We start from the raw sequence: 57,671 nt of genomic DNA, 5'->3' as shown, positions 1-57,671 counted from the left end.
TCCTGGGCTACCCAGGCTCTACAACCCGCTACACCCCTTCCTGGGGAATCAAAGAAAAAATGGAACTGAAAAATCCCGCCGTAATACAGGCACGGCAGGCCAAACTGGACATACTGCGCAAAGCTATGGATGCCGACTCCCGGATGCAATTAGGCTATGCTTCCGAATATTTCTCCTGTAGCAATTACTGGAAATATGCCATCGGAGAAAATGAATACCTTCAGCGCTACCGGGTGATCGACCGCCAACGCCAGGAAGAAGCCAAACTTTTAACCTGGATCAATAGCAGGCCTGAACTTCGTGAAAAATACGGAAATATACTCGACGAGTTAGCAAAAATCTACACAGAAAGAATTCCGGAGGTCGCACCGACAGCTTATTATACCGAAACCCTACTGAATGGCCCGTATGTACGCAACCTCTTTTTCCGTTTCTACGGAACGGCTAAAGGCATGGAAATTGCAAAAAAACAACAACTACCTGCTGACGATCCGGAAATCATCGGATTGAAAAAAGACGGAAAAGAATTTTTCCGAACATTCGACAGCAAAACGGACCGGCAGGTTTTTGCTTCCATGCTCCGCCTCTATGCAGAAAATGTTTCTCCGGAAAAAATACCGGCCGAAGTATCCGGTCTTATCAGCAAATTCAAAAAAGACTACTCGAAACTGACCGATTACATATACGCCCGTTCAGTTCTGACCGATCCGCATCGGCTCGAAGCATTCTTATCCCGCCGGGTAACCAAGAAGGCGATCTTCAAGGACCCGATCTACCAAATTCTGAATACGACTTTGGAGAGAGATTTCGAATGGAGAAAATCCCTTGAGAAAAACGCACAGGAACTGTCGACTTACCGCACCCTTTACACCAAGGCTTTTATCGAAATGCGAACGGAACAGGGTATTCCATACTATCCGGACGCCAATTCGACCATGCGGATCACTTACGGTCAAATCGGAGGTTTCTCCCCCCGGGACGGGATTTACGACGACTATTGCTCCACCATCGTCGGATATACGGAAAAATACAAAAAAGGAGATTCCGAATTCGACCTGCTCCCGAGTTGTCTGAGCGCTATCCAACAAGGAGACTGGGGAAATTATGCCGATAAAGACGGACGTTTACACACAGGATTTCTCTGTAATCTGGACATCACCGGAGGTAATTCCGGCAGTCCGGTAATGAACGCCCGGGGAGAACTTATCGGTCTGGCATACGACGGAAACTGGGAATCCATGGCAGGAGCCTTTTATTTCCATCCGAATTACAACAAATGTGTATGTGTAGATATCCGGTTTATACTCTGGATCATCGACAAATATGCCGGGGCTTCCCATCTGCTGGAAGAACTGAGCATTCATTCCTAAACTAACCCTTTCTATAATGAGGAAGAAGAACCCTTTTTACCGGGAACTTCTTCCTCTCTTCATATCTATCACCTTTTCAAAAGCCGAAATCATCCAGTTCGACCTCTTTCTGCTCGGACTCTTTAAATGGCTTCGCTTCCAGATGTACCGGGTTTCCTTCGACATGAATCGCCCGGAACGGCCGTACCGGACAGACGTATTCACACCCTCCGCATCCGACACAAATATCCGGATTTACATGCGGAATGGTCAAACCGTCTTCGAAAGGTACCATTGTTACGGCCTGAGTCGGACAATGCTCCGAACAAGCTCCGCAGCTCGTTTTATCCGTATTGACAATACAATTCTGTATCAGAAAAATAACTCTTCCTACCTGGGTCGCATGTTTTTGTTCGACAGTTAAAGGTAAAATCGCTCCGTTAGGACAAACCTCCGAACAAACGGTACAATCAAAATTACAAAAACCGTCTTCAAAATACATCATAGGTTGCATCATCCCTCCCCAGCCATACTCTTTAAAAGCCGGCTTCAACACGTGTGAAGGGCATTTGGTAACACATAAATGACAAGCCGTACAATGCTTCAACAGATGTTCCGCACTGACAGCCCCCGGAGGTGAGAGGGGATATTCACGCTTATAGGCTTGGGCAGGCTGTAAATTTTCCAAATGCTCCCGGGCCTTTACCTGCGGTATGACCAAGGCTGTCGCGACCGTCGTTGCCAGAAAACGTCGTTTCGATTCGTCTGTTACAGATTGCGGCCGGCCGGCTTTCTTTTTCCCTACAGTAAAGGAAACCGCCTGTTGTCTGCAATTCTCCAGACAATCGAAACAAGCCACACAACGACTGTAATCTACCGAATGTTCCTTGCTATCGATACATGAACCTTTACATTTTAAAGCACACAAACCGCAACCGTTACATTTCGACGTATCTATATGCACTTTAAATAAAGAATACCTCGATAAAAAGCCGAGCAATGTGCCCACCGGACAAAAGGTATTGCAGTACATACGGCCATACCGCCAGGACAAAATACCCACAACGCCGAAAGTTACCAATCCTACGATAAAAGCAAACAAGCTTAAGATCGTTACGTTGATATAATAGAAGGTATAATTACCGAATTTTGTAAATACCCAGGCCAATCCGTTATTTCCAGCTACATATAAAGGTTTGAATACATTTGTAATCATCCTCCCGTAAGCACTGTACGGATCTGTCAGACTCAATAAGAACGTGAAACCGACTAAAAAAGCAAGAATAACGATCCCTACAACCGACCAACGCAAAATTGTTCTTGCCGGGCGATAGCCGTACTTTCTTCTTTTGTTCTGCCGCCTGGATAACCAGGCGATAACATCCTGAAATACCCCCATCGGACATACCGAAGAACAATAAACCCGTCCCAATAACAAAGTCAATATGATCCAAACAATCAGGATACCGGCACTCAAAGAAAGAACGGCCGGTACGATCTGAATCCGGGGTAGAAATGATTCTGTCCCGCTAATGCCTGCAAAATCTAAAAAACAGAACGTAAGCAGAACAAAAAATACCAACGATACAACAATTCGTAATTTTCGCAACATACCTCAAACAATCAAATGCTTACAAAATCCGAAAAAGTGATTTTAAATTATAAATTCCGGATTCCATACTGAAATAACCGGTAACGAACAATCCCGAATTCCGATCGTATATCCATCCGGGATCAGCCTCACACAATCAATCTAAAATCGTAAATCTACAATTTCAATCCTACATTTTTATTCTCTTCACTTTCAGCTTATCGATGGCCATTGTCCCGACCTCTAATTCTTCACCTTTCGACAAATGCCCCACAACATCCAGCGGCATGGATTCGATCTGATTGAAAAATTTGGTCGCAGCCGTATCTACCGCTACAATATCGGTAGAAAGGAACAACCCCTTGGGTGTCACCACATCGGCAGCCGACTTACCACGGGGACCGTTGGTCTTCATCACCCGGTAAGCATCTACGACATTCAAAACCGCCGGTTTATCCATCGTACAGATATCTGCAATACATTGTTGCAAGTCATTTTTGTGGAAATATCCCCGATCCCATACGATACCCATGTGGTTTTTCATGGCTATTGTCATTTTGGCCCCACCGTGATTCTTCAAAATAGGTACATTAATCCACACATCACTATCCAAAAGGGCTTTGTGAACCATCGCTTTTTTCAGGCTTTTAGCCCTGGGTAAATCGATTTCCCGGTAATAGCTTTCCTCGTGCGCCGGAACCACCTTGGCACCGGCAGCCGTAGCCGCATCTTCTATACCGCTATTCTTATAACATTTACGCCAATCGTCACAGGTATGATCGAATACAACCACTTCTTTGGCTCCCGCAGTAAAGCATTGCCGGATAATCTCGGCAACCAGATCCGGATTGGTATTCCCGGCTAACTCGGGAGTCTTATCCCAACCGATGTTCGGTTTTACGACAACTTTCTGCCCCGCCTTCACAAACCGTCCCATTCCACCTATTTCGGAAATGGCTTTCCGGAACATATCCACCGGTTCTCCCCCCATTACCGCCACTAAATCATAATTACTACCGGTCATACTGTTTTGAACCGTTTGAGCCAATACTTCCATAGGCCCGCTCATCTTTATCGTCGCAGCAGCTCCGGCAACAGCCAAAGCCTTCAAAAATTCTCGCCTATCCATATTATAATACTATTAAGAATCAAAAATTAATTTTTTATAAACCCCGTGATCCTGATTTGAAACTGTAAATTCCAGACTGCAAATTGTACACAAAGCCGACCCCGCCTAAAACTGCAAATCAAAAATCACACAATGAGTCCGGCCCCGCATATAATTTTTATCCCAACTTATCCTATCAACATCGTAAGTCTAAAAATGCATTCTACAGTATCCAGGGGAAACGAAAACACGCTTCATCGTACAGACAGTAATCCGCTTTTCCGTTTACCGCAAAAGTTTTCACCAAAGCCGCCCCTGCCAGCAATTGCCTGGCATAGTTCAACGTCATTCCCGTCTTTACCCGGTCTTCTACCAGCAATATTTTTTTCCCCCTTACGTCAAACTTTATTTCTTCCAGTAAACGGGGGCTATCGTACAACGGCCTTTGACTGGCATCCCGTAAATTCAGCTTCAGCAACTGTATATCGATATTCAAGCGCTGATTCAACAAAGCCGCCGGAATAATACCGCCATTGGCAATGGCCACAATCATGTCAAACTCTTCTTTAAACTCCAGGGTACGGATCTTCTCCAATACTTCTGCAAAACTTTTAGAACTCATATTTTGCTAAAAGTTTAAGGACCAACCAACCTCCGGCTATCTGCACCAAAATACCCGGCAAACCTAATGTAAAATCCTGAATAGCAGCTTGTACATTCCCAGCCAAGCCCCATTCTGCAACTCCCCCCGCTAACTGATAAGCCAATACCACAAACGCAACGTGTAAAAGGGATAATTTATGGGTATAACCGGCAACAGCCGCCGCTGCAATCGCCAATAAAGAGGATTTAATCAACAAGACGGGCAAGACGGCAACAGGAGGCATTCCGAATAACAGACAATTTAACAGAGGTGAACAGATAGCCGTCAATAATCCGACCCGGATACCGAACTTATAAGCTCCGATCAATGTAAAAAAATAAATCGGCAACAACATTTTTCCGCCCTCCGGAATAAAATGACACAACTGAGGTAAAAGTAAATTACCGAGAATAAAAGCAGCACCGAACAAATAGGTACGTACATTGGATAAGCCCAGGCTTACCGGTCTGAATAAAATCGCTGAAACCATAATACACAAATTAAATTCCGCTATAAAATTTTAAGATAGTCAAAGATATTTTTTTTTAATATATATACAAAGCCGAAAAACGGAAAAATAGATGGGATTCCGAAGTATTTTCAGTATATTTCAGGACTAAAAAATAATAACGTTTGTAAGTTTCAATTTTTAAACAAAGGATGACATTTTGATTAAAAATTATTTAATTTTGTGTCTCAATAAAACATAAATTTTACTGATATGTACGGAAAATTTCAAGATTTCCTGAAGGCTGAAATCCAGTCCATCAAGGATGCAGGTTTGTATAAAACCGAAAGACTGATCGCAACACCACAAGGGGCTGAGATCAAATTAACCACAGGTGAAACTGTATTGAACTTTTGTGCAAACAATTACCTGGGCCTCTCTTCCGATCCACGGGTAATCGAAGGTGCCAAAAAGGGCTTAGACAGCCGTGGTTATGGAATGTCATCAGTACGTTTCATTTGCGGTACGCAGGACATCCACAAAGAACTTGAAGCCAAAATATCTAAATTCTTCCACACAGAAGATACGATCTTGTACGCAGCCTGTTTCGATGCAAACGGCGGTGTATTCGAACCATTGTTCGGCCAGGAAGATGCAATTATTTCCGATGAACTGAATCACGCTTCCATCATCGACGGCGTACGTTTGTGTAAAGCGGTTCGCTACCGTTACAAACATGCCAATATGGAAGATTTGGAAGAACAATTGAAATTAGCCCAGGCACAACGTTTCCGGATCATTGTTACTGACGGTGTATTTTCTATGGACGGAGATATTGCCAAACTAAATGAAATCTGTGACCTGGCAGAAAAATACGATGCTCTGGTTATGGTTGACGACAGCCATGCTTCCGGATTTATCGGCAAAACCGGACGGGGAACCGGAGAATATCACAATGTAATGGACCGTATAGACATCCTGACCGGAACACTCGGTAAAGCATTAGGCGGCGCTATGGGTGGCTATACGACAGGTAAAAAAGAAGTCATTGAAATGTTACGTCAACGTTCCAGACCTTATCTGTTCTCCAACTCATTGTCTCCGGCTATCTGCGGAGCTTCTATCGCTGTTTTCGATATGTTAAGTGCCAGCACGGAATTGAGAGACCGTGTGATGTCAAATGCAGAATACTTCCGTGCCAAATTAACGGAAGCCGGCTTCGACCTGAAACCGTCAGAATCAGCCATCTGTGCCCTGATGTTATACGACGCCGTATTGTCTCAGGAATTTGCTGCCGAATTACAAAAGGAACACATCTACGTAACCGGTTTCTATTATCCGGTAGTACCGAAAGGCCAGGCTCGTATCCGTATCCAACTATCTGCTGCTCATACCCGCGAACAATTGGATCGTGCTATCGCAGCTTTCATTAAAATCGGTAAAAAACTGAATGTAATCAAATAAAAGTTTCAGTAAACAAACCCTAAAAGCTGTCTTCAAACGAAGGCAGCTTTTTTATTTAAATCTCAAGATATATCCGGATATTGAACAGACAACAGTAAATCACAAGTCCATCCTATTCTTTCAACAAATCATTTACAAGCTTCTCAAAAAAACCTTTATAGGAAGAAATTCTGATTTTGCCTTCCCGTTTTTCTTTTTCTTCGATCTGGTAAGCGGCAATGGCAAACCAACGGGCTGCTTTATACCGAATGGATTTATCCTGACAATGCTCATTGATCTTTACCCCCCAGGCATATAACTCGGTCTCCGGTACCCGTTCTTCATTCCATCTTTCTTCCGCCAGTTCGGAAAATACCCGCCAATCTCCCACTTTTTCCGCCGCATTCATCCGGGCTTTGCGCAAAATATAATTCCGGTTCTCCACTTTTTCCTTTTTCAATCGCTTTCCGTATTCTTTAAAACCCTTTTCATCGAATACAAATTTTCCCTCTTGCTCCCGGATATAGCTCTCCGCCCCGGCTTCCCAGACTTCACGAACTTTATCATCAACCTCTTTTTCACCGAATAACGGATAAAACTCCGTCCGGTGGATATAAAAATCAGCAAACAAACCGGAGTCGGCAGCTTTAAAATGAGCCCGGAACAGTTTCCAATACTTCATTTCCTTTAATTTCTCCCACGAAAATTCTTCCAGATAATCTTTTGTGATACGTGCAGCCTCATCCGGTTTCCCGGCCCGTGCCAATAACTGAATATATGTTTCTATAAACTCCTTATCACGATATCCATCCCGGTATTTGGCAGCTACAGCCGTTAATCCCCTGCCTTCCATAGCTCGCCGGGCTTCCTCTACCAAGCCTGTCGTATCCGGCAATTCCACCACCTGATGAAGCATATTTCCGGCATTATCCAAAAAATACATTGCAAAAGAAAAATCGGAGGAGAAAGATTTTTCATCTGTTTTAGTCAGATCATAATCCACATTTACAAAATGGCGGTTAAAAAAGTCAGCAACTCCGGGGTCCCGGTACACGGTATTTCCCAATGCACGCCTTTCTTTCCCCAACTGACCGTATACGTCGACAAAAATCAACTTCCCTTCCAAACGGGCTTTTTCCAATACTTCCGGCCAGGGAATACTTATAAAAGTAATCCCTTTTGCTTTTTCCAACGCTTTTTCTCCTTCCTCAAGAAAACGGTCGGCAGACCACTCCCCTTCTGTCTTATAAATCACTTTTTTTTCCGGATTGACAAACAGATAAGCCGGAAAATTCTTTATCCCATACTGTTCTGCCCAGCCCCCCGTTGTATCATCGATCTCACAGGGAATAAAATACCGGTTATAGAAATCGGCAACCTTATCCAGATTAAATACGTTTTTCTCCATCCACAGGCATTTCCGGCAATCGGAACGGCGGAAATACATAAAAATCGTCTTACTCTCTTCCTGAGCAGCCCGGAATTGTTCATCTGAAAGAGATTTCACAAATTGTATGGAACGACTGTTATTTTGTTTGATCCGGGCTATTTCCTGGGCCTGTTTAGCGGCATCGGCCAATACTTGCGGATTACGCGCAACTTCCCGGGCATCGGCTGTTATCAGCAAATCCCCGAACGGCATAAAAAAAGCATAGACAGGAAAAGGGGTCAGTAATAATTTCGGTTCAAAACGTTTACCGGCTTCACTCTGCATATCCATATATATAGCAACCGAAGTCCGTCCCAGAAAATGCTTTATGTCCGGATTGGAAAATAATTTTTTGTCGGGCTGTACTCCGGCCGCAACCAACACCAATTTATTCTCTCTGACAGCCAACATATTTGCATCTTCCCAATTCATAACGGGCGACATTTGTTGAGCCGCACTTTTTTGTCCGCTATTTATAATAAGTAATAGAATACAGGCTATTCCTCCGATAATCCGATATGTAAGCTTCATTGTCATCGATTCAAATTCGTTCCGTTAATTCCGCTGCTGTTTCTACGATAAAAGTAGCCCCTGCTGTTTCAAATTCCTCCCGGCAACCGTAACCGTATAAAACTCCTACCGAATCTATACCCATTTCCCCGGCCGCTAAAATATCAAACTTCCGGTCACCGATCATAACACAACTCCTCCGGTCTGTTATGCCGGCCCGATTCAAAACATAAGTCATAACCTCTTCCTTCCGGTTACGCACCCCATCCAAACTGGCCCCGCCTATAAAATCAAAATAACGAGTCAAACCGAGATCTTCTAAAATTTTTTCAGCAAAAATTTCGGGCTTAGAAGTACAAAGATATAATTTCTTTCCAGCCTCATGCCATGCTTTCAGAGCTTCAGGAATCCCGTTATAAACCCGATTTTCATTGATTCCTTTTGCGACATATCTCTCCCTGTATTTTTCAATGGCCACCTCTGCCTGCTCTTCGGTAAGCCCATAAAAATCCATAAAAGAATCTTTTAACGGCGGACCTACAAACCGATTCAAACGGGCCCGGTCCGTCTCTTTAATGCCGCAACAGGCCAATGCATATTGTACGGATTTTGTCACTCCGACCCCCGAATCAATAATCGTACCGTCTAAATCCAATAAAATATGAGCGTATTCTTTGTTTACCATAAATCTTTAACTTTCAATATATTATATGAAATATCATAATCATACACATCGGTTTTTTCTACCTTTTTGATATAACGGACCACCCGTATCGTTATCGGTAATACCAAAACCTCATAAAGCGATTTAAGAACCGCCTGAGTCACAATCATAATCATCAATTCCCGGAATGGAATGAGTCCTCCGAAAGCTATGGGGAAAAAAATCAACGAGTCCGCACTCTCCCCGAATAAAGTAGAGACAACAGCCCGGAGAGAAAAATGGCGTCCCCCTGAAGCAATCTTCATCCGGCTCATCACATAAGCATTCAAAAACGAACCGGCTAAAAAAGCGCAAAGGCTGGCCACCACAATACGAGGTGTCATCCCAAAGACAAAATTGAATCCGGATTCACCCTCCCAGAATGGTGCAGCCGGTAAAGCCACTGCCAGCTGAGCAAACCCGACGACCATAAAATTCATCGCAAACCCGCACCAAATAATCAAACGGGCTTTTTTAAAGCCCCATACTTCAGCAATACAATCATTAATAATATAAGATATGGGAAAAACGATGAGACCTGCTGTAGCTGTAATACCGCCAATCTGCACTACTTTAGTCTCCAACAAATTAGAGGCAATCAAACAAACGTTGAAAAGTACCCCCAAAAACATAAAAGGAACCGTTACTGTCTTTTGCATTTTCTTGTTTTTTACGTGGTTTATCAAGCACACGGGAAAAACAGGACTTTCCGTTTTTCCGAATGAGGTCACAAAAATAAAGTTTTTTATCCAATACTCAAAAACAGGACATTTACCTGTTGCAGATTCCACTAAACTTAGATTATAAATTGTAGATTGTAGATTGATGGTATACAAATTCGTTATCAGATTTTTGTAATCCCAAATCTACAATTTAAAATCACTTCATATTAGTTCGTTTTTTCCTTTTCAGGTAAACGGAAAGAAATCGTAACGTAGGTCAATTCCTCAGAGCCCGTATACGTCCATACGGGACCTTCGTCCAATAAACGAATCGCTTCTCTGTTGCAGGAATGGGTAATCCATTCTATTACCCGGATCCGGGAAGGCCGGCCGTTCTGATTAACAATAAACGAAAGACGGATATCACCTTGCAAACCAGCCTTCAGTGCATCCTCCGGATAGACCAAAGAGTTCCGCACAAAACGGTTAAGAACTTCGATCCCTCCCACCGGCATCGGTCCGCCCTCAACACTATTCTCTATCTTTACAAGCATATCACTGTCTTCAGAAGTATCGGCAAGGACCTTTGCTTTTTTCAGAGCCGGCACTAAAGTCATCGTCTCTTTCTCCGCTTCCGTTTCGGAAGAATCTGTTAATGCTTCGGCACGATCTGCCACGCTTCTGCTTTCCAGTGCGTTATAACTTACTACTGCCGCATGGGTACTGTCCCGGCTCTCCTCTTCATGCATGAAAGCTACAGAACGGGCCAATTGAGGTTGTATCTCCTGATGCGGTATAACCCACCAAATCATGCCTCCTATTACACATACAGCAGCGGCAATAGCCCATGCTTTCCAAGCCATATGCCAACCTCCGTTCACACGTTTATGCAAACGTACAGTCAAATTATCCAACCCCTTTGCCGAATCGTCGACGGCGGTCAATCCTTCCAAGGCTTCAAACATAAACGGATCAGACAAAGCCTCCCGTTCCAGGCGGTTGGCTTTTTTCCCCCTCCGGTCCCCCCGAAGATATTCCATCAATCTATCCGTAAACTCCATTGATTAACAATTATACTATTTTTGCCTCAGATTTTATTAACATGAACGCCTGTAAACGAAAGAATTATACGATACCTTTCTTTTCCAGGCACAATTTCAGGTTACGTTTCCCATTCTGAATCAAACTCTTCACCAACTTCAACGAAAAACCGGTCGCCTCTTCTATTTCTTTGTAAGAACGATCCTCCATAAAAAAGCGATAAATACTGATCCGCTGTTTTTCAGGCAGGACTTCTATACATTTTCGTAAAACTTTTTCATTATGATCCTGTGCCTTTATATCATCCAGATTAAATTCATCGCAGAATTCCATAAAATTTTCATCTAAATTCACAGACAAATCCCGCGCACGCCGACGAAGTTCCTGTAAGCAACAATTCCGGACACAAGTGTATAGCCAGGCTTTAAAAAAACGGATCTCACTGTGTAAAACCTTTTCCAACAGCTCTTCAAAAATCTGCATGACAACATCCTGTGCATCCGCACTATTTTTAAGATATTTCAAGGCTACACCGTACACCAAGGGCATATACCGCTCATAAAGTATGGCAAATTGCTCCGGCTTACCGCTCTCCCGGTAAGCTGCCAGCAATTCTTCATCATTTATATTTCGGACAATCTTCCTCAACTGTACACCTATTGATTAAATACAAAGATGATTTTTTTTTCCGAAAATGCAAAAGATCAAATACAGAATATGAGTAAACTAAAGAAATAACATCAAAATCAATTGAGCTATAATGACACGGATAAACATAATTAAAGGATATACCGTTGCATAAGCCACAGATGGATTATCTCCGGGAGTTACAGCATTCGCATAATTCAAAGCCATCGGATTAGACATGCTGCCACATAACATTCCGGCAACAGAACCGAAATCAATTTTCATAAATTTTAAAGCCAGAGCCGCCACGACCACAACAGGCACAAAAGTAATAGCAAACCCGAGACCCAGCCACAGAAGCCCCTCTGCCCGGAAAACCGTTTCAAAGAAATGAGTACCGGCATCCAAACCCAGACAAGCCAGATACATCGACAAGCCCAATCCCCGCAACATTAAATTTGCACTTCTGGTAGTATAAGTAATCATGTGCAAACGGGGACCGAACGCACCCATCAGTATCCCGACAATAATAGGACCGCCGGCTATTCCCAATTTTACAGGGTAACTGATTCCCGGTATGATAAAAGGTACGGTACCCAAAAACAATCCTAAAACAATACCGATAAACACGGCAACCAAATTCGGCTCTTTCAGGCTAAGCACCTTATTGCCAAGCACCTTCTCTACATTTAAAATAGCATTCGCTTCTCCGACAACCGTCAATTTATCCCCCAATTGCAACACCAGTTCCGGAGTCGCCAGCAATTCGACTCCTGCCCGGTATATACGGGTAATATTTATTCCGAAATGATTCCGTAACCGAAGCGATCCCAATCTTTTTCCGTTGATTTCAGAGCGGGTGACCAAAATACGTTGAGATATCAGTTGGCTATCAATTGCATTCCAGTCGATATCGTCCTTATTCCAATCGGCATGTTCCTGCTCGCCGAACAACATGGTCAGCTTATTGACATCTGCCTCCGAAGTAATAACCAGCAAACGGTCTCCTTCCCGCAATACGGTATCGGAGGTCGGTATCGTTACCTTCCCATCACGCCACAACCTGGAAATAACAAATTTATGATAAGCCAAAAGTGCAGTCTCTTTAACTGTTTTTCCGAAAATACCCGGATTACATACCTGAAAACCGACAATAAAAGGCGCATGCGCCTTGTTCTCATTTTCACCTGCATTCATACTCCGGCAAGGAAACAATTTCCGGACCACCACGATAGCCAAAATGACTCCGATAACCCCCAAAGGATAAGCGACAGCACAACCTAAAGCCGGATCCGTATCCTCCATATGCAATTGCTTCAAAGTTTGCTGCGCAGCACCCAATGCCGGCGTATTTGTAACTGCTCCACTCAATATACCGGTCATATCCGCCAAAGATACCCCGCACACAAAATGAAAAACAATCGTCATCAATGTACCCAGAAAAACAACAGCCAATGCCAGCATATTCAATGTCATGCCTCCCTTACGAAAAGAACCGAAAAAACCGGGCCCCACCTGTAAACCTAAAGCATAGACAAAAATAATCAAACCGAAACTTTCCGCATAATTCAACATTTGCGGGTCTATAGCAAGCCCGAAATGTCCGCCCAATATTCCGACGAAAAAAACGAAAGTAACTCCCAATGAAATTCCCAGAATCTTCACTTTCCCCAAAACCAAGCCCACAGCCGTTATCAAAGAAAGCACGACAACTGCCTGAATAACCGAATGCTCAACAAAAAGTCCTCTTAACCATTCCATTGTCTATCTCAAATAAAACGCAACAAAGGTAGCACATTTTAAACAGAATTCAAGTTCGGTCGTTTCGGAATCATCTATCATAAAAGGACAAAACAAAACCGCCTGAAAAAACAGGCGGTTTCTCCATACTTGCTATATTTATACCTGATCGATCCGGATTTTTCCCTTGTTATCGGGAGTAAATACCAAACTTTTATTATATAGTTTTTGAGTGGTAAAATCAATAATTAGGCTCGGATCAAAAGGTTGACCGTTTATCCGCGTTTCGAAATGCAGATGCTCTGTCGTTGCACGACCGGTCCGCCCTTCTAAAGAAATAGGAGTACCGGCGGTTACTCTATCCCCTGCCTTTACCAAAAATCTGGAATTATGACCGTATACGGTCTCAAGCCCATTGTAATGCCGGATGACCACCACATTTCCATAACCACGGCTCTTACCCGCTATACGGACTATCCCATCAAAAGCCGCCCGTATCGTATCGTTGGCAAAAGTCTTCAAATCATAGCCCGTATGATTTCTGCCGTGCCGCTTTCCATAAGGAGACAAAACCCGCGCATCAGGCAAAGGAAAGACAAAAGAGTTCTCGGCAATTTGTCCAAAATCGATAAATAATTCATCGCGTTTATAAAACAACTTATCCGTCTTAGCCCGTACCAGATATTTCTCTTCCAAAGTAAAATCCGCCGAAATATTTACCGCCATCGAAATAAACTCTACCGGTTGAGATATGTAATCAGCCATCACAACTTGAGGTACAACGACCAATTCTTCTGTAGAAAAAGGCTTGATTTCAGGATTAACCGGAGAAGGTTGCCAAGCAGTTATTCGCTGAGATGAACAAGAAGCGGATACGAAAGCTACAGCGAAAAGTACAAATATGAATAGACTGCTAAACTTCATTTTTTAAAATCACGTTCAATTGCTTTAATTGAAATAAGAACAAAGGACAAAGATAAAGAAAATACGCCTAACACACATAAAACCAGCGGCCAGGTCAACACTCTTTAACTTTTTATAAGCTAGATTAATTCTACAAATCCAACGACGAAAGTATAGCAAACTGTATATTCCAATCGTATATCTGCGATTTTAGATAAAATAAATCTGCCATCAAATCATTACACTATCTTTTTTGCGATATAAAATACATAACCGTAGAATTCTTTATATCTGCGGTATAATTCCTCTTCATGATCCGAAGACGCAACAAACTCTTCGGCATTTTTATTTCCTGCATATTCAGCCAGAAACTTTTCCCGGACCGTAGCCAGCGGAGCATAATAATGTTCAGTCCAGCAAATTTCAGGCAGAATGAAGGTAGCAACGGGAATATACCCCGCTTTCTGTATCCGGGCCACTTTATTGGGAATCGTATCTACCTCCGGATAAAGTTCCATCCAGAAATTATGAATTTCTGCCGGACGTTGTTCGGTAAACCACGAGATCTCGGAAACAGCAATATATCCTCCTGTTTTCAGATATTTACGCCACTCGTTCAGGCCCCTTTCAAAACCGATATTATAAATAGCGCCTTCCGACCAGATCAAGTCTAATTCTTCCTCCCGGAAAGGCAGATTGTCCATCGAACCAACAACACCTTTCACTCTGTCCTGAAGATTCAGTTTCCCGGCGTTACGGTTGAACCGGTCAATGAATCCCGGAAAAAAATCGATACCTGTAATATGTCCCGGTGCATGCTGTGCCAATACCATCGTCTGACCGCCCGTTCCACAACCGATGTCAGCGATATGGGAGTTATCGGTAAGGTTATCTATAAAACTCAACGCTTTAAGGGTTACTTCGGGGCTACCCGGTCCCTGCCGCTCCGTATTTAAAAAAAAGTCACAAATAAAATTAAAATCAAATTCGTGAATGTTTGTGATATTCTCATTATCCATTGTCTTCGTATATTTTACATACACGGAAAGCATAACGATGCTTTCATCATTGTACGCGGATTAAAAACCTAATTTATAATAAACAGAAACTATCCTCGGGTAGAATTACCCGAAAATAAACCGAAAGACAATCTGTACAGGAAATACAGATTGTTTAACTCACCAAATCCGATTGAAATAGATTGTTTAACATGCGGCAAAGATAGGTAATATTTCGTCTGACAACAAATTTATTGCTAATAACAAACGAGTTAAAACAAACGAAAGCGACGCGCCTGCTTTTGTGTCACTCCCCCATTATCCTTCTTATTAGCTGCAATTTAAATTATATGCGGAACCCTATATAAAGAATTAACGTATTATTCCACATAAAAACAAAATATGAAATCAGGAGCATTGACCGGAAACTTAATGGTGTTGACCACAATTTTAATTTATAGCTTCAATACCAACTTTATGAAAGTCCTCATGCCGGAGTGGATAGAAGCACAAGGATTAGTTTTAGCCCGTTGCACAGTCAGTTTGATCGGTTTCTGGATCATCGGTTTTTTTATAAAAGAAAAATCCGGCAACAAACCCAAACGAAAAGATATCGGTATGATGCTGCTGGGAGGTATTTTAGGCTTGGGAGGATACTTATTGCTATACATCACAGGTCTGGCACTGACAGGCCCTGTAGATGCTTTCGTCATCCGGACTTCTCAACCGATTATCGTACTGGCTTTAGCCGTTGTTTTTCTGGGTGCCCATTTTACCCGTTACAAGGCAATCGGTATACTGCTGGGGATTGCAGGCACCCTGTACGTCTCCCTTATGCCTCACAGCGGAAACGTAAAAGACTCTTTCACAGGCGACGCCCTGGTATTGGCTGCAACTATCTGCAACTCTTTCTTTTTAATACTTATAAAACCTTACACCCAAAAATTCAATGCCTTCACCGTCATGAAATGGATGAGCCTGTCTGCTTTTATCGTTGCTCTTCCATTCGGCTATCGTCAGTTGGCCCATGCCCATATATTCTCCGGGGAAGCTTCCGGGCTAATCTGGTTTGAACTCTGTTTCGTCCTTGTTATAACCACAATGGTAGCTTATTTTTTATCGGTAAAAGCCTTAAACTATATTACTCCGTTTGTAGAAAGCGCTTACATCTATCTACTACCGGTCACGGGAGCTATCGTTACCATTTTAATGGGACTGCAAAAATTCTCATGGCACGATCCGATTGCACTCGCATTGATCATCAGTGGTTTTATCCTGATCAACCAAAAACGTTCACACTCAACTACCCGCATTAAATAGCGGTGAAATACAAAAATAAGCCGTACCGGAAATCAAATCGTTTATTTCCGATACGGCTTTATTATTCCCGGAATACGAAAAATCAGATATTTACACCTATGATTCCTTTCCCGGAATGCTCTATAAAAGAAAGCATATACTCCAATTCCGAAGTAATAGGTATCAATTCCCGTATTCTCCTTATGGCATTCTCCAGACTGGTTCCACATTGGTATATCTGCCGGTAAGCCTTTGCTATATTATCGATAAGCTCTTCCGGAAAGTGCCCTTCCTTGGCCAAAATCACAGCATTGATACCATAATACGTTATCGGATTATGATCGGCCACAATATAAGGAGGAATATCTTTACTGGAACGGCATCCGTCTCTTACCAGCGCCCAACGGCCGACACGGCAGGCGTGCTTCAGAATAACCCCGCTGCCCAGAATGGCCCTATCGTCTACAATACAATTTCCGGCTGTTTTGGCACCGTTACCGAATACACAATTATTGCCGACATGCGTATCATGAGCCAGATGCACTCCCTCCAGCAAAAAATTACCGTCCCCGATAATCGTACTGTCGGATTGTGCTGTTCCCCGGTTAATAATAACCTTTTCCCGGATCGTATTCTGATTTCCGATCTTCAACAGAGTATCCTCTCCTTTGAATTTAAAATCCTGCGGTGTTGCACCGATAATAGCCCCCTGATAGATCGTGTTACCGGCACCCATACGGGTACCGCTTAAAATACTGGCATACGGCATTATCGTACAATTATCACCAATCTCTACATTTTTATCAATATAGGCAAACGGGTGAACAGTGACATTCGTGCCGATTTTCGCCTCCGGATCGATATAAGCTAACGGACTGATCATAGTTTTTCAATTTTAATTCTTTATCTTTCGGTTGATTATTCCGGATATTTTGTCACAAACAAAATCCGGAACCATAAATTAAAACGCAAATCACCTTACTCCACCTCCCAATGCATGGTAAAGATTTACGACGGCCTGCATCCGCTGAAACTCATCGGATATTCCCGATAACTGGGCACTCAGCAAAGACTGTTGAGCCGTCAGCACTTCCAGATAAGTCGTAGAAGAGCCCAACATCAACAATTCCTGCGTATATTCCACAGACTTTTCCAATGCACTTATCTGCTTGGCACGTTGCACCAATTTATCCGAAGCAGACTGGTACTGGCTCAAAGCATCGCTGACATCACTGCCGGCATTGAGCAAGGATTGTTCAAAACTTAACAAAGCTTCTTCCTGCTGTGCCTTGGCAATACGCAATCTGGCCAGGTTAGCCCCCCTGTTAAACAACGGTTGAGTAAGTGAACCGACAGCAGAAGCAATCATCTTTGCGGGATTAATAATCGTACTGCCGGCATCATTGGTCCATCCTCCTGACGCAGAAATCGTCAATTGAGGATAAAAAGCCGCACGGGCCTGGTTGGCATTGTAAAACGTGCCGGCAAGAGCCATTTCAGCCGCTCTCACATCCGGACGATTGGACAACAACTGCACCGGAATACCGACATTCAGTACTTCCGGCAAACGTTGTTCTTCCAATCTCCCCCGCTCAATTCTACGCGGCGCTTGTCTCAACAACATACACAAAGCATTTTCCGTCTCCCGGATCTGATTTTTCAAATCGGAAACAGAAGCTACAACCATATAATAATTGGCCTCGCTCTGCACGACTCCGGCTTCATTCACCATCGCACCGATTTTCATCGCTTTCATGGTTTCTATATTCTTTTCCCACAACAAAGCGGTTTCTTCCGTCACTTTAAGCTGCTTATCCAACATCAGCAACATATAATAATAATTGGCAATCGCAGCAACAACCTGGGTCTGTACTGCCTGCTGATAAGCCTCACTCTGCATCAATGCCGCTTTAGCCGCCCGTTTTGTGTTGAGCAGTTTACCGAAAAGGTCAATCTCCCAACTGGCCACAACAGGTAAAGAATAGGTCCAATTTCCCTTTCCTTTATCAAAACTACTTACTCCTCCCTGAGGCGATAAGCCCAATGAAGGCAGATAAGCCAGCCGCGACGACATCAAACTGGCCTGAGCCTCTTTTACACGCAGCATAGCCGTCTGTAAATCCGTATTTCTCTCCAATCCCAAACGAATCAAAGACTGCAATTGAGAATCCGTAAAAACCTCTTCCCAGGGCAAATCAGCCATATTGACGGTATCGGCTACAAGGGTATCACTCACAGATACCGGATCCCGGTATAACCCCCAGGCATCCATCTCCGGCGTATGATACTCTTTATATATGTTGCAACTACTCAAAAAAGCGGCAACACATACGGTATATAATAAAATATTCTTCTTCATCTGGCTCTTTATTTTGTATATTGTTCAATTTCAGACTCGATCTCTGAATTATCCAGATCATGCCACTCTATCGGCTTGAATTTTTCCTGGATATATTCGAAAGCCACAAATAAAGCCGGTACGATAAAAATCTGACAAATCATACCGATCAGCATACCTCCGATAGCTCCCGTACCCAAGGTACTGTTACCGTTAGCTCCGACTCCGTGTGCAAACATCAAAGGTATCAAGCCGATAACCATCGCCAGAGAAGTCATCAGAATCGGACGAAGACGTGCTGAAGCCCCGGATACGGCCGCATCCCGGATGCTCATCCCGGTTTTACGCCTATCCAAAGCGAACTCTGTAATCAAAATCGCATTCTTGGCCAGCAAACCGATCAGCATGATTAAAGCAATCTGCATATAAATATTGTTCTCAACACCCATCATCTGAGCAAAGATAAAACTTCCCATCAATCCCGAAGGCACGGATAAAATAACCACCAACGGCAAAATATAACTTTCGTATTGGGCACTCAACAGCAAATACACAAACACCAGACAGAGGGCAAATATCATTGCGGTAGTCGCTCCGCTACTCCCTTGCTCTTCCCGCGTCATTCCGGAAAACTCGTATCCGTAACCGGTAGGTAAGGCCTGAGCGGCAACCTCTTCAATAGCTTTAATCGCCTGTCCGGAACTATACCCGTCTGCCGGAGCCCCATTCACACTCATAGCGGTAAACATATTGAAACGCTTGATATTATCCGGCCCATACACCTTTCTCAATGTCATAAACTGAGTAATCGGCGCCATTTCATTCCCATTCCGGACTTTTACATTCTGCAAAGATTCCGGATTCATCCGATAACGGGGATCCGCCTGGATCATCACCCGGTAAAGTTTACCGAACCGGTTAAAATTGGACGCATAAATACCGCCGTAATATCCCTGTAATGTCGTCAGAATATCGTTCGGACTGATTCCCGCCTGTTTGCATTTAGCCGCATCGATATCGATCATATATTGAGGGAACGTCGGATTAAATGAAGTTTGAGCCGTGGCAATCTCCGGCCGTTCCAGCAATTTCTTCAGGAAATCCTGCGCCACCTCATAAAAAGCATTCAAATCCCCACCGGTCTTATCCTGCAAGTTAAACTCAAAACCGTTTGTAACACTGTATCCCGGAATCATCGGAGGTGAAAAAAACAATACCCGGGCATCCCGTATCGCCGTCTTAGCCTGCATATACAATTTTCCGATGACTGAATTCACATCCTGCCCCTTGGTACGTTCATCCCAGTTTTTCAACTTCACGATCAGCGTACCGTAAGAGTTCCCTTGTCCGGCCAAAAAACTGTAACCGGTAATTTGGGTACGGTTTTTCACAGCAGGATCCGCCGCTACCAGGCTATCTACCTGCTTCATCACGTATTCGGTCCGTTCCTGCGATGTTCCCGGAGCCATATCTACTACCGCAAAAATCGTTCCGGTATCCTCATTCGGCACCAACCCGGTCGGCGTGGCATTCATCAACAACACCAACACAACTACCGTCGCAACGACAATCATAAAAGATAAAAATCTGCGCCGGATAAAAAACAATACGCTCTTTTCATACTTCTTCAAAATCGTATCGTATGCCGTATTGAAGGCGATATGAAAACGCTCTACCAGAGAAATTTTCTTCGTCTTTTCCGCCTTTTTATCATGAGGCTTCAAAAAGATCGCACAAAGAGCAGGACTCAATGTCAAAGCATTTACAGCGGATAACCCGATCGAAATAGCCATGGTCAAACCGAACTGCCGGTAAAAAGTACCGGAAGTACCCGTCATAAAACTAACCGGTATAAATACAGCCATCATCACCAAAGTAATGGACACGATAGCTCCCCCCAATTCACTCATAGCGTCGATTGAAGCCAAACGAGCCGACTTATACCCCTGGTCCAGTTTGGCATGTACACCTTCCACCACCACAATCGCATCATCCACCACAATCGCAATGGCAAGCACCAAAGCACACAGTGTCAACAAATTCACACTAAAACCGATCAGATACAACACGAAGAAAGTACCGATTAATGCCACAGGAATGGCAATCGCCGGAATCAAGGTCGAACGTAAATCCTGTAAAAAAACATATACGACCAAAAACACCAGAATAAAAGCTTCGATAAGCGTTTTAAGTACTTCATGTATAGATGCAAACAAAAAGTCATTGGCATTGAGCAAGGTTGCCACCTTCACTCCTGAAGGCAAATCCTTTTCGATTTTATCCAGATAAGTACTGATATCGTTAATGATTTCGGTAGCATTAGAACCTGCCGTCTGATATATAATAGCCGTCACTCCGGGATGTCCGTTTACCTCATTGCTATAACCGTAGCTCAAACGCCCCAACTCAATATTGGCAATATCCTTCAATCTCAGAATTTCTCCATCGGGTGTCGCACGGATAACCATATTCTCAAATTCTTCCGTCGTCTGCAAACGCCCCTTGTATTTCATCACATATTGAAACGACTGATCCCCCCGCTCTCCGAATTGTCCGGGGGCAGCTTCAATATTCTGTTCCGCCAATGCCAGTGTCACGTCTTCAGGCATCAGCTTGTATTGTGCCATGACATCCGGTTTCAACCAAATACGCATGGAATAATCCGTACCCAAAACCGTAGCATCCCCGACACCGGGTATACGCTTAATTTCCGGGATAATATTGATATTGACATAGTTTTCCAAAAACTTTATGTCATACTGATCGTCCGAGCTGTAAAAAGAGAATCCCATCAACATACTGGTTTGCCGCTTGGAAGTAATAACTCCCACCTTAGTCACCTCCACCGGCAAAAACCCCTGAGCCTTAGCCACCCGGTTTTGTACATTGACGGCTGCCATATCGGGATCCGTACCCTGTTTAAAATACACATCGATAGCAGCCTCTCCCGTGTTGGTTGCGGTAGAAGTCATATACATCATGTTCTCTACTCCGTTTATCTGTTCCTCCAACGGAGCAATCACACTATTCAGTACCGTCTGGGCATTTGCTCCCGTATATGACGTAGACACATGAATGGTCGGAGGAGCAATGTCCGGATACTGGGAAACAGGCAGGGAGATCAGTCCCAATATACCCAATATGACGATCAGTATGGAAATCACTGTCGAAAGTACCGGACGGTTTATAAATTTATCTAATTTCATCTTTTCTGCTTTTAACGAATTACTTATTCACCTTTTTCACCTGCAGGCTGAGTCATCGCTTTCAATTTAGCCGCCGCCTGCTCCGGACTTATCGGATGTATTTGCATTCCCTCTCTCAAAGTTCCGACACCTTCAACAACAAGGCGATCCCCCGGATTCAATCCGGAAGTCACAATATAATTTTTTCCATCATCCAAATTAAACACCTGTATCTCCGTATTCTTCACCTTGGAATCAGCCTGCACCACATATACGAATTTTTTATCCTGCATTTCATAAGTCGCTTTCTGCGGAATAATAATCGCACTCGGAAGAACCGAAGGTATTTTGATCGAACCGGTACCACCGCTCCGTAAAAGATGCTGCGGATTTTTAAAAGCAGCACGCACACTTACGGCCCCTGTAGATTGATCGATCACCCCACTGATCGTCTCGATCTTTCCCCTTTCCGGATACAAAGAACCGTCGGCCAAAGCCAACCCGACCATCGGCATTTTCTCCAATATTCCGTTGGAAGAACCGTCCTGACGAATTAAATCCAGCAATTGTTTCTCCGTCATTGAAAAATAAACATACATCTCCGAAATATCGGAAACCGTAGTCAATGGGGTCGTCATACTCGGACTGACCAATGCACCGACACGGAACGGTATCGTACCGACAACTCCGTCGGAAGGACTCGTAACCTGTGTATAGGAAAGATTTTTCTCAGCATTGACCAGTTGTGCCCGAGCCTGTGCCAATGTTGCCTGTTGCGAAGCCAACGTATTCTCCGCCATCTGCAAATCGTAATTACTGATAATGTTCTTTTTAGCCAGTTCCCGCTTATTATCGACAGTCAATTGAGCCGTAGCGACAGCGGCTTCAGCCACATTCACGGCAGCACGCGCCACATTCACGGCCTCCTCATACTGCACCGGATCGATAATAAACAACGTCTGCCCCTTCCGGACAACAGCACCTTCGTCTACACTCAATTTAGTAATAAAACCACTCACATTCGGCCTGATTTCCACATCCTGCCGCCCACGGATCGTAGCAGGATAAGAAGAGCTCAACACTACGGAATCCGGCTGTACTTCTACAACTGCATAATCCGGGAGCATACCGGTTCCCGTTTGTTGCTTACTGTTACAAGCAAAAAATACCAGGCACATCGACGCCAGCAAAAATTTACGGAAAGAATTCATCATTAATCTTTGAATTTTCATATCATTTGTTATTTGAAATATTCTATCAACCGATACTTTTAGTGAAGTTTTATTTTTTTGAGAGAACTTTATACAAAAATCATGCAAAACTACGACGAATCATACTCTCTATGTATAATAATTGTCAAAAAAAACTTTCCCCTCCACTAAATTTTGTTAAAAATATTTTATGTTAAAGAATATATTTCATAAAACCGGATTCTAAAACCGCTTCGGGCTATGGTTCTTTTTCGAAATTTCTTCCGAAAAGGATTAAAAAAATCCATTAAAACAACAAAACATTCGGAATTCATTTCTTGCATTTATATATTTGTGCCGTATTAGCAACTATCGGTATGGGTAAAAAAAAGACGTTATCGCATATATTGGCAATCCTTACCATCATCATCTGGGGAATCACCCTCATTTCGACGAAAGTATTGATATTAAACGGGCTGAGTCCGGCCGCCATCATGCTTTACCGTTTCGTGATAGCTTATGCCGTATTGTGGATACTTTATCCGCATTGGGGGAAAGTAACTCGTCTAAAGGACGAAGGCATACTTTTACTGACAGGCCTATCCGGAGGAACAATCTATTTCCTGACCGAAAACACGGCAGTTGGCATTACAAACACCTCTAACGTTGCATTAATCGTTACAACAGCCCCTTTGCTGACAGCTCTCATTGCAAACTTTACTTTAAAAAGCGAGCCGCTAAAACGTAACACCCTATTCGGATCCGTCATTGCACTAACCGGTGTGTTTCTGATCGTATTCAACGGTAACTTTGTTCTCGAATTAAATCCGTGGGGCGATTTTCTCTCTTTTATCTCTGCATTATCATGGGCCCTTTATTCCATCTTAATCAAAGGAATAAGCTCCAAATACCCGATCCTGTTCATTACCCGGCGGGTATTCTTTTACAGTATACTCACGCTATTGCCCTGGTTCATCTACGAACCGCTTCATTGGGAGCCGGCCTTGTTCCTAAAGCCCGCCGTTCTGTTTAACCTACTTTTTCTCGGCGTTATCGCTTCTTCACTTTGCTTCTTTGTCTGGAACATGGTCATTAAAAACATTGGAGCCGTCCGGACAAACAACTACATCTATTTTATCAGTATCGTCACCATAGCCGTCTCCCGGTCGGTATTGGACGAAAAAATCACAGGGTATGCCATCGGAGGCGCAATACTTATTCTTTCAGGCGTCTATTTTGCAGACCATTCCCGGCACACAGTCAAACAAAAATAAAATTTAACATACTTTGAAAGATACTAACGTTTTATACCCGTGTTATTTCATGAAAAAATCGTTAATTTTGCTAAGCGAGTGATCAACATACGCTTGTTCACGAAACAAATTAAACAAATCTCCTATGTTCTTTACAACTGAAAACATCCTTCTTATAGGATCTATTTTATTGTTTGTCAGTCTTATAGTTGGTAAAACCGGATACCGTTTCGGAGTCCCCGCCCTTTTGTTATTTTTACTCGTCGGCATGTTATTCGGCAGTGACGGTTTAGGGATCCAGTTCAACAACCCCGGACAGGCTCAATTTATCGGAATGATTGCTTTAAGTATCATCCTGTTTTCGGGCGGCATGGATACCAAAATGTCGGAAATCCGCCCCGTATTAGGCGAAGGAGTCGTGCTCGCAACCGCAGGCGTATTTATGACAGCTTTCATTACCGGTGCTTTCGTTTATTGGATCTCTGCCAAAACAGGACAACACATCGCCCTGACACTGATAGAATCCCTGTTGCTGGCCTCGGTAATGTCTTCCACCGATTCCGCATCGGTATTCTCTATTTTGCGCTCCAAAAATTTACATTTGAAATACAATCTGCGCCCCATGCTGGAACTCGAAAGCGGTAGTAACGACCCAATGGCCTATCTGCTTACAATTCTCTTTATTCAAATGATACAATCTGCGGATATGGGAATCGGACAACTGGCGGGTGAATTAGTTATGCAATTGAGTGTCGGTGCCTTGTGCGGGTATTTTCTGGGCCGGTTAGCCATACTGATATTAAATAAAATCAATATCCAGTATGAATCGCTTTATCCGGTACTTTTATTATCACTCGTCTTCTTTGTATTTTCATTCACCAACCTATTGAGAGGAAACGGATATCTGGCCGTCTACATTGCAGGAGTCGTCGTCGGAAACCGTCCTTTCATACATAAAAAAAGTGTCACATCATTCTTCGACGGCTTTGCCTGGCTATGCCAGATCATCATGTTCCTGACCCTGGGATTATTGGTCAATCCGCACGAGCTTCTGGAAGTATCGAGCCTCGGTCTCCTGGTAGGTATATTCCTCATTCTGATTGCCCGCCCGGTAAGTGTTTTTCTATGCCTGTTACCCTTCCGGAAACTGCCTTTAAAAGGACGGCTTTTCGTATCCTGGGTCGGTCTTCGCGGAGCCGTACCCATTATTTTTGCAACCTATCCGCAAATTGCAGGTATCCCTCAAGCCAATCTGATCTTCAATGTCGTATTCTTCATCACAATATTATCCCTCGTCGTTCAAGGTATGAGCATACCCTGGGTAGCCAATCGGCTTCACTTAGCCTTGCCGGAACCCAAAACAGGCAACACGTTCGGGGTTGAGTTACCGGAAGCGATCAAATCAGCCATGTCCGAGATCGAACTGACAGAGGATCTGCTTCGGAAAGGAGACCGCCTGATGAATCTGTCATTGCCGGACAATACACTTGTCGTCATGATACACCGGGGAAACAATTATATGGTTCCGACCGGAAAAACCAAACTTCAATCCGGAGATAAACTACTGGTTATCACAGACAACGACACAGCCCTTAAAGATACATACGAAAGTCTGGGCATACAGGATTATACAATCGAAAAAAATTAACCCATAACAGACAGAAATATGGACACATGGGATTTCATTCTAAGACTTATCGTCGCTTCCTGTTTCGGCGCCCTTATCGGACTTGACAGAGAATACCGGGCCAAAGAAGCCGGTTTGCGTACCCATTTTCTGGTTTGTTTAGGCAGTGCCCTGTTTATGCTCGTGTCACAACACGGTTTCAGGGATACGGTGAATACTCCGGGAGTTGCCCTCGATCCCAGCCGAATAGCCGCACAAGTCGTCAGCGGAATCGGCTTCCTCGGAGCCGGCACAATCATTATCCAGAAACAATTCGTAAGGGGATTGACTACCGCCGCAGGACTATGGGCAACAGCCGCTATCGGACTTGTTATCGGAGGAGGCATGTATTACATCGGTATTGCAGGAGTAATATTAGTTTTGGCAGGCCTGGAACTCACTCACTTTTTTTTACCCGGAGTGGGATTACACAGTATGTTGCTGGCATTCACAACAGTCAGAAAAGAAAACCTGGGGCTCATCACCAACCAAATCAATAGTTTGGGACACCGTATTGTAAATTACACAACGGAAGAAGAGCATTTCGGTGATACGACCACATTCAAAGTATCAATGATCATCAAGGTTCGCAAATTCGGAGAAGAAAGTACATTGTTTCAGTACATACAGTCTCTTCCGGACCTTACCATCAACAAAATGGAATAAAAAAAGAGTTCCGTACGGAACTCCATGCCGTATAATGCAAACCTCATTAAAACTGCAACAACATAGCCCCACAGGAATAACCGCCTCCAAAAACAGTCAATCCGACAAGATCACCTCGTTTCACTTTATCCAAATTTTCAGAAAGAGATATCGCACAACTCGGACACCCCGTATTCCCCCGGGTCTCAATATTCATTAAAAAACACGATTCCGGAAAACCGGTTTGATGAGCAATATTACGAATAATACGCTGATTAGCCTGATGAGAAGAAATATAATTCAAATCCTCCAGTTTTTTCCCACACCTCTCTCCTGCTTTCCGCAAGGCATCTACCATATAATGACAGGCATTCATAAACACGTCACGTCCTTCCGGCATACTGATACCCCCGTCCTTCGGCAGTAAATGTACTGCTGACATCGCTTTCGGCAAATACCCCAACCCACGCGTATATATACTCAAAATCCGGGCATCTTTCTCACTGTACGATTCTGTTGAAATGAAGACAGCCACCGCTCCGTCTCCCCACAAATGCCCACTTTGCGGGTCCGTCTCATTGGCATATTTGGTGTTGTGCTCTGACGCAATAACCAAAGCTTTCCGGGCCTTTCCCAAAGCAAAATACCCCTCTGCAACCTCCATAGCATTGATAAAAGAAGAACAAGCCGAAGATACACTCAAACACTGGGCATTTTCGATATGATAGCGATGCTGTATCGTATGAGCTGCCGTAGCTACAGTATCGTAAGGTGAATAAGTCGCTGCAACGATCAGATCTATCTCCTCCATGGGATAAGGCAAATCCTTTACCGCAACATCCACAGCCTTTACGGCCATTGTATTGGTATTTTCACCGATACCGGCTTTACTACGGGTTTTTATACCGGTACGCGAATAAATCCATTCATCATCCAACCCGTTTAAATCCTTAAAATGAGAGTTAGGTACAACATTTTCGGGTATGTAGTGCGAGATTTTATTAATATATAAATCCATCATTCCATTTATTTTCCAGCCAAAAATTTCACATTTTAAAGCAAATTGTGCAACAAAAAGTATGCCACAGGCAATAATCGGAGACACCGGTCTATGCTGTGACATACAAAAAGGTCACAAAATCCCGACTTCATACAGTTTGATTTTGTGACCTTTCACAATAAATCGATCATACAGCCTAATGTGAAATATCAGGCAATTCTTTATTGATGAATGCAATATCCTCCTGTGTCAATTTCACATCGACAGCATGGGCGTTCTCGATAGCCTGTACCGAATCCCGGGCACCCACCAAAGCAACGGTAATTCCCGGATGATCGATTGTCCATCTCAATACCAACTGGGATAAAGCAACGTTTTTCTCCCGTGCCAATGGACGAAGCTTATCCAGGAAAGCATTCGTTTGCCGGATACAGTTCTCCGTAAAAAAAGAATTATTTGCACGATGATCCCCTTCGGCAAATTTATATCCGGGCGTTATTTTTCCCGTCAACAAGCCTCGTTCCATAGGGCTATATGCCAATACCGATTTATTGTGTTTCATACACCAGGGTATTGTCGTCTCGTCCGTTTTCCGGTTTACCATACTGAACGGGATCTGATCCGAAACCAGATTGATATATTTTCCGGCTTCTTCCATCAAACTGACGTCGTAATTACAAACGCCGGCGTAACGGACCTTTCCCTGTTCAATTAAACGTTCCACAGCTTCAAAAGTCTCACTCTGCGGAGTCGTCTTATCCGGCCAATGTATCTGATAAAGATCGATATAATCGGTCTTCAACCGTCTCAAACTATCCTCGCACTCTTTGATGATACTTTCTTTGCCGGCATATTTATAAATATCTATCGGCTTTCCGCTATTATCTTTGCTTTTAAAAGCAAATTCTCCTTTCGCCAAATCCCAGCGCATGCCGTATTTCGTCAATATCTGCACCTGATCCCGCGGGATAATTTCAAGCGCCTGCCCGACAATGCTCTCACTGGTCCCCTGACCATAGACCGGAGCCGTATCGATAGAAGTCACTCCTTCGTCAAAAGCAGCCCGGATAGCATGAACGGCTTTCATCCGGTCTGAAGAACCCCACATCCAGCCGCCTACAGCCCATGAACCGAAAGTAATCACCGACAATTCCAAATCTGTATTACCAATTTTCCGATATTCCATACTATTTAAATTTATTATCTGATTCAGGATTATCTACGAATATCCCGGGAGAAAGTTAATTTATTTTGTTCCTTTCCAAACTCAAATTCATTTCATTATGCATTCTTATAAATCAGCCCTCAGAAACAACCTGCCTTTTATCCTTCCGGTCAGAAGAATAATTATTCTCATAGTAATTTATAAATGCATTATTCACTACCCGGTTCCCGCCGGGTGTTGGATAATTTCCTGAAAAATACCAATCTCCGTCATGACCTTTACAAGCCTTACGAAGATTCGATATGGTCTGGTAGACGACCTCGATAGCGATCCCGCAATCCTTAGGCTTTACCATCTCTGCAATCTTCGACGAAATATCTTTATCGCTGAACGGAGCATAAATCTCCCGGACATAATTAACGATTTCTTCTTTCGGCCTATACTGCTGCTCCTTCGACTTCCGGTAAACATCCTCTATAATTTTTTCTTTTCCTCTTTCTTTCAGCAATTCAATGGCAGCATTGAAAGCGATAAACTCATCCATACGGGACATATCGATTCCATAACAATCCGGGTAACGAATCTGGGGAGAAGAAGAAACGATCACGATCTTTTTGGGATTCAAACGGCACAAAATCTTGATAATACTTTGCCTCAACGTCGTTCCCCTCACAATACTGTCGTCGATCACCACAATATTATCCACTCCTTCGACAATCGTACCATAAGTCGTATCATACACATGTGTCGCTAAATCGTTCCGGCTGTTATTCTCTGCAATAAAAGTCCTGAGCTTAATGTCTTTTATGGCTAATTTTTCAGTACGTATACGCCGGGATAAAATTTGATCAGCCCGATACGAAGATACATTATCATTTGTCCCCAGTAACTCTACACTTTTTTTGGAGTCCAAATAATCTTCCAGGCCTTCCAGCATCCCATAATAAGCAATTTCCGCCGTATTGGGAATATAAGAAAAAACGGTATTGTCCGTATCGTAATCCACCGCCTGCAAAATCTGGTCCGTTAACAAATATCCCAGCATTTTACGTTCCCGGTAAATATCCCGGTCACTTCCCCTTGAAAAATAAATCCGCTCAAAAGAACAGGGAGTTATTTGATCCGCCCGCTCGATCTGCTCCAAAGTCATCTTTCCGTCTTTCTTAACGATCAAACTTTCACCGGCCATCAATTCCCGTACCTGATCCGTTTTGACATCTAAAATCGTCTGTATTACGGGACGTTCAGAAGCTACGACAATAATCTCGTCATCCGCATAATAAAATGCCGGACGTATCCCCCACCTGTCCCGAAACACAAAAGCATCCCCACTTCCTGTCAGTCCGCAAATAACAAAACCGCCGTCCCACTTTTCAGAAGCTGTCCGGATGATGGAAGCCATATCCAGATGCTCTTCTATTACCCGGTTCAATTCAAGGCCGGATAAACCGCTGGAACTGTACTGTTCATACAACTTTTCCACATAACGATCCAACAAATAGCCGATCTGTTCCAAAATAATAAACGTATCTCCGCTATTCCGCGGATGCTGGCCTTTAGCTACAATATCCGCCAAAATTTCATCGACATTGGTAAGGTTAAAATTCCCGGCAAGGCAAAGATTCCGGCTACGCCAATTATTACGTCTTAAAAAGGGATGAACGTATGAAATACCAGACTTCCCGGTTGTACTGTAACGTAAATGCCCCAGATACAACTCCCCGACAAAAGGCAATTTATCCGGTTCCGTTACACCGTTTGCTTTTTGTACAGCCATCTGACGATTTACAGCATCAAACACCTCTGTAATAGCACTGCTTCCCAAGGCCCGTTCCCTGAAGATATATTCTTCCCCGGGCCGGGCATTCAACTTGACACAGGCCATTCCGGCCCCTTCTTGTCCCCGGTTGTGCTGCTTTTCCATCAACAGATAAAGCGTATTCAACCCATAAACTGAAGTTCCATACTTCTGCCGGTAATACTCTGCCGGTTTTAAAAGCCGGACGAGTGCTATCCCGCACTCATGTTTAATAGCATCACTCATAAATTATTTTTAATCAGCAAGGTAACAGTGACTGCAACAGACAGGGCCTGGTATCCCCCGCATCCCATTTCCACGTTACTCATTGCAATTTTCGGTCTCATACAAATAATCCGGAAGAAATTTTTTTATCATCTGGCTGATAACAACGTGAGCAATTCAAGCAGTCTCGGATTTAATCCTTTACTATTTTTAATCGCTTTATTAAAAGGTACATGTACAATTTTACCGTTTGTAATACCGATCATGATACTTTTCTGATCATCCAGCAAAGCATCTACAGCAGCTACCCCCAGGCGGCAGGCAGCTTCCCGGTCATAAGCCGTAGGACTTCCCCCCCTTTGTATATGTCCCAAAACCGATACCCGGATATCAAACTCCGGATGCTCCCGACTCACCTTCTCTGCTATTTTATAAGCACCACCCCCTTCATCCCCTTCGGCTACAATCACAATCCCACTGGAGTGATTCGGATCGTACTCTTCATTCACATATTGCTGCAATTCCTCAATATCATTTTTCAATTCTGGAACCAATATCACCTCTGCTCCGCTCGCAATTCCCGAGCGCAAAGCTATAAAACCGGCATCCCGCCCCATTACTTCCACAAAAAACAGACGATTATGGGCACTGGCCGTATCTCTGATTTTATCAATCGCACAAATCGCCGTATTTACAGCCGTATCATAACCTATGGTATAATCTGTTCCGAAAAGATCATTATCAATCGTACCCGGTATACCAACAACCGGAATATCATATTCCTGCACTAACAAACCGGCACCGGTAAACGATCCGTCCCCACCAATCACGACCAGGCCGTCGATTTCAAAGGCTGCCAATTGTCCTACAGCCTTCATCCGCCCCGCCGGAGTGCGAAATTCCGCACTTCGTGCCGTTTTTAAAATCGTTCCTCCACGCTGAATAATATTACTTACATCCGAAGATTTTAAACGACGGATTTGTCCGTCAATCAGTCCCTGATAACCGCCGGAAATACCAAATACCTGACATCCATTATAAATACCGGCACGGACGACAGCCCGGATGGCAGCATTCATTCCCGGAGCATCTCCCCCGGACGTCAACACGCCTATTTTTTTCATCCCATTCATAATCGGCCAATTTTAATCGCTTCCCTTCATAACGTAAATTTTCGGTTAAAAGTTATCCGTTCCTCAACACCCCTAAATTTTCCCCCAGACAACATGCAAATATACATATTTTTCAAAACAATATCACAAAAAACAGGGGCAATCCGACAAAAACATACAATATTTCACACAACACCCCCATTTTCACCAATCTATTTATCGATTATATATAATATATATACAATTCACCCCCCATTTTTATCTCATCACAAACAGAAAAGTATAAATTTTCATTTAGTGGACAGGTCATATTAAATTTTCGTATCTTTGGACCAAAATGAACCATACTTGTTCCAAGTAAATCACAATGCTCAATTTGCATTGACTATCAATCATTCAGAGAGTATCTATAACAACAAATGGAAGTCATACAACACAACCATCCCTGGAACGGATATTACGATCCGGACATATTGAATGAAAAGCTACGCCAATATCGTCGCCTCGGCCACATCGTCCCTCCCCGGAAAATCATAAAAAATGCAGACCAGATAGAAGGAATCCGGCGCAGTTCAGTCATCAACACCGCAGTGCTCGATCATATTGCAACTCATATACACTGCGGAATGACGACCCAGGAAATAGATAAACTGGTCTACGACTTTACAATAGCCCACAATGCTGTCCCTGCTCCGTTAAACTACGAAGGTTTTCCCAAAAGCGTATGCACCTCCATCAACGACGAAGTATGCCACGGCATACCTTCAGACGACATCATCTTAAAAGACGGAGATATCATTAACGTAGACGTTTCTACCATATTGGACGGTTATTTTTCGGATGCTTCCCGCATGTTTATGATCGGTAATGTCACCGCTGAAAGAAAACACCTGGTGCAAGTCACAAAAGAATGCCTGGAGTTAGGCGTTAAAGCCGCACGTCCCTGGGGATTTCTGGGAGATATCGGACAAGCGATACAGGAACATGCCGAAGCCAACGGTTATTCTGTAGTCCGTGACTTCTGCGGACATGGAGTAGGTCTGGAATTTCACGAAAAACCCGAAGTTGAGCATGTCGGACGTAAAGGAACAGGCATGCTGCTTGTTCCCGGTATGATATTTACGATCGAGCCCATGATTAACATGGGGACATACGAAATATTTATCGATGCGGACAACGACTGGACTGTCCTTACGGAAGACGGACTACCTTCCGCTCAATGGGAAAATACGGTTTTAATTACGGACAACGGATGTGAAATACTGACACATTGAAATAATTCCGGAATCATTTTCTGAAAATCAGCAATTTCTTTTCCGGTCCCGAATTATTTTTTATGTTTGTATATGAATATCCAATCCTCGTACAAACCAACAATAGTAAAGATGAAAAATACAATACTCCCGGTTATCGTATTTCTGCTTATATGCAACTCATGCGTATCCAAGAAAAAATACCTGGTTGCTGAAAACGGCCGTTTGGCAGCCATCGAACGAAGCGAAAATTTCCGGCAGAAATTAACCGACTGTACGAATGAAAATACCCGCCAATCACACCGGATCGACAGCCTGCTTGACGATACGACAGAACTGGGAGGAACGGTCAGAGCTTACAAAAAGTTGTTATATTCCAACAAATCCGAACAAGCCAAATTAAACACCATGCTCCAGGAAAAAATAGAGGAATTGAATGCCCGCCAGGCTACAATTCAAGAGCTGGAAGCCATGATCGAAACACAAAACCAAAAAGTTCAGAATTTATTGAACAGCGTTCAGGATGCTTTGATGGGATTCGGCAATGAAGAACTCACCGTCAGACAGAAAGACGGGAAAGTATATGTTGCCATGTCGGACAAGCTTTTATTTGAATCCGGCAGTGCAAAGGTGGATAAACGCGGAAAAGAAGCTCTGGCAAAGCTTGCCGAGGTATTAAACAAGCAAACGGACATCGATGTGTTTATCGAAGGACACACCGACACCAAACCCATCAACACCGTCCAGTTCAAGGACAACTGGGACCTTAGCGTGATCCGTGCCACCTCTGTCGTACGCATACTGACAAAAGACTACAAAGTGAATCCGCTACAAATCCAGCCGACCGGCCGCGGCCAGTATATGCCCGTAGCCGACAACGCCACAGCCGAAGGCCGCAGCCTCAACCGCCGCACAGAAATCATCATGGCTCCCAAACTGGACAAACTGATGCAACTGCTGCAAAAATAAAAGTTTCGAATTTATCATTCCCGGATATTATCCACCCAGGTATTATTCAGATCGCTTTCCTTTCTGAATATACCTTTTGTATACTATTCCTTTCCCCTTTACCGATAAGCTTTTAAATAAAATGTGAAAACACGTGGGTTTTCACCGTGGGAATATATTAATGAATTTCAAGTAGTTCATTCAGTTTATTATGTAGTATTTTGACAGGTTATTGTTATTCCGAAGTTCAAAATATGTAGTTTGGACGATGATATTAAAAATATAAAAATTAAATTTAAGTAATTGATAATCACGCTTGCAATTAAATTCTAATTTTGCACTAATTATTTATTCGAATATGAAATTGAATTCTTCCCGCGGAATTTCCACCCTGCATCAGTGGAGTCTGCTTTTATTTACCGCTCTTGCATTCGTGCTGCCGGCACAAGGTCAGGGCAACAAGCCTCTCAATATAAAAAGCGACTATCTTCTGGTGATAAATGCCTACACCTCTGATGCACCGTGGAGCAACGCACTTATCGAACCGGTCCAGAAATGGGTTTCGGCCGAACAGGGTGTCGCCCTCTTCGTCGAACATCTCAATATGCTGATGATAAGCGATACCGTGCAATTCGACAAGGTAAAGCGGGCTATTCTGAACAAATATTCAGACAAAGCTCCGAAAGCCGTAATGCTGTTGGGCAACCCTTCCCTGCTGCTAAAAGACGACATCCGGGCACTTTGGGGCGACCCGCCTGTGATCCTGTGTGCGGAAGAAGATTATTTCGGCCCGGACTCGGTCTATATCGAAAAACTTCCGATTCCGGAAGGGGAGCGCGTGCCGCTCTCGACGTTGGCGGATCGATACAATATGACGGTTTTGCAAACCAAAATGTTCCCGAAGGACGATATCGAATTGTTGAAACGGATGGTTCCAGGCGTGAAAAAGGTGCTGCTGATTGGCGACGGCCGCTATATCAACCAGCAACTCAATTACGATATGGAGCGCCTGATGGCTAAGGAGTATCCGGACCTCGAATATCGTTTCCTCTCAGCGGCAGATATGTCTTTGGAGGAATTGATCGCCTGCCTGGAAACAGTAGATATAAACTCTACCGGCGTGCTGTTCTCTTCCTGGTTCAGCAAGTCGGACATCGCCGGGAACACCGTTCTCAATGCGAATTCATACCGGGTGATCTCCAATCTTTCCGTCCCGGTCTTTGCCATGAAACGTGCTGTCTTGGAAAACAGCAGCATGGTCGGAGGCTGCTTCCTCGATAAAACGCCATTTTTCACCCATTTACAGCAAACTATCGAGTCGGTCTTGGCAAACACTCCCGCGCGGGACATTCCATTTTATATTCCGCCCAAAGCGGTTCCTACTTTCAGCTATCCTTCGCTGCTGTTGAAAGGCTTTTCCATAGACCAATGCCCGCCGGCCAGCCAATTCATAGACCGGCCTACATTCTACCAACGGAACAGAGCCTTGATTATCTCCGGTGGAGTTTTAATGGCGGCTTTGTTGTTTTTTCTTTATATGCACCACCGCGTTCGCTCGTTGAAAAAACTGAACGAGGCGCAGCGGCAGCAGGTGGAAGCCAACCGGGAACTGGCTAACCTTTTCGATAATATGCCGATCGCTTATATGAAAGCGAAACTCCTGCACGACCCATCGGGAGAGATCGCCGATCTGGAGATATGCCGGACGAACGGACGTTTTATTACTAATTTCGCCCGGGGCATCGAATCGGACCGCTACCTGGGAAGCGAACTTTTCGACGGGGATTTAAGTGTCACCTTACAACTTGCAAAATTGGCGGATGCTGAGAAGAGAGCAATTACCTATACGCAATACTTTTCCGAGTCGGATTCCTACCAGAACATCGTGGTAACGCCGGCCACAAAGGACGGTTATGTGGATGCCTATTACGTCAACGCGACAGAGCTGCACAAAGCTCAGCAAAAGCTCAACGATACGAACCATAAACTGGCCATGGCACTTGATGTCGCTAACATTGTGCCGTGGAACTGGAACCTGCGCGAGCACAAGATCCTCTGCGACGTAAACCGGCCCGTAGAGCTGAGCGACATGGTAAATCAAGTCGACGAGGAAAAATTGTCGGTACCGGACACGCAGTATTTCTCCAAGATACATAAGAAAGATCAACAGCGGGTGATGCAGGCTTACAGCGACCTGATTGAGGGGCGCTCGGAGAAAGTGAGCGAAGAGTACCGGGTCATATCGCGCGATAAGACCGGATATAAGATAGATTGGGTGGAAGCAAAGGCCACCGTGGAAGAACGCGACGCAGACGGAAAACCGCTTACCCTGGTCGGTTCATCACTGGTCATTACACAGCGCAAGAAGATAGAGCAGGACCTGATCGATGCACGTGACAAAGCCGAAGAGTCAAACCGGCTCAAATCGGCCTTCCTGGCCAATATGAGCCATGAGATCCGCACACCGCTGAACGCTATCGTCGGTTTCTCCCACCTGCTCAATTCGACCGATGAGCCCGAAGACCGGGACGAGTTCGTCCGGATCATCGAAAATAATAACGAATTGCTGCTTCAACTGATCGGCGATATACTCGACCTGTCGAAGATCGAAGCCGGCACGCTGGAATTCGTCGAAGCCCCCGTAGACATAAACGCACTCATCGAAGAGACAGTCCGATCGCTGCAATTACGGGCGGAGGCGAAGGGTATTACGCTCCGGTTCGAAGAGAGACTGCCCGAATGCAATATCCTGACGGACCATAACAGACTGAGCCAACTGCTGACTAACCTGATCACCAATTCCATCAAGTTTACCAAAACGGGAGGTATCGCGGTCGGCTATGCGCTGCAAAAGGACGGAATGCTTCGTTTCCACGTTACCGATACCGGGTGCGGCATCGCCCCGGATAAACAGTCCGAAATTTTCATGCGGTTCGTCAAGCTGGACAGTTTCGCGCAAGGAACGGGGCTGGGTCTGCCCATTTGTAAGACCATCGTGACCCGGATGGGCGGCGAGATCGGAGTAGAATCCGAACCGGGCAAAGGTTCTACTTTCTGGTTTACGGTCCGCAATGTCCCGGCCGAACTGAATAAGAAAAACGTTCAGGAATACACACTTCAGGCCGTGACGAAAGATCAGGTCACAATCCTGATCGCCGAAGACAATATGAGTAATTTTAAATTATTCGAGACGATTCTCAAAAAGGATTACCGTATCCTCCATGCTTGGAACGGGCAGGAAGCGGTTGAATTATTCAAGGCCCACAATCCGCACATCCTATTGATGGATGTGAATATGCCCGTCATGGACGGATACGAAGCTACGGCCGAGATCCGTAAGATTTCGGCCGATGTGCCCATTCTGGCCATTACAGCTTATGCCTATGCTTCGGATGAACAGCGTATCCTCAGCCACGGGTTCGATGGATATGCCGCAAAGCCGATCAACCCCAATGTGTTACGGTCGAAAATCATCGACCTGCTCAGTGCGAGGGTAATGTTGTTATAAATACAAATAAATATTTATACCTAAGCAAAATTGACATACTCCCATGGTTATTTGTAACCGTGAATTTCAGCGTTTTGCTTTCCGTCATCCCGAATTCGTCCGTTATGGTGAAAGTAAGGCTGCATTTCCCTTCACGCTTATCACGAGTTGTGATAAGTGTGAAGGGAAATCAGGTTCTAAATATTGCAACTATTTGAATCTCAACAAAAAGTATCATCCATAATACCTTGTAAATAACACTTTTATTATATTTGCAAATGGAGCAATGAATATAGTGTCGCTCACACGTTCAAATATATCACCTGCGCACTTTGTCAATGATATTTTAAAAGATGATAATGAGACAGTTAAATAAAAAAATAACAGTCGATTTCGCTGATATATTACGTTATCCAACAAATAAAATAATGAAAAATATGGAACTAACACTGAATTTAAATTCACGTTTGCAACCTATGCACAGACATGATTTGGAAGATGCACTTCAAGGAATTTTTGAAAAGGAGAAACTGGGAGAAGTGACGGGTGGAGGAACCCTCCAAAATCCCAAAGATGGAGAAATTGTGTCCTGTGACATAGAGATTCACCTAAATGATGATAACCCAAACAACATAAACCGTTTGGTGGAGCTCGTTAATAGAATAGGTATCCCTAAAGGATCGGCATTATTATGTATGGAACCAGAAATTAAGATAGAAGTCGGAACTTTGGAAGGATTGGCTTATTATTCCAATGGAACGGAGTTGCCTAATGAGGTTTATGAGAATTGTAATATCAACTACGTCATTGAACAGATGGAAGCAGCAATGGAAGACACAGGTTGTTTCTATAGTTATTGGGAAAGTAATGAATGGACAGCCTTGTATTTTTACGGGACTTCATTTGTTGAAATGAAACAAAAAATAGAACCATTTATTACTTCTTATCCTCTATGTCAAAAAAGTCGAATTGAGCAAATTGCATAGTTGGATAACAAACACCTCTGCCGCCTAACGACTGCAAACTGCAAACCATTAGCACCCCCGAAAGACAAAAAATACAATGAATAGCCTTTTAACGCTATACATCTTTTTGCTGTTGTGCGGAACGGTTTCCGCACAACAAATAGCAGAATGGAGCAATTGGCAGATTATAACGGATAACGCCGAAATTTGCACGGTTACCAAATCGTTACCTCTATTTCTCAAATAATTCGCTAAAAGTTTATTTCTCAATCGGTTAAATCAAATCGATAGAAATCTAAAATGGATATTCCTCTTTATATTCGGATTTACTTAAAATAATCCTCAAGCATAAAACTTCTTAAAAGAAGTACTCGTCTCTATGATACCCGTAATAGTGATAAACCAAATAAAATTATTACAACACCTAACGAAATGGTAAATAAAATTAAACCTGGAATGTTTGATAAAGAACAACAAGAATTAAGAAAACACCAAAGCCGCAGGAAACCTGCGGCTTTACTAGCTTTTTCAGCTCGGATTCGTGCCCGAAACAAGAGTTGAACTTGCACGGCCTAACGGCCACTACCCCCTCAAAGTAGCGTGTCTACCAATTCCACCATCCGGGCTTTTCAAAATTTCAATGTGCCCAAAACAGGACTCGAACCTGCACATCCGTAAGGACACTAGTCCCTGAAACTAGCGCGTCTACCAATTTCGCCATTTGGGCTTTTTCTTTAGCGATGCAAAGATACAAACAATTCCGTTACCTCCAAATTTGCAGAGGATGAAATTACAAAAAAATTCATCCTCTGCTTTCGGCCCCACTCATATATCCGTAACCATTTCATTGGCAGCATCCAGTACATTATTCTCGAAACTATCCAAATAGATTTGAGTCGTTTTTTCAGAATCATGCCCGAGTCCTTCACTAATGACGGATATCGGTATCCCGGAACGTTTCGCAATCGAAGCCCATGAATGCCGGGCGACATAAGTTGTAAGCGGAACGCGCGAGCCCAATATCGAACCGACGGTTTTCAACCGGCGATTGATCTTCCGATAACTGTTTTTATACTGACTGAATTCATTTTTGCCCGGGAAAAGGATGATCGGAAAGATAAAAGCTTTCCGGTCGGTCAGATTATTGTATTTCCGTATAATCTCCATTGCCCGGTCCGTTAATTTTATATTCAGCTTCTGTCCCGTTTTCTGGCGCGAATAATAAATACGGTCGCCGACAATATTAGCTACCCTCAGGAATGCAATATCCTTAAATGACATGCCCCGCATATAAAAACTAAAAAGAAAGATATCCCGGGCCATTTCCAAATGAGGCATAGAAGACAAATCCAGATTTTTTATCTGGGCAATCTCATCCTTATATATTGCACGCTTTACTGTTTTCTCTTTCCGGATCGTAATCTTTTTAAAAGGATAATGATCTTCAGATACGATCCCATCTTTAATCGCCCGGTTAAAAACCGAACGAATGGTTCGGAGATAAAACGAAATAGTATTGATTTTACATCCCCGTTCCTGCAAATGGGCCTCGAAATTCCGTAAAAAACTGTAATTGACCTCTTCAAATGTCAGATTCTCTTTCCCGCAGAATCGCCGTAAAATACCCAGTGTTCCTTTATATACATTTGAATTTCCATTTTTTCCAACCCGTTCCAAAGAGGTGATAATCTCCCGGATATAGTCAAAGACAGGAACCCTTGACGTTTTATGATAATAAGCCTCAAAAATATCCTCAACAGAATAATTGATACCGGAAGCCTCACAATCCAAGATAATCTTTTTAAGCTTCATGATTTCACATTCTATACTGTAATTTATCCTTTGCCATTCCCTTCTTTGTTCCGGTGTGCCAAATTTTTCGTTAATCATAGATCTTTTCAGATCCCATTGCTCAAACATGATACGCTGAGGCAATTGGATAACACGTCTTCCCTTGTTGTGAAGAATTTTAATTACAATAGGACAGACTCCTTCACGAGTCATTTTTTGCTTGTCAATCATTACTTTTAATGTAGCCATAAGTGTATGTTTAAATAATAGTTCATGATCCTATAAGTATACGATTATCGGCACAATTGTTCTACAATTTGTACTGTAAAGCTAAAATCGATAAACATTTTTTACAATAAAATGCCAACAGGTCAAAAAATGAAAATTAAAAAGGTAGTATCAGACAATCTGCATGAATTGCATCAAAAGGACCTGACAAATGTTGGTACGGGGAATCGACGTATTTGATAATGACAAAAGCGACATCACCAACAAAGCATTAATCAGCATGCCTATATATGTTATCCACGCAAAATAACAATACCCCTCTTCGGTTATATAGTCAATACATCTACGCTTGCCCGAGAATGCCGCCACATTTCAGGTTTACTCACAAAAAAACCCTTCGAAACTTTTTATTTTCAAAGGGTTTGTCTTTTTTCTGTTGTCCCACCAGGACTCGAACCTGGACTGACAGAACCAAAATCTGCTGTGCTGCCATTACACAATGGGACAATCATTTCCTTCTAAGACGGTGCAAATGTAAAACTTTTTCTATTTCCTGCCAAAAAAAGTGCAGAATTTAAATCAAAATAATTATTTTCGTGCTTTGTAATTTTGGAATGATATGGATTTACAGGCACTTCCTGCCTGCTGAATTTTAATATTTTTTTATCACAAAAAACAAGGAAAAATCAATTAATAGCCAATGTATAAGATTCAAAATCATCCGAATTTAAATTTCCAACTGATTAACAATCTGGTCGGTTGGGTAACATTCATTATTGCCAGTCTCACCTATATTTTTACGGTCGAGCCGACAGCCAGTCTGTGGGATTGTGGCGAATTCATCACCACATCTGTGGGATTGCAAGTAGGGCATCCTCCCGGAGCCCCGTTATTTATGATTATATCCCGCCTCTTTGCTATCTTCGCTCCCAGCCCTGAAAAGCAAGCGGCAATGATCAATTACATGTCAGCCCTTGCTTCCGGCTTTACGATACTGTTTTTATTCTGGAGTATCAGCCACCTGGCCCGTAAGCTGATTATTAAAACACAGGAATGCACCTTAGGTCAGGTGATTGCCGTCATGGGAGCCTCTCTGATCGGAGCATTGACCTATACTTTTACGGATACATTCTGGTTTTCCGCTGTGGAAGGAGAAGTATACGCCCTGTCTTCCCTGTTTACCGCACTGGTGTTCTGGGCGATCCTGAAATGGGAAAATGTAGCATTCGAACCTTACGCCAATCGCTGGCTCGTGCTGATTGCTTATTTAATCGGACTTTCCATCGGTGTACACCTATTGAACTTATTGGCCATTCCAGCCATCGTATTTGTATATTATTTTAAAAAATACACACCGACCAGGTCGGGGGTTATCAAAACAGGACTGATCTCTTTGGTCATCCTTGGGTTTACCAATTTCATATTCATCCCGGGTGTCGTAAAAATCGCCGGGTGGTTCGAACTGATGTTCGTCAACGGTATGGGGTTGCCCTTCAACACCGGCGTAATCATTTATGCCCTCCTGTTGATTATCGGTCTGACCTACGGAATCCGTTACACCTTGAATAAAAACAAAACGATCCTGAATACCATTTTTACTTGCTTTGTGGTTATGCTGATCGGATATTCTTCCTATTCCATGGTCGTTATCCGTTCTATCAGCGATCCTCCTATCGATGAAAACAGCCCGGATAATGTATTCGCCCTGTTATCCTACCTGAACCGGGATCAATACGGTGAAAATCCGTTATTTTACGGTCAATATTACAATGCTCCCCTACTCAAAATCGAAGAAGGGGCACCCAGATATTACCAAAATAAAAAAACAGGTAAATACGATGTCATCGGACATTCCCAGAAATTTGAATACGACAGCCGTTTCTGTACGTTCTTCCCCCGTATGCACAGCAGCCAGCGTCCTTATTTTGCACAGGAATACGAAGCCTGGGGAGGTAAGCCCAACGGTCCTGTATACAGGGTCAACGGAGAAGACGTACAAAGCCCCAGCTTTATGAACAATCTGCGGTATTTCTTCAACTATCAGTTGGGGCACATGTACTGGCGGTATTTTATGTGGAATTTCTCCGGAAGACAAAACGATATACAAGGTTACGGTGACATCCGTTACGGAAACTGGATCACGGGTATTAAATTCCTGGATCAGCTTCGTTTGGGAAATCAATCTGAAATTCCCGACACCCTGAAAAATGAAAAAGCACTCAATAAATATTACATGCTTCCTTTCTTATTGGGATTATTGGGCATGTTCTACCAATACCGTAAAGGCCGGGAAGGGAAACAGGACTTTTGGGTAGTCATGTTGCTCTTCATCATGACAGGTATCGCTATCATCATCTTCCTGAATCAGACACCGCGGGAACCACGGGAACGGGATTACGCTTATGCCGGTTCGTTTTATGCCTATTCTATATGGATCGGTCTGGGCGTACTATCGTTATGGGAATTTTTACGCAAGCGCATGAAATCGGCTCCGGCAGCCGTAATAGTAACAGGAATCTGTCTGGTAGCCGTTCCGGTCAACATGGTTGCTCAAAACTGGGATGATCATAACCGTAGCGGACGGTACGCAACAATTGCCAATGCCAAAAACTACCTCAACTCCTGTGCTCCGAATGCCATTCTCTTTACCTATGGAGACAATGATACATTCCCGTTATGGTATGCCCAGGAAGTAGAAGGGGTAAGAAGAGATATACGCATCGTTAATCTCAGCCTGCTTAACGGAGGCTGGTATATTGACCAAATCAACCGAAAAGCTTATGAGAGCGACAGAGTTCCGATTTCCCTCACCCACGATCAATATCACGACGGAGTACGGGAGTGGACTGTCGTTCAGGAGCAAATCAAATCTGCCAACCTGAAGGATGTCATGGCATTTGTTGCCAGCGATAACCCCAATACCAAGGTCAGGACTTACTCCGGCGAATCCCTGGATTACATCCCGACCCGCAATGTCTATATTCCGGTGGATTCGGCCAAAGTCATTGCAAACGGAACCGTACGTCCGGAAGACGCCGATAAAATCGTAAAACAGGTAACGATACCTTTAAAAGGCAATATGATCAGCAAATCCAGCCTGATGGTACTTGATATTCTGGCTACCAACAATTGGGAACGTCCTGTTTATTTCGGTATCGGTATGGGCCCGGACAGCTATATGGGATTCGAAAATTATTTCCAACTGGAAGGAGCCGCTTACCGCGTCGTTCCGATTTATACCAAAGCAACGGATTACTATGAGTACGGACAGATCGATTCGGATATACTCTATGATAACCTCATGAACAAATTCGAATGGGGCAATATCAAAGACCCGAAAGTAAACATCGATTATTTCCACGATAATAACATCGGGGTGATGAAATACCGGACCACCTTCTTACGCCTTGCAGAAAAACTACAGGAAGAGGGTAAGCACGAAAAAGCCATCGCCGTACTGGATAAAAGTCTGGAAGAACTTCCATTGTCACAGATTCCGCCGGACAACAGCCTGATCAATTATATCCCGCTTTATTACACCTTAGGACAAACAGACAAGGCAAATCACCTGTTGAATGAGTTGGCAACGATCAACTACCAAACCTTGAGGTATATCAATTCCCTTTCACCGGAAGATGCCCATAGCGGGGATATACCACAGGACGAACGGATCAGTCTGAATGTTCTCCAGATTCTGATCAATTTTGCCAGCCGGGCAGGTCAGTCCGATGTGGCTAAAGAATGGGCCAATCAGGTAGAAAGCCTTTATAATCCGACTGCTATTCATCCTTACCAACCGGAATTGCAGAAGGAAATAAAGGATACCAATCGTCCGTCTTAACTTATTGAATTCTATCGTTGTCCCGAAAGTTCCGTTAACGGACCGTTTTGGGACAACTTTATTTTAAAACTAAAAATATTAATGACATGATTACAGTAGATCATATAAAAGAGCTAAAAGAGCGTGGTGACGCTTTGAGGAGGTATCTTTGACGTCGATCACAAAAAGATCGAATTAGAAGAAACGGAATTGCGCACTCAGGCTCCTGAATTCTGGAGCAATCCGAAAGAGGCAGAAGTCGTTATGCGGAAAGTCCGCGAATTAAAAAAATGGATTTCGGGATGTGAAGATATTCACCGGGCTGTCGGAGACCTGGAAGTACTTTTCGATTTCGCCAAAGAAGGCGAAGCCACGGAAGAAGAAGTCGAAAAGCAATACCGGCATGCATTGCAACTGATCGAGGACCTGGAACTGAAAAACATGTTGCGCGAGGAAGCAGATTCCATGAGTTGCGTATTGAAAATCAATTCGGGAGCCGGAGGTACGGAAAGCCAGGATTGGGCTTCCATGCTTATGCGGATGTATATCCGTTGGGCAGAAGACAACGGTTATAAATTAGCCATCAGTAACCTTCAGGACGGCGATGAAGCCGGTATTAAAACAGTGACAATGGAAATCGAAGGAGACTCGGCATACGGTTATTTAAAAGGTGAAAACGGCGTACACCGTCTGGTGCGGGTGTCTCCGTTCAATGCCCAGGGCAAACGAATGACCTCTTTCGCCTCTGTATTCGTTACCCCTTTGGTAGACGATTCAATCGACATTGTTATCAGCCAGGCTGCTATCAGTTGGGACACCTTCCGCTCCGGAGGTGCCGGAGGCCAGAATGTCAACAAAGTTGAATCAGGTGTACGTTTGCGCTATCAATACAAAGACCCGTATACCGGAGAAGAGGAAGAAATTCTGATTGAGAATACCGAAACCCGCGACCAACCGAAAAATAAAGAAAATGCACTGCGCCAATTGCGCTCCATTCTTTACGACAAAGAATTACAACATCGTATGGCTGAAAAAGAAAAAGTAGAAGCCAATAAGAAAAAAATCGAATGGGGATCGCAAATCCGCAGTTATGTTTTCGATGACCGAAGGGTAAAAGATCACCGGACAAACTACCAGACATCCAATGTGCAAGCGGTTATGGACGGCGATATCAATGATTTCATCAAAGCCTACCTCATGGAATTCGGCGGGGAAGGATAAAAAAATGGAGAATTAAAAATTCTCCATTTTTTATTTTTCTATCGTTTCTATTTCAACCAAAGTCCCTGTAATTCCGTTCTCGGTATGTAGACTTCGGCAACACCGCAAGAATAAGGTCCCAAGACATACTGCGGATAAGTAAAGCAAACCGCCGTCGGTGTCAGATTAAAAGCCGTAAATCCGTTTGTCAAGGTCGGTTTATCCGTAAAGCATCCTTGTTCATCTTTAAAATTACGAGCCAGCAAATCGTTGAGTTTTTCTGCTTCTTTAAAATTCAAAACCTGATCGGCAGAAACAAAAGCCTGCCGTTTGATATCGTAATTGAATGCATCAAAACCCGTCATACCATGGGCACCTCCCGTAAAAGTATATACCTGCATACGGACACTGATATAATTTTCATCCGCCATAAGGACGGTATCACTTACATATAACTGATAACTCCATACAGGCCGATTGATTGTATCTTTCTCAAACGTACTGAATAAATCGTCGGCATCTTTCTTCAATTGAGCCTGTAACGTATCAATGCGCTTCTGAATCGCCTCATTGACAGCCACACAGGCTTTATTTACTTTCGGATCGGCAGAAGAAAAAACACTTTTCTCTACATGCACTTCCCAATTCGGTGTCTCCTCAACAAACTTTACCTCAGACACATCAATTTGTACCGGTTTCTGACAACTTCCCAGCAGAAACACCAGGCCTGTCATTATCAATAAAATATTTTTCATTACTTATTTTTTTAGATTTTATACGGAGTATCCGGTTATTCGTTACACATATCGATAAAATAACGATGAAAAGAAGAATCATTCGTCAATTCCGGATGAAAAGACGTGGCGAGCATATTTTTTTCCCGGGCAGCTACTACATGCCCTTGAATTTCACACAGGACATCTACTCCGGCCCCGACTTTGGTCACATAGGGAGCCCGGATAAAAACCAAAGGAATCGGCTCGGAATTGACTGCCGGAATTAAAATATCCGTATCGAAACTATCAATTTGAGTCCCGTATGCATTTCTCCTTACCTTGATATTCATTACAGCCAAATGTTTCATCGGATCGTCTTCCAGTTCCTTTGCCAGCAATATCATTCCGGCACAAGTTCCCCATACCGGCAAACCGTTTTCGATCTTCTGCCGCAAGGGTTCCATCATACCGGTCCTTATCAGCAATTTACCGATCGTAGTACTCTCTCCTCCGGGCAAAATAATACCATCCAACTCCTCCAATTGCCCGGGATATCTGACATCCACAGCCTCATGTCCCAATCGTTCAATATGCAACTCATGTTCGACAAAAGCCCCTTGAAAGCCCAAAATTCCAATCTTTTTCATTCGATTATTCATTAAGCCAGGTATTTACACAAAACGTCCCAAGAATCAGTCTTTCCAGTAAAATAAAGCTTATCACTATGATTTCACCGCTGAAACTGATTTTTGGGACATTCTTATTACCAACCTCTTTCTGCGTACTTGTTTTCTAATGTTTTAATTTCAAGTCCGGACATCGGTTCTCCTAAGTTTTCGGACAATTCAGCCAACTTAGCCGGATCGTTGAAATAAGTAACAGCTTGTACGATAGCTCTGGCCCGTTTTGCCGGATCGCCTGATTTAAAAATACCGGATCCCACAAAAACACCTTCAGAACCCAACTGCATCATCAAGGCAGCATCAGCAGGAGTTGCAATACCACCGGCAGCAAAATTCACAACCGGCAACTTACCGTTTTCATGCACATATTTTACAAGTTCGAAAGGAGCTCCGAATTCTTTAGCCAAACTCATCAGTTCTTCAGCAGGTGCATTTTTTACCCGACGCATATCATCTGCAATCTGACGCATATGGGTAACAGCTTCCACAACATTTCCCGTTCCGGCTTCTCCCTTGGTACGGATCATAGCAGCACCTTCTCCAATACGGCGTAAAGCCTCTCCCAGATTCCGGGCACCGCAAACGAAAGGTACTTTAAAAGCGGTCTTATCTACATGATACAACTCATCTGCCGGAGTCAGCACCTCACTCTCGTCTATAAAATCGATCCCTATCGCTTCCAATATCTGAGCTTCTACAAAATGTCCGATACGTACTTTGGCCATTACCGGAATAGAAACTGCCTTCTGAATTTCTTTTATCATCTGTGGATCCGACATACGGGCCACACCGCCGTCACGACGGATATCAGCCGGAACCCGTTCGAGCGCCATTACAGCACAGGCACCTGCAGCCTCAGCTACCTTAGCCTGCTCTGCGTTTGTCACATCCATAATAACTCCGCCTTTCAACATTTGTGCGAGGTTTTTATTTAATTCGTACTTTCCCATAAGGTTATATTTTATAAAATTAATATATAAGATATTATAAATCTCTGCATTTACGCAATATACATCTACGAGTTTCAAGTTCCAACATTCACCCCCTATTTCACTTACATATTTTAGGTAAAAAGTTGTAAAATCTCATTAAATGTTCGCAAATATAGGAATTTAGTTTAAGAAAAAAGAGAAAAAGCGTAAACAAAGAAGTGAAAATAGAAGAGAAAAAGCAATAAAAAAAATGCAGGAGGTATTCCCTCCCGCATTTCTTTTATATAGAGCCGGATCAGCTTAAACGACGGGCTCCGTCACTGATTTTTACCGGATATATTTTCGGCTCTTTACCAAATTCCGCCTTAAATTTAGCAATTGCGGTCTCGATAAAGTGATCGTATTTGTCTTCCGGTACCAAATTGATGGTACAACCACCGAATCCACCTCCCATAATACGGGAACCGGTTACCCCGCATTCTTTAGCCACATCGTTGAGGAAATCCAGTTCCACCGTACTCACTTCATACAATTTACTCATACCGTAATGGGTTGCATATACATTCTTACCCACGGTCTCGTAATCCCCTTTTTTCAAAGCCTCGCAAGTGTCAATCAAACGCTGATTCTCCTGAATGGCATAAGTTGCCCGCATATAATCTTCTTCGCTGATTTTACCTTTTACTTCTTCCAGCATTTCCATGTTGGCATCTCCCAGCAATTTAACTTCCGGATGGTTTACCGCAATGGCAGCAGCAGCCCGTTCGCATGATTGCCGGCGTTTGTTGTAAGGAGAATCCACCAACTCGTGCTTGGTGACAGAATCCACCAGTACTACTTTATATCCTTTCGGATTAAACGGAACATATTCATATTCCATCGTACTGCAATCCAAACGGATCAGATTCCCCTCCTTACCGAAGATAGAAGCGAACTGGTCCATAATACCGCAATTCACCCCGCAGTAGTTATGTTCCGTTTTTTGGCCGACCAGTACCAACGTTTTCTTGTCAAAACCGCAATTATAGATTTCATTCAAAGCAAATCCATAGGTACTCTCCAAAGCTGCCGATGAAGAAAGACCGGCCCCCAGAGGTACATCTCCTGCAAAAACAGTATCGAAACCTTCGATTTTTCCTCCCCGTTTCTGCATCTCCCGGCACACGCCGAAAATATAACATGCCCACGAAGCTTTCGGCTTATCTTCCTCACGAAGGCCGAATTCGGTATAATCATCCAAATCCACAGAATAAGCTCTTACCTTATCGGTTCCGTTCGGCTTGATCTCTGCCAGAATTCCTTTATCGATTGCTCCCGGGAGCACACATCCTCCGTTATAATCGGTATGTTCCCCGATCAGATTCACACGTCCCGGAGAAAAATACAACATACCTTCTGTTCCGAATTTTTCTTTGAATTTCGTTCTTACTATATTAGTATCCATACTACTTTTATCTTTATTGTTCATAATCCATTACTCAACCGGTATGTTCTTGTTGACATTTTTCGAACCGGCAATCGCATAATACAAAAGGTATACCAACGCTCCGAAAATAACCCAATAACTGGCCAGGTATGAAGAAACGTCGGCAACAACACCTTGCAGTAAAGGCAATAATCCGCCACCGCAAACCATCACCATGAAAATACCGGAAGCAGCTTCCGTATATTTACCCAAACCTTCCACAGCCAGGTTAAAGATACCACCCCACATAACGGAAGTACACAAACCGCACAACACAAGGAGCATGATACTAACCGGAATTTCTGCCATTCCGAAAGAAATATCGGACTGGAAAACAGGCATTTTAATCGTACTGGAGATCGGAGTAAACATAGCCGCCAATGTCAAAATAATACCCAAAGCGGAAACAAAAACAAGCATCGCCTTGCTGGATACTTTCGCTCCGATAGAAGCGCCTACCAAACGTCCGACAAGCATTAAAAACCAATAGGTACCGACTACCGAACCCGCTGTCGTCGTATCGATACCAAGTCCGCCTTCGGTAGCACTACCGGTCATAAACGGATTGATAAACATCTGGATACCGACTTCTATACCTACATACAGGAAAATAGCAATCGCTCCCAATTTAAAATGCCGGAATGACAAAGCACTGTGTTCATTCTTTTCAGCCGTTTTTTCACTGACAGTCTGGCGTGGTTCAGGAATATTCACAAAGAAAAGCACGATAAATGCCAGCGCAAAAATACCAAGCGCCAGAAATAATGCCGGATTTGCATCCTGAATTGTGGCCGTACTCACATTGCTACCGATCAGATAACCTACCAATACGGGAACAATAGTTGCATTCAATGAGTTAAAGGAACCACCGATCTGTATCAACTGATTTCCTTTATTTCCGCCGCCTCCCAGGGTATTCAACATCGGATTTACGACCGTGTTCAACATACACATGGAAAAACCGGCAACAAATGCACCGATCAAATAAATAGCAAAACTTTCAGCGATACCTGAAAAATACTGAATCCCAACCCCGACAAAACCGACGATAATAGCCGCTAAAGCCGTCTTTTTATATCCGATTCTCTGCAACAGGAAACCTGCAGGAATACCCATAAAAGCATAAGCGATAAAATTGGCCGCATAACCCAATGTAGCCATCAGGTTAGAAGCACCGAACTGGCTTTTGACAATGATGCCCATCGGATTTTGTAAACCGGTTACAAATGAAATCATACCGAAAAGCATGATCATCATTATAATAGGCAAAGTGTAGTTTTTTTTCTCTTGTGTCATAATTTAAAATATTTAGTGTAATGATTATTCTGGAATTATTTTTCTATACCGAATTTATAGATACATTTTTGTGTATAAACCTCCCCGGGATGCAATACCACTGAGGGGAAATGAGGTTTATTAGGACTATCCGGGAAATGTTGCGTTTCCAGGCAAATAGCACTCCGTTCCGGATAAGTCGCACCATACTTGCCCTCAAATCCGCCCAGCCAGTTGCCCGTATACAACTGAACCCCCGGTTCTGTCGTATATACTTCCAGGGTACGTCCGCTCTCGGGTTCTGTAACTTTAGCGGCAAAAGAAAGCTCACCTGTCTCTTTTTTATTCAACACATAACAATGGTCATATCCCTTCCCGAAAACCAACTGCTCGAATTTGTCATCGATACGCTCTCCGACAACATGCGGAGTCCGGAAATCCATCGGGGTCCCGGCCACCGGAGCAATCTGTCCCGTCGGAACGGAAACGTTATCCATCGGGGTATAATGGTCTGCATTAATCGTCAGAATATGATTACAGATCGTAGGTGTAGGCTTGGCATTTCCGGCCAGATTAAAGAATGAATGCTGAGTCAGGTTGATGATCGTCGTCTTGTCGGTCATTGCCTGGTAAGAAATCTCCAAGGCATTATCATTGCTCAAGTGATAAATCACCTCTACAGATAAATTGCCCGGAAAACCTTCTTCACCATCTACCGACAAATAATTCAACTTTAACGTTTGCGAATTCAGTTGTTCAGCGTCCCAAACGACAGCATTAAAACCTGTTAAACCACCATGAAGCGTATTCGGCCCGTTGTTTATTGCCAATGTATATTCCTTCCCCTCCAGCGTAAATTTTCCTCCGGCGATCCGATTACCATAACGTCCTACTAAAGAACCCAGGTATGGCTCCGGTGTATGCTGATAATCATGCAGACTACTGTGCCCCAATACAACATCGGCATAATCGCCGTTTTTATCCGGAGCCATTACTGCAACAACAAAACCTCCGTAATTGGTTACAGCAATTTCCATTTCATTTTTATTCTTCAAAATGAACAGGTCGGTTTCCTTCCCATTCACTTCCGCCTGGAAATCTTCACGCTTTAAAGCGATCCGACTTTTAGGCAATAAATTGTTAGGTGTCATAATTTTCGTTTATATAATAAATACCTTTCCGCACCCTTCAGGATTCGGAAATTTCTCAAATTTTTCTCCGTTATTTCTTCATCACACCGGCTTTCAATATATTTTCTACCGATCCGACATACATTTGCAAAAATAATCCGATTTTATACAATATCAAATAAAAAAGAGGTCTTTCGACCTCTTTTAGGAATATTTATGCAACAAATAATACAACAAATTAAAAATAAATAACTAAAGATAAGTTTTCAACCGGCGAATTCCTCCGTTTTCTTTCAACTTACGCAAGGCCTTCGATTTCACCTGACGTACCCGTTCACTGGTCAGTTTCAGTATTTCTCCGATTTCCTCCAAAGACATACCCGGCTTACCGTTTAAGCCGTAATACATACTGACAATCGTTGCCTCACGCTCATTCAGCATAGACAACGAACGTTCGATATCCTTTTTCAAAGAATCCTGAATCAAAGCGGTTTCCGGCGCAGGCATAACATTATCACCGGCGATGTAAATATCGTACAGATTAATCGTTTCTTCTCCGGTTGTCAACGGAGCATCCATAGACAACGGCTTAACAGCAATCTTCATGTTTTCTTTTACATCTTCCGCGGAAATATCCATTTTTTCGGCAATTTCTTCCGCCGTAGGCTCCCGCTGATACTCCTGTTCCAGTAAAGTATAATATCTGTTTACTTTATTAATGGTACTGATTTTATTGAGAGGCAAACGAATCAGACGGGAATTTTCTGCAATAGCTTGTAAAATAGACTGCCGTATCCACCATACCGCATATGAAATAAACTTGAATCCTTTTGTTTCGTCAAAACATTCGGCCGCCTTCATCAATCCCAAATTCCCTTCGTTGATTAAATCACCCAAAGTCAGACCGTGATTCTGATATTGCTTGGCAACAGATACAACAAAGCGCAGATTACTCAACACCAACTTCTCCCGGGCTTGCCTGTTACCAGCCTTGATCTGCTTAGCTAAAACCACTTCTTCGTCGGGCGAAATTGCACGAATCTTACCTATCTCCTGTAAATACTTGTCGATGGAATAAGATTCTCTTTCGGTAATCTGTTTGACGATCTTCAATTGCCTCATAATAGCTTTATCCTCCTTGATTTAATCAATCAAAATAATTTATCATTTGACTCGCAATTACCCCATTATACGTGAAAAGAAAAAAAAAGTTTCAAAAAATAAATAAAAACACCTGCTTTTTCTCCCTTAAAAAAAATAGCATTTCTTTGTAGTAATCAAAAAAATCCATACTTTTGCAGTCCGAAGTTTGAAAATAATATTCAAAAAATAAGTGCAATGAAACGTACATTTCAACCATCTAACAGAAAGAGAAGAAACAAACATGGTTTCAGGGAAAGAATGTCTACTGCAAGCGGTAGAGCTGTATTAGCTAAAAGAAGAGCTAAAGGAAGAAAAAAGTTAACTGTATCTGACGAACACAGACACAAAGCTTAATCTTTTCAAGATATAAAAAGAGCTGCTCTGAGGGCAGCTTTTTTTATGCAATACTCCGGACTGTTTATGGAAATAATAAGGACAAAACCTCCGGGAATTGTTCCTACTATTTTTATTCACACAGAAATGCTTTAAATTTGTAGCATAAACAGATAGAATGGACAAGAACACAGAACAATGGAACGAAATAAATGAGTTATTATCGAAAAACGGTGCTCATTTAAATGTCCTGGAAGAGGAAATAGACATCGAAATTCAACGGGAATACTTCAACCTTGCTCATTCCATAACCGAAAAGCCCCGGAAATTCAAGCAACTCTGTAAAAAGTATACAGAAAACATCAACCAATTATTCGACGAAAATATACCGGAGAAACAAAAAAAAGAAATGCTCACCGTCCTGGCGACACTGGACGACATCTCCATTTACCGGGCTATCGAAAATTTTTCGAAACAGGACACTCCGCTAAAATCCTGGGCAACGGTAGCTCTTCAACAGTCACGGATGCTTATCCAATCCAATCTTCTCGAAGATCCTGAAATTTTTATTTCTACGGGATTGGGTGGACGAGGCAACCTGTTGCGTTATTTTTGCGTGTTTTTAAACCGGCAAAAAGAGAATTCCCTGGAGGAATTCCAGCAAAAAATCGTCCGCAACGAGACAGAAGCAGCCTTATCTCCTTTAAAAGGGGAACTGGAACAGATTCATTTTTCAACCGGTTACTCCACATTTACCGTTCTCATACCGCTGAATGCAGACCTGAAAATATTATTTTCGGGCATTGTCGAGGAATGCAACCTATACGGAAATTTTCTACACGAAAATATGATCATCACAAACGTGAAAAAATTGTCCGATGAAGAAATACAGAGCCTTCTCAAAAAGAAATAACCCAGGTTTAAAATTTTAGATTTCAGATTTTTGATTTTAGATTTACGATTATACCCATATCCTCCCCTGCAAAAAGAGGTGTCATAAATGATAAATCAAAAATAAATGCAGATTTCAGATCAAATAAATCCGATAACGAATCGGTTTGTCAAATAATTTCAGATTTACAGACCTACAATTTCGATTCGTTCTTCAATCGTGAGTCTACAATTTTACACGCAATTGCACAATTACATCAAAAAGTTTATTGTCTTCTACCTTAGTTACCGAAGAACCTAAATATTCCCGGTCCGGGTAATAAGTCATACCGGACTTCAAATAAAGCGTCACCGTAGAAAAAGGTTTCCAGTTTAAATTCACATAAGTACGTATCCCCCGGTCGAAATAAGCAGGAAAAGAATAACCGTACAAAACCGTATTCTCATAAGTATATATCCTGGAATAATAAGAATCCGTATCAAAATAAGCGACCCGGAAATACCCTTTGAATTTCGGAGAAGCTGCCGTATAAACCACATCCTGATAAATCATATATCCACTCTCCTTCCGCCCCCCTTTCTCATATAAAGAAAGATCAAACCGGGAGCGGAGTTCCCATTGCCGGTTTATCCGGGAGGTAAACTGATAGCGGAACTCTTCTTTCCGGCGAAGAACCGATCCCAATACCGCACCTTTTCTATCCTCCGGCTTTTTTTCCCGCTTATAACGAAAAAGATGTCCGAAAACGGAACAGGTATAGCTTACAACAACCGATGTCTCCTGCCCGTATCCCGGCATAAAGGCATTGTAACGCGGACTGAAAAAATGAAACCAATCGTAATAAGCATTGATCTTCAGATTAGGGAAAAGAGTTAAATCCGCCCCCAGATATATGCCTTCTTCATTCGAAGTATTCGAATATTCGCCAAATCCGCCCGCATAATGCGATACATACTTCTTATCATACCGGCGGTATAAGGCACATAAAGCCACTTTACTGCTACCGCTGAAACGCAATCCGTTCACCGTAGCCCAACCTCTCCGGGCTGCATAAGCCGTCTCTCCGAACAAATATATATTTCCCCATCCCGTTTTATAATCGGCACTGATTAAAAAACGGCGATTGCCGGTATCATGATACCGGCGATATACTTTATCTCCGATTTCGATTTCCGGATTGAAATCATAATACAGCGCATTCACCCCAAACCGCAACAAAGGAGTATTCCAACGTACCGAAGCCCCTGTCGTCAATTCCTTCAATACATTCTTTTTTTCACATTCGTTCTTATTCCGGTGATACCCGGAACGGTACAATGCCGCAGTAAGTACATCATCATCGGTAAGACTATCCATTTCTAAAATGGTTCCGTCTGTCCTTTTATAAGAGAAAAACAATTCTGCCGTCACATCTTGCCATGGCTTTAAAGCGACGGCCATACCCCGCAGGTAATTATTCTCATCGGTAGAAGTATACGGAGCAATCCCCCGTGCCGACTTCTCATTTCCCAATGCCAATGCCGATTTTCCCGATGTAAAACCACTCCAGACCAAAAGCCCCTGTCCCCACTGTATCCGGTAATCCCCCAAAGCCAGCGTACGAATTCTTCCGCCGGCAGTAGCATATAAATGAAAAGAAAAGAAATCGAATCCGGTCTTTTGATAACGCGTAAAATAGGCTTCCCCCGGATCATTCTCCAACGTAACTCCCCCCTGTAAATGTTTTCCTATTTTCATCTTATATTTTACGAATGTTCCCAACGGTATGCCCCTGAAACGACTATCCAGTTTTTTCCGGTATTGTGCTTCTGTTTTAAAATTCCGGGGCGAATAAACTTTATACCCTTCCTGAAACGGCCAGGCAAGCTTACTTTGTGCGACAATTTCATGGGACATCGTTTTTTTGACAGCCCTTACCCTATCCCTTACGGATACATCTCCTATCCGGACAAAAGGCCGGATATTGGTCAAATCCCTTTTCCCGATACCGCCCACCAACAGCAATTCCTCCAAAGCGAGAAAGACCCCGTATTTTCTGCGAAATGCCAGTATATTATCAATCTGATTGTCGGAAAGAAAAAACAACATCTTCAATGAATCGAAATCAGCCGTATTGATATCGAGCGGAGAAGCCTGCAACTGAAGTAAACCAGAAACCATCTCTTCATAGCCTTCTTCCGAAGGCCGGATATCATTCGATTCCAGCAACTCTTCAATGTCAGTAAGTTCCTGTGGATACAATAAACCGATTGTACCCAGCAAAATAAATCCGATAAAAAACAACCGTTTCATTGTTCAAAACTTACCGCATAAACTGATACCAAGCGTATTCCCCCGCTGAGGATGTGTATTGTAATCCAGAGTCAGCTCCATAAAATCCAACAAACAACCGACTCCCGCATAAATCTTATTGTATCTGTTTTTCAGTCCACCACGAAAAGTCAGTAAATTATTATAGGTAAATGCAGTCCCCACCGAAAAATACCAGACCCCATCAATCCGGTCCGATTGCATAGCCAACAAAAACATACTGTCCGGTTGCCAGGAAACCGCAATAGCATAGGCTTCCGCTACATACAATTGTTCCGGAGCCGTCAACCGGGCGATATCCCCGGGATTATAAACATGTAAGCCACATAAGATATTTTCAGGTAAAGCAATCAGAATACCTGTCTCGAAAAAAAAAGCCTGGCGGACCTGCGGCTGCTTAGCTACAAATGAATATAAATAATCGATTTTTACCCCTATATTCAGGAAACGTCCCAAACGACGTCCGTATGCCAGTCCGATGAGTTGTTCATTGTATTTTTCATAACCGAAATGTGAATAAGTAATAGCCGGCACACCCCATCGGGTAGGTAAGAGGGCAAACAGCGACTTTATACTGAGTTCATGTAATCCCAATACCTGCCGATAGGAAACACCGACTGCAATCCGGTCTGTCCGGGAGATTCCGGCTTGATTTGAAAAAACACACCACGGGGAAAAAGAAGCACAGTCGACATCAGCCATTCCGGAAAAGGGCGTAGCAGCGTCCTGCACCTGTGCCTGGATATTTGCTGCCGTTAAGAATATTAACACAAACAAACATCTCATATCCTCAAATTTACAAAATTTAAGGACATGAGCGGTAACGTTTATTTAATTATTTTTGGAAATAAATAAAATCAGTTGGTCTTATAAGTATATTTTACTTCTGCCAATTCTTTATTCGCATCCACAATTTTCTTTTTCAATGATTCCTTGTAAGCCACAACTTTCTTCTTCAGCTCAATATCTCCTACGGCTAAGATCTGTGTTGCCAGTATTCCGGCATTCATTGCCCCATTGATAGCCACC

General features: G+C 43.2%; 44 protein-coding genes, 3 tRNA genes and 1 pseudogene (2 of these 48 running past the window's edge). 14 read left to right on the top strand and 34 right to left on the bottom strand.

The features are described 5' to 3' along the window. On the top strand, window positions 1-1,370 hold the 3' portion of the coding sequence (locus DD657_RS14800) for a S46 family peptidase (RefSeq protein ID WP_287050661.1). The gene continues 814 nt to the left of window position 1, outside the view; only the last 1,370 of its 2,184 coding nucleotides appear in the window; its start codon lies beyond the left edge, outside the window; it ends in the stop codon at window positions 1,368-1,370. Window positions 1,371-1,446: 76 nt separating this feature from the next. Here the strand turns inward: DD657_RS14800 and DD657_RS14795 are convergent, their stop codons facing one another. The 4 genes and pseudogenes from DD657_RS14795 to DD657_RS14780 all read right to left on the bottom strand — a co-directional run bounded on the left by DD657_RS14795 (window position 1,447) and on the right by DD657_RS14780 (window position 5,181). Further along, window positions 1,447-2,961 carry a 4Fe-4S binding protein gene (locus tag DD657_RS14795; protein WP_273133340.1) on the bottom strand — a complete coding sequence of 505 codons (1,515 nt, stop codon included), beginning with the start codon at window positions 2,959-2,961 and terminating at the stop codon, window positions 1,447-1,449. A gap of 169 nt (window positions 2,962-3,130) precedes the next feature. Further along, a pseudogene (locus DD657_RS14790) lies at window positions 3,131-4,072 on the bottom strand (DUF362 domain-containing protein); the annotation flags it as partial. A 199-nt stretch (window positions 4,073-4,271) separates the two neighbouring features. Beyond that, entirely contained in the window at window positions 4,272-4,670 is a 399-nt protein-coding gene (locus tag DD657_RS14785) for a phosphoribosyltransferase (protein ID WP_068690597.1), read from the bottom strand. Then, window positions 4,660-5,181, bottom strand: a complete 522-nt coding sequence (locus DD657_RS14780) for a hypothetical protein (protein ID WP_021988243.1) — start codon at window positions 5,179-5,181, stop codon at window positions 4,660-4,662. Before DD657_RS14780 ends, DD657_RS14785 begins: the two co-directional genes overlap by 11 nt. Window positions 5,182-5,412: 231 nt before the next feature. On the opposite strand from DD657_RS14780, the gene kbl reads away from it, so the two are divergent. Further along, window positions 5,413-6,603: a glycine C-acetyltransferase gene (kbl, locus tag DD657_RS14775; RefSeq protein ID WP_068690602.1), complete on the top strand. Its 1,191-nt coding sequence runs from the start codon at window positions 5,413-5,415 to the stop codon at window positions 6,601-6,603. A 112-nt stretch (window positions 6,604-6,715) separates the two neighbouring features. Here the strand turns inward: kbl and DD657_RS14770 are convergent, their stop codons facing one another. The 8 genes from DD657_RS14770 to DD657_RS14735 form a co-directional block, all read right to left on the bottom strand. After that, a complete protein-coding gene (locus tag DD657_RS14770) occupies window positions 6,716-8,542 on the bottom strand; it encodes a DUF255 domain-containing protein (RefSeq protein ID WP_287050652.1) in 1,827 nt (608 codons plus the stop codon). A gap of 10 nt (window positions 8,543-8,552) precedes the next feature. Continuing rightward, window positions 8,553-9,206 (bottom strand): HAD family hydrolase, encoded by a 654-nt coding sequence (locus DD657_RS14765; protein WP_118773238.1) that lies wholly within the window; start codon window positions 9,204-9,206, stop codon window positions 8,553-8,555. Then, the gene (locus DD657_RS14760; RefSeq protein ID WP_068692236.1) at window positions 9,200-9,883 is read right to left on the bottom strand and encodes a queuosine precursor transporter; all 684 of its coding nucleotides are present in this window, start codon (window positions 9,881-9,883) and stop codon (window positions 9,200-9,202) included. Before DD657_RS14760 ends, DD657_RS14765 begins: the two co-directional genes overlap by 7 nt. Window positions 9,884-10,113: 230 nt before the next feature. Next, window positions 10,114-10,947 (bottom strand): energy transducer TonB, encoded by an 834-nt coding sequence (locus DD657_RS14755; protein ID WP_068690616.1) that lies wholly within the window; start codon window positions 10,945-10,947, stop codon window positions 10,114-10,116. Window positions 10,948-11,011: 64 nt separating this feature from the next. Beyond that, complete coding sequence (locus DD657_RS14750) at window positions 11,012-11,575, bottom strand: RNA polymerase sigma factor (protein WP_068690618.1); 564 nt, start codon at window positions 11,573-11,575, stop codon at window positions 11,012-11,014. A gap of 78 nt (window positions 11,576-11,653) precedes the next feature. Next, window positions 11,654-13,315, bottom strand: a complete 1,662-nt coding sequence (locus DD657_RS14745) for a putative transporter (RefSeq protein ID WP_021988236.1) — start codon at window positions 13,313-13,315, stop codon at window positions 11,654-11,656. Window positions 13,316-13,453: 138 nt separating this feature from the next. Further along, window positions 13,454-14,218 (bottom strand): M23 family metallopeptidase, encoded by a 765-nt coding sequence (locus DD657_RS14740; RefSeq protein ID WP_227461769.1) that lies wholly within the window; start codon window positions 14,216-14,218, stop codon window positions 13,454-13,456. A 218-nt stretch (window positions 14,219-14,436) separates the two neighbouring features. Then, window positions 14,437-15,249 (bottom strand): class I SAM-dependent methyltransferase, encoded by an 813-nt coding sequence (locus tag DD657_RS14735; protein WP_287050646.1) that lies wholly within the window; start codon window positions 15,247-15,249, stop codon window positions 14,437-14,439. Between the two features lie 348 nt (window positions 15,250-15,597). On the opposite strand from DD657_RS14735, the gene DD657_RS14730 reads away from it, so the two are divergent. Further along, on the top strand, window positions 15,598-16,515 hold the full coding sequence (locus DD657_RS14730) for a DMT family transporter (RefSeq protein ID WP_273133334.1): 918 nt from the start codon (window positions 15,598-15,600) through the stop codon (window positions 16,513-16,515). A gap of 82 nt (window positions 16,516-16,597) precedes the next feature. On the opposite strand, the gene lpxA is transcribed toward DD657_RS14730, so the two are convergent. From lpxA to DD657_RS14710, 4 genes are all read right to left on the bottom strand, one after another. Further along, window positions 16,598-17,377, bottom strand: coding sequence for an acyl-ACP--UDP-N-acetylglucosamine O-acyltransferase (gene lpxA, locus DD657_RS14725; protein ID WP_021988232.1), 780 nt, complete (start codon window positions 17,375-17,377; stop codon window positions 16,598-16,600). Window positions 17,378-17,467: 90 nt separating this feature from the next. Next, a complete protein-coding gene (locus DD657_RS14720) occupies window positions 17,468-18,853 on the bottom strand; it encodes an efflux transporter outer membrane subunit (protein WP_287050643.1) in 1,386 nt (461 codons plus the stop codon). Between the two features lie 8 nt (window positions 18,854-18,861). Then, window positions 18,862-22,038: an efflux RND transporter permease subunit gene (locus tag DD657_RS14715; protein WP_021988230.1), complete on the bottom strand. Its 3,177-nt coding sequence runs from the start codon at window positions 22,036-22,038 to the stop codon at window positions 18,862-18,864. Between the two features lie 23 nt (window positions 22,039-22,061). Further along, window positions 22,062-23,249: an efflux RND transporter periplasmic adaptor subunit gene (locus DD657_RS14710; RefSeq protein WP_437124768.1), complete on the bottom strand. Its 1,188-nt coding sequence runs from the start codon at window positions 23,247-23,249 to the stop codon at window positions 22,062-22,064. Window positions 23,250-23,578: 329 nt separating this feature from the next. Here DD657_RS14710 and DD657_RS14705 point away from each other — a divergent pair, with 329 nt between their 5' ends. The 3 genes from DD657_RS14705 to DD657_RS14695 all read left to right on the top strand — a co-directional run bounded on the left by DD657_RS14705 (window position 23,579) and on the right by DD657_RS14695 (window position 26,792). Continuing rightward, entirely contained in the window at window positions 23,579-24,481 is a 903-nt protein-coding gene (locus DD657_RS14705; RefSeq protein WP_202668899.1) for a DMT family transporter, read from the top strand. A gap of 124 nt (window positions 24,482-24,605) precedes the next feature. Further along, on the top strand, window positions 24,606-26,108 hold the full coding sequence (locus DD657_RS14700; RefSeq protein WP_021988227.1) for a potassium/proton antiporter: 1,503 nt from the start codon (window positions 24,606-24,608) through the stop codon (window positions 26,106-26,108). An 18-nt stretch (window positions 26,109-26,126) separates the two neighbouring features. Then, complete coding sequence (locus DD657_RS14695) at window positions 26,127-26,792, top strand: MgtC/SapB family protein (RefSeq protein ID WP_021988226.1); 666 nt, start codon at window positions 26,127-26,129, stop codon at window positions 26,790-26,792. Window positions 26,793-26,838: 46 nt separating this feature from the next. On the opposite strand, the gene DD657_RS14690 is transcribed toward DD657_RS14695, so the two are convergent. From DD657_RS14690 to pfkA, 4 genes are all read right to left on the bottom strand, one after another. Beyond that, window positions 26,839-27,789: a 3-oxoacyl-ACP synthase III family protein gene (locus DD657_RS14690; RefSeq protein WP_068692239.1), complete on the bottom strand. Its 951-nt coding sequence runs from the start codon at window positions 27,787-27,789 to the stop codon at window positions 26,839-26,841. Between the two features lie 178 nt (window positions 27,790-27,967). Next, window positions 27,968-28,957, bottom strand: a complete 990-nt coding sequence (locus DD657_RS14685) for an aldo/keto reductase (RefSeq protein ID WP_021988224.1) — start codon at window positions 28,955-28,957, stop codon at window positions 27,968-27,970. A gap of 112 nt (window positions 28,958-29,069) precedes the next feature. Then, entirely contained in the window at window positions 29,070-30,980 is a 1,911-nt protein-coding gene (locus DD657_RS14680) for an amidophosphoribosyltransferase (RefSeq protein ID WP_118773234.1), read from the bottom strand. 128 nt (window positions 30,981-31,108) lie between these two features. Then, complete coding sequence (gene pfkA, locus DD657_RS14675; RefSeq protein WP_021988222.1) at window positions 31,109-32,092, bottom strand: 6-phosphofructokinase; 984 nt, start codon at window positions 32,090-32,092, stop codon at window positions 31,109-31,111. A 398-nt stretch (window positions 32,093-32,490) separates the two neighbouring features. On the opposite strand from pfkA, the gene map reads away from it, so the two are divergent. The 4 genes from map to DD657_RS14655 all read left to right on the top strand — a co-directional run bounded on the left by map (window position 32,491) and on the right by DD657_RS14655 (window position 38,745). Next, the gene (gene map / locus DD657_RS14670; RefSeq protein ID WP_068690634.1) at window positions 32,491-33,345 is read left to right on the top strand and encodes a type I methionyl aminopeptidase; all 855 of its coding nucleotides are present in this window, start codon (window positions 32,491-32,493) and stop codon (window positions 33,343-33,345) included. Window positions 33,346-33,456: 111 nt separating this feature from the next. Then, window positions 33,457-34,293 carry an OmpA family protein gene (locus DD657_RS14665; RefSeq protein ID WP_021988220.1) on the top strand — a complete coding sequence of 279 codons (837 nt, stop codon included), beginning with the start codon at window positions 33,457-33,459 and terminating at the stop codon, window positions 34,291-34,293. A gap of 337 nt (window positions 34,294-34,630) precedes the next feature. Then, window positions 34,631-37,780, top strand: coding sequence for an ATP-binding protein (locus DD657_RS14660; protein WP_287050635.1), 3,150 nt, complete (start codon window positions 34,631-34,633; stop codon window positions 37,778-37,780). Between the two features lie 338 nt (window positions 37,781-38,118). Then, complete coding sequence (locus DD657_RS14655; RefSeq protein ID WP_287050633.1) at window positions 38,119-38,745, top strand: hypothetical protein; 627 nt, start codon at window positions 38,119-38,121, stop codon at window positions 38,743-38,745. Window positions 38,746-39,266: 521 nt separating this feature from the next. Here DD657_RS14655 and DD657_RS14650 read toward each other — a convergent pair. The 4 genes from DD657_RS14650 to DD657_RS14635 form a co-directional block, all read right to left on the bottom strand. Further along, a tRNA-Leu gene (locus DD657_RS14650) sits at window positions 39,267-39,350 on the bottom strand. Between the two features lie 17 nt (window positions 39,351-39,367). Next, a tRNA-Leu gene (locus DD657_RS14645) sits at window positions 39,368-39,451 on the bottom strand. 98 nt (window positions 39,452-39,549) lie between these two features. Next, on the bottom strand, window positions 39,550-40,764 hold the full coding sequence (locus DD657_RS14640; RefSeq protein ID WP_068690638.1) for a site-specific integrase: 1,215 nt from the start codon (window positions 40,762-40,764) through the stop codon (window positions 39,550-39,552). Between the two features lie 415 nt (window positions 40,765-41,179). After that, window positions 41,180-41,250 (bottom strand) — tRNA-Gln (locus tag DD657_RS14635). Window positions 41,251-41,443: 193 nt separating this feature from the next. Between DD657_RS14635 and DD657_RS14630 the strand changes: the two genes are divergently transcribed. Together DD657_RS14630 and prfB are read left to right on the top strand one after the other, a co-directional pair. Further along, the gene (locus tag DD657_RS14630) at window positions 41,444-44,584 is read left to right on the top strand and encodes a glycosyltransferase family 117 protein (protein ID WP_021988214.1); all 3,141 of its coding nucleotides are present in this window, start codon (window positions 41,444-41,446) and stop codon (window positions 44,582-44,584) included. A gap of 86 nt (window positions 44,585-44,670) precedes the next feature. Beyond that, window positions 44,671-45,784, top strand: a protein-coding gene (gene prfB / locus DD657_RS14625; RefSeq protein ID WP_148453293.1) for a peptide chain release factor 2 whose coding sequence is annotated in 2 segments (ribosomal slippage) — window positions 44,671-44,733 and window positions 44,735-45,784 — 1,113 coding nt in all. Because the reading frame shifts where the segments join, the coding sequence is not laid out codon by codon here. Between the two features lie 47 nt (window positions 45,785-45,831). On the opposite strand, the gene DD657_RS14620 is transcribed toward prfB, so the two are convergent. From DD657_RS14620 to DD657_RS14590, 7 genes are all read right to left on the bottom strand, one after another. Further along, window positions 45,832-46,518 (bottom strand): DUF3298 and DUF4163 domain-containing protein, encoded by a 687-nt coding sequence (locus DD657_RS14620; RefSeq protein ID WP_118773230.1) that lies wholly within the window; start codon window positions 46,516-46,518, stop codon window positions 45,832-45,834. 35 nt (window positions 46,519-46,553) lie between these two features. Then, a complete protein-coding gene (pdxT, locus tag DD657_RS14615) occupies window positions 46,554-47,126 on the bottom strand; it encodes a pyridoxal 5'-phosphate synthase glutaminase subunit PdxT (RefSeq protein WP_068690639.1) in 573 nt (190 codons plus the stop codon). A 116-nt stretch (window positions 47,127-47,242) separates the two neighbouring features. Continuing rightward, complete coding sequence (gene pdxS / locus DD657_RS14610; protein ID WP_021988210.1) at window positions 47,243-48,112, bottom strand: pyridoxal 5'-phosphate synthase lyase subunit PdxS; 870 nt, start codon at window positions 48,110-48,112, stop codon at window positions 47,243-47,245. A gap of 277 nt (window positions 48,113-48,389) precedes the next feature. Further along, window positions 48,390-49,538 carry a galactokinase gene (galK, locus tag DD657_RS14605; RefSeq protein WP_068690640.1) on the bottom strand — a complete coding sequence of 383 codons (1,149 nt, stop codon included), beginning with the start codon at window positions 49,536-49,538 and terminating at the stop codon, window positions 48,390-48,392. Window positions 49,539-49,568: 30 nt separating this feature from the next. Beyond that, window positions 49,569-50,855, bottom strand: coding sequence for an MFS transporter (locus DD657_RS14600; RefSeq protein WP_021988208.1), 1,287 nt, complete (start codon window positions 50,853-50,855; stop codon window positions 49,569-49,571). A 35-nt stretch (window positions 50,856-50,890) separates the two neighbouring features. Then, complete coding sequence (locus DD657_RS14595) at window positions 50,891-51,985, bottom strand: aldose epimerase family protein (protein WP_068690641.1); 1,095 nt, start codon at window positions 51,983-51,985, stop codon at window positions 50,891-50,893. 231 nt (window positions 51,986-52,216) lie between these two features. Next, window positions 52,217-53,086, bottom strand: coding sequence for a sigma-70 family RNA polymerase sigma factor (locus tag DD657_RS14590; protein WP_021988206.1), 870 nt, complete (start codon window positions 53,084-53,086; stop codon window positions 52,217-52,219). Between the two features lie 216 nt (window positions 53,087-53,302). On the opposite strand from DD657_RS14590, the gene rpmH reads away from it, so the two are divergent. Continuing rightward, window positions 53,303-53,461, top strand: a complete 159-nt coding sequence (gene rpmH, locus DD657_RS14585) for a 50S ribosomal protein L34 (protein WP_074042463.1) — start codon at window positions 53,303-53,305, stop codon at window positions 53,459-53,461. 157 nt (window positions 53,462-53,618) lie between these two features. Then, window positions 53,619-54,353, top strand: a complete 735-nt coding sequence (locus DD657_RS14580; protein WP_287050622.1) for a hypothetical protein — start codon at window positions 53,619-53,621, stop codon at window positions 54,351-54,353. A gap of 204 nt (window positions 54,354-54,557) precedes the next feature. On the opposite strand, the gene DD657_RS14575 is transcribed toward DD657_RS14580, so the two are convergent. From DD657_RS14575 to purE, 3 genes are all read right to left on the bottom strand, one after another. Further along, window positions 54,558-56,624 (bottom strand): helix-hairpin-helix domain-containing protein, encoded by a 2,067-nt coding sequence (locus tag DD657_RS14575; RefSeq protein ID WP_287050620.1) that lies wholly within the window; start codon window positions 56,622-56,624, stop codon window positions 54,558-54,560. 3 nt (window positions 56,625-56,627) lie between these two features. Next, entirely contained in the window at window positions 56,628-57,428 is an 801-nt protein-coding gene (locus DD657_RS14570) for a hypothetical protein (RefSeq protein WP_021988203.1), read from the bottom strand. Window positions 57,429-57,499: 71 nt separating this feature from the next. Further along, window positions 57,500-57,671 carry the 3' portion of a 5-(carboxyamino)imidazole ribonucleotide mutase gene (gene purE, locus DD657_RS14565; RefSeq protein WP_021988202.1) on the bottom strand. Its footprint extends 335 nt past the window's final position, so only the last 172 of its 507 coding nucleotides appear in the window; its start codon lies off the right edge, out of view; the stop codon is at window positions 57,500-57,502.

This window comes from Culturomica sp. (assembly GCF_003524185.1).
GTDB lineage: Bacteria > Bacteroidota > Bacteroidia > Bacteroidales > Marinifilaceae > Culturomica > Culturomica massiliensis.
The sequence above is the reverse complement of the archived record's forward strand: the minus strand, read 5'-3'. Positions and strand labels throughout refer to the sequence as shown.

Bases quoted from the DNA above. Each gene is read 5' to 3' on its own strand.
- DD657_RS14795 (WP_273133340.1), bottom strand. From the start codon at position 2,961: ATGTTGCGAAAATTACGAATTGTTGTATCGTTGGTATTTTTTGTTCTG.
- DD657_RS14785 (WP_068690597.1), bottom strand. From the start codon at position 4,670: ATGAGTTCTAAAAGTTTTGCAGAAGTATTGGAGAAGATCCGTACCCTG.
- DD657_RS14780 (WP_021988243.1), bottom strand. From the start codon at position 5,181: ATGGTTTCAGCGATTTTATTCAGACCGGTAAGCCTGGGCTTATCCAAT.
- kbl (WP_068690602.1), top strand. From the start codon at position 5,413: ATGTACGGAAAATTTCAAGATTTCCTGAAGGCTGAAATCCAGTCCATC.
- DD657_RS14770 (WP_287050652.1), bottom strand. From the start codon at position 8,542: ATGAAGCTTACATATCGGATTATCGGAGGAATAGCCTGTATTCTATTA.
- DD657_RS14765 (WP_118773238.1), bottom strand. From the start codon at position 9,206: ATGGTAAACAAAGAATACGCTCATATTTTATTGGATTTAGACGGTACG.
- DD657_RS14760 (WP_068692236.1), bottom strand. From the start codon at position 9,883: ATGCAAAAGACAGTAACGGTTCCTTTTATGTTTTTGGGGGTACTTTTC.
- DD657_RS14755 (WP_068690616.1), bottom strand. From the start codon at position 10,947: ATGGAGTTTACGGATAGATTGATGGAATATCTTCGGGGGGACCGGAGG.
- DD657_RS14745 (WP_021988236.1), bottom strand. From the start codon at position 13,315: ATGGAATGGTTAAGAGGACTTTTTGTTGAGCATTCGGTTATTCAGGCA.
- DD657_RS14740 (WP_227461769.1), bottom strand. From the start codon at position 14,218: ATGAAGTTTAGCAGTCTATTCATATTTGTACTTTTCGCTGTAGCTTTC.
- DD657_RS14735 (WP_287050646.1), bottom strand. From the start codon at position 15,249: ATGCTTTCCGTGTATGTAAAATATACGAAGACAATGGATAATGAGAAT.
- DD657_RS14730 (WP_273133334.1), top strand. From the start codon at position 15,598: ATGAAATCAGGAGCATTGACCGGAAACTTAATGGTGTTGACCACAATT.
- lpxA (WP_021988232.1), bottom strand. From the start codon at position 17,377: ATGATCAGTCCGTTAGCTTATATCGATCCGGAGGCGAAAATCGGCACG.
- DD657_RS14720 (WP_287050643.1), bottom strand. From the start codon at position 18,853: ATGAAGAAGAATATTTTATTATATACCGTATGTGTTGCCGCTTTTTTG.
- DD657_RS14715 (WP_021988230.1), bottom strand. From the start codon at position 22,038: ATGAAATTAGATAAATTTATAAACCGTCCGGTACTTTCGACAGTGATT.
- DD657_RS14710 (WP_437124768.1), bottom strand. From the start codon at position 23,249: ATGAAAATTCAAAGATTAATGATGAATTCTTTCCGTAAATTTTTGCTG.
- DD657_RS14700 (WP_021988227.1), top strand. From the start codon at position 24,606: ATGTTCTTTACAACTGAAAACATCCTTCTTATAGGATCTATTTTATTG.
- DD657_RS14695 (WP_021988226.1), top strand. From the start codon at position 26,127: ATGGACACATGGGATTTCATTCTAAGACTTATCGTCGCTTCCTGTTTC.
- DD657_RS14690 (WP_068692239.1), bottom strand. From the start codon at position 27,789: ATGGATTTATATATTAATAAAATCTCGCACTACATACCCGAAAATGTT.
- DD657_RS14685 (WP_021988224.1), bottom strand. From the start codon at position 28,957: ATGGAATATCGGAAAATTGGTAATACAGATTTGGAATTGTCGGTGATT.
- DD657_RS14680 (WP_118773234.1), bottom strand. From the start codon at position 30,980: ATGAGTGATGCTATTAAACATGAGTGCGGGATAGCACTCGTCCGGCTT.
- pfkA (WP_021988222.1), bottom strand. From the start codon at position 32,092: ATGAATGGGATGAAAAAAATAGGCGTGTTGACGTCCGGGGGAGATGCT.
- map (WP_068690634.1), top strand. From the start codon at position 32,491: ATGGAAGTCATACAACACAACCATCCCTGGAACGGATATTACGATCCG.
- DD657_RS14665 (WP_021988220.1), top strand. From the start codon at position 33,457: ATGAAAAATACAATACTCCCGGTTATCGTATTTCTGCTTATATGCAAC.
- DD657_RS14660 (WP_287050635.1), top strand. From the start codon at position 34,631: ATGAAATTGAATTCTTCCCGCGGAATTTCCACCCTGCATCAGTGGAGT.
- DD657_RS14655 (WP_287050633.1), top strand. From the start codon at position 38,119: ATGAGACAGTTAAATAAAAAAATAACAGTCGATTTCGCTGATATATTA.
- DD657_RS14640 (WP_068690638.1), bottom strand. From the start codon at position 40,764: ATGGCTACATTAAAAGTAATGATTGACAAGCAAAAAATGACTCGTGAA.
- DD657_RS14630 (WP_021988214.1), top strand. From the start codon at position 41,444: ATGTATAAGATTCAAAATCATCCGAATTTAAATTTCCAACTGATTAAC.
- DD657_RS14620 (WP_118773230.1), bottom strand. From the start codon at position 46,518: ATGAAAAATATTTTATTGATAATGACAGGCCTGGTGTTTCTGCTGGGA.
- pdxT (WP_068690639.1), bottom strand. From the start codon at position 47,126: ATGAAAAAGATTGGAATTTTGGGCTTTCAAGGGGCTTTTGTCGAACAT.
- pdxS (WP_021988210.1), bottom strand. From the start codon at position 48,112: ATGGGAAAGTACGAATTAAATAAAAACCTCGCACAAATGTTGAAAGGC.
- galK (WP_068690640.1), bottom strand. From the start codon at position 49,538: ATGGATACTAATATAGTAAGAACGAAATTCAAAGAAAAATTCGGAACA.
- DD657_RS14600 (WP_021988208.1), bottom strand. From the start codon at position 50,855: ATGACACAAGAGAAAAAAAACTACACTTTGCCTATTATAATGATGATC.
- DD657_RS14595 (WP_068690641.1), bottom strand. From the start codon at position 51,985: ATGACACCTAACAATTTATTGCCTAAAAGTCGGATCGCTTTAAAGCGT.
- DD657_RS14590 (WP_021988206.1), bottom strand. From the start codon at position 53,086: ATGAGGCAATTGAAGATCGTCAAACAGATTACCGAAAGAGAATCTTAT.
- rpmH (WP_074042463.1), top strand. From the start codon at position 53,303: ATGAAACGTACATTTCAACCATCTAACAGAAAGAGAAGAAACAAACAT.
- DD657_RS14580 (WP_287050622.1), top strand. From the start codon at position 53,619: ATGGACAAGAACACAGAACAATGGAACGAAATAAATGAGTTATTATCG.
- DD657_RS14575 (WP_287050620.1), bottom strand. From the start codon at position 56,624: ATGAAACGGTTGTTTTTTATCGGATTTATTTTGCTGGGTACAATCGGT.
- DD657_RS14570 (WP_021988203.1), bottom strand. From the start codon at position 57,428: ATGAGATGTTTGTTTGTGTTAATATTCTTAACGGCAGCAAATATCCAG.